The sequence below is a fragment of the Microcoleus sp. A2-C3 genome, assembly GCF_036706065.1.
Lineage (GTDB): Bacteria > Cyanobacteriota > Cyanobacteriia > Cyanobacteriales > Microcoleaceae > Microcoleus.
On the sequence record NZ_JAUBVX010000019.1, the window covers coordinates 26,565 to 84,235 of the forward strand.

The following is a 57,671-nucleotide window of genomic DNA, read 5'->3' on the forward strand; positions in this document are numbered from 1 at the left end:
TGTGCCGGTGTCAAAACTTGACCTGGTGTCACGGCTACTCCGCCGTTGGCTGGATCTCCTAAAAACAGGATTCCTTGGGCGGATGGCGGCAGGGTGTTGATGGTGTAAGAGGCGATCGACCCATCGGGGTCATTTCCTCCTAATCCCGCAACCGGCGCGCTGCTGTTTGGCCCTACCGTGAGGTTAGTAGGTGTCGCGGATGGCGGTTGGTTTGGTGTCAGAGTCGTGGTGACACTCGCACCGGGTGCAGTACCGTCATTGTTGCCGGGAGTCGGGTCAGGGGTAGAGGACTGACTCTTGGCGGTGTTGCTGACGCTGCCGGATGCAGGTGCGATGAAGCGGATGCTGCGCCTGACGCTCTGTGTGTTGGTTAAAGTGACAAGGGGGAAGGTGACGATACCTGTAATGCTATCGTAGGTACCGCTGTCGGAGATGCTGACTCCTGTTAAGCCGGGAATGATGCTGTCGGTAATTGTGACGTTATCTGCTGTGCTCGGCCCGTTGTTTTGGGTAACGATGTCATAACTCACTATCGAGCCTGGTGCACTGTTGAGAGTACCGCTTTTGGTGGTAATCACATCGGCACTGGGTGTCAGAATCGTGGTGACACTCGCACCTGTTGCAGTACCGTCATTGTTGCCGGGAGTCGGGTCAGGGGTAGAGGAGTTACTCTTGGCGGTGTTGCTGACGCTGCCGGATGCAGGTGCGATGAAGCGGATGCTGCGCCTGACGCTCTGTGTGTTGGTTAAAGTGACAAGGGGGAAGGTGACGATACCTGTAATGCTATCGTAGGTACCGCTGTCGGAGATGCTGACTCCTGTTAAGCCGGGAATGATGCTGTCGGTAATTGTGATGTTATCTGCTGTGCTCGGCCCGTTGTTTTGGGTAACGATGTCATAACTCACTGTTCCGCCCGCTGTACTGTTGAGAGTACCGCTTTTGGTGGTAATCACATCGGCACTCGGAGTCAGAGTCGTGATGACACTCGCACCGGGTGCAGTACCGTCATTGTTGCCGGGAGTCGGGTCAGGGGTAGAGGAGTTACTCTTGGCGGTGTTGCTGACGCTGCCGGATGCAGGTGCGATGAAGCGGATGCTGCGCCTGACGCTCTGTGTGTTGGTTAAAGTGACAAGGGGGAAGGTGACGATACCTGTAATGCTATCGTAGGTACCGCTGTCGGAGATGCTGACTCCTGTTAAGCCGGGAATGATGCTGTCGGTAATTGTGACGTTATCTGCTGTGCTCGGCCCGTTGTTTTGGGTAACGATGTCATAACTCACTATCGAGCCTGGTGCACTGTTGAGAGTACCGCTTTTGGTGGTAACGACATCGGCAAAAGGGGTAATAGTAGTTAGGGCTTGAGAAATGGGTTGGGAACTATTGTTGTTAGCTTTATTAGGGTCGAAAGTGCTGGAGGTGCTATAGGCAGTGTTAGTTAAAATAGTCCCTGGTGTTGCGGGAACTGTTGCGGTGATGGTGCGGACTTCGCTATCACCGTTAAGGATCGGAATCGCCGGCCAGATGACATTCCTGGTAACAGAGTCGTATGTGCCACCGTTGTCAGCGCTGACGAAAGTTAAGCCTGCAGGCAGTGGATCTTGAATCAGGACGCTTTCGGCGCTGTTTGGCCCGTTATTTGTGGAGGTGATTGTGTAGATAATGTTGCTGCTGGGTATGGCGTACAGCGGGCCTTTTTTAACAATGGAAACGTCGGCTTGGAGTGTAGGCTCATCTATACTTTCGACGAGGATATTGTTGACTTCGTGAATGTTTGTACTTCCTCCTGTGGCAGCAGCAAAGCCAAATTTAAAAGTAGATGGAACTATTCCGTTTATCGTCGATAAATCTGCGATCTCGATCAGTATTTCGCCCGGATCAAAAGTACCGTTCTGGTCCAAGTCTAAGGCAACTGTCAGACGGTTAGGTGCTATTGTCGAAGTCGGAGGTAATAGGGTAATTTGGACGCTTCTTTTAGTATTAGGATCGGTGCGATTGGTGGCATTTTCATTATCTATGCCAATGGGAACGGAAGCGTTAGTTATAAAACTATAGGTTCTGCTTTCGCTGCCTCTAATTCCTATTGAATCTTTTGTAATTCCGGGACCACCTACACGCCCGAAAGTAGCTCGTGCTGGTGGGAGGGGTTGCTCCTCGGAAAAATTGCCAAACTCGTCTAATCCTATACCTAAGTAACCTCCTGAAATACCCTCTGAGTTCAGAGCAGGAGTGAGACTATTATTGCTAGCATAGCCGAGAGATCCGCCAAAGCCTCCGGCTTTTGTTGGCGTTGCTGTTCCGTTAATCAGGAAAAAACTAAGGCCATCGGCACCCTCGGTGCTCGTACCTTTGTTATACGAAAATAAATCAAAGGTAACTCTCAGACCCCCTGTCGCAGAGATGGGGTTGTTGTAGAGAACATAAGCTGATTGGTTATTCGCGTTTGATGTTAATCTCAAAGCTCCACCGCCTGCTGGATCGTTATTTCCTAAACTGGGAATAACACCGGAATTGGCGGCACCTGCGGTTAAACCTGGTTGAGTGGAAGTACCAGCAATTCCATATATCCAAGGCCCGACTACTGTTGAGTTTTTAAAGTCTTCAGATACTAAGGTAGCTAGGACTGATGTGTAGTTTTCTAGGACTTCTTTTTCAAAGGCTAGTTCGGCATTGATTTGTCCTGTGGTAATTTCTAATTTCCAGTCGCCTCCTAGTGCTGCGCTTCCAGTTGGGTTTTGGGATGCTGCAATATTTGCTCCGGTGAATTCCTTAATTTTTTGTATGAATTTTAGGCCGGCTTCGCCTGCGGCTATGTTGCAGCCGTAAAGTAGAATGCTGGCGGATTTGCTGAGGGCTTTTCCCCACTGCTGCAATTGGTTGCTGTAGGTTTCTAGGTTGTCAATATTCAGTTCTGTAGAGCCGATCGCGATTGCTGCTTCTCGGCCGTGAGAAACTATGTGTAGGCTGTTGATGTTTTGACGATGACGCAAAATTTCGGTGATTTGGTCGATCGCCTCCCTGGTTTGACTGAGTACAAATACTTCCGTTCCTGCTTTGATCCCACCGATCAATTGCCGGTAGTTTTCTACTCTGGAGTCAACCACCACTAGAGATTTTTTGGCTTCAGGCTCTGCTTGAGAGCTGGTTCCTGCAAAAAAAAAGTTGTTTTTAGTGACCATATTTTTAGATTTGGGTATTTTGACGGCTGACATATGCGACATTTTGGGGATCATTTTCATGATCCGTTGATTTACTTATCCGTTCTAACCTACCCCTTTAAAAAAAATCGATCAACAACAAAATATAAATTCTTAATAAATTTTATTAAACCAAAAAATCAATACTTACGTGTGTTTTGTTGAGTTTAAATTTTTAGACCAAATTGGACGGGGAATGCTATGGCACCGAAGCTAGCGCCTAATGACTACTCAACACAAAGCTTTGATGTGGAAAGGTTTTCAGGATTTTACAGCTATAGTTAAGTCTTGTTTTTTTGAGCGTAGACAGTGCCATAAAATTGAAAGCGCGATCGCCCGCCATACAAAATCCGGCTTGAATACCCCTTTTATTTTTTAGTCTCTCTGGACTCGAACCCCGGTTTATGCAAGATCGGTTTCAAGCATTAAGTTTTATAAAAGGGGGTTCTTAACCCGGATTAAATATTACTTACGCATGGCTAAAAAAGGCAGTAATGTAGGTGACGCGAGCGTACTTAGTGCGGATAAAAGTATTACTTATTACCGAGGCTTTACCGTAAATCCACTGAAAAATATGTTTTTGAGAATTGGAAAGTTTTTAATTTTAGATTCGATTTACTCCTGTTTCCAGCTTGACATTGCCGCTAAACTAACTGAAAAAAGCATTCTCAAAAAAATGTCAGAATGACCGCTAAAACATACAAAAATTAATATTAAGAAAAATCATGATTTGTGGGGTTGACAATTTTTCTTGATTTATGTTATGTGATAGCTGGTTTCTGCTGCGAACAGCGGTGAAATATCGCAGGATTGGGGGCAAAAATTAGACGAATAATTGCATAAATCTTTGATGAATGCGTCAACCGCAGATTTAAGCCAGATCAACGCAGATGCAACGCAGATACATTCACCCCCAATCCCGCGCTAGTTAAACGTTAATATCGAGTTCGCGCACCAAAAAAGCCCATTCATCTGCCAATTCTTCAATAACTTTAGCGGTAGGTTTGCCACCCCCATGTCCCGCTTTAGTTTCGATCCGAATTAACACTGGCTTTTCTCCCACGTGAGTTGCTTGCAAAGCCGAAGCAAACTTAAAACTGTGCGCCGGAACCACTCTGTCGTCATGATCCGCAGTTGTAATCATTGTCGCCGGATAAGCCGTTCCCGCTTTCAGATTGTGCAGCGGAGAATAGCCGTGAATGGTAGGAAATTCTGCCGGATTGTCCGCCGAACCATATTCAGGAACCCAGGCATGACCAATGGTAAATTTGTGGAAGCGCAACATATCCAGGACACCGACAGCCGGCAACGCTGCACCGAACAATTCCGGCCGCTGAGTCATGCAAGCCCCCACCAATAAACCGCCATTGCTACCACCTGCGATCGCCAATTTAGCCGGTTTGGTATACTTATTTTCGATCAACCATTCAGCAGCGCTGATAAAGTCATCAAAAACATTTTGCTTGTTCAACTTAGTGCCAGCTTGGTGCCAGGATTCGCCGTACTCGCCGCCACCGCGCAAACAGGCTGTCACATAAACTCCGCCCATCTCCACCCACACCACCCTGCTAAGAGAAAAACTTGGAGTCAGCGAGATACTAAAACCACCATAACCGTACAGATAAGTGGGGTTGTTACCATCTAGCTGCAAGCCTTTTTTGTGCGTGATAAACATCGGTACTTGCGTACCGTCTTTGCTGGGATAAAATACTTGTTTTGTCTCGTAATCCTCTGGATTGAAATCAACCTTTGGCTGCCGATAAATCGTACTTTCATCCGTCAGCATATTGTAGCGATAGATTGTATTCGGAGTCGTGAAGCTGGTGTAAGCATAAAAGCTTTCCGTGTCCTGCCGCTTGCCGCCCAATCCTCCCGCCGAACCGATTCCCGGTAAAGCAATATCTCGCACAAAAGAGCCGTCTAGGTTGAATATTTTAATCTGAGTGTAGGCGTCTTTCAGGTAGGAAGCAATAAATTGATTATTTAGGATGCCAATGCCTGCGAGGGTTTCGGCTGCTTCCGGGATAATTTCTGTGAATTGACCTTGACTGTCAGCGCCAGCGAGAGATGATGGTGGTGGGTTGTTGGTGTCGATCGCAATTACGCGGCCCAGCGGTGCATTCAAGTCCGTTTGAAACCAGAACAATGAGCCTTCGTTATCAATGAAACTGTACTCAGCCTCGAATTTGTTAATGAGTTCGACAATGCTTGATTCCGGTGCGGTTAAATCCTTGTAAAAAATTAGGTTTTGCGGGTTAGTGCCGAGCCAAACTGATACAATCAAATACTTGCCGTCTTCCGTAACGCCGCCGCTAAATCCCCATTCTTTTTCGTCAGGGCGATCGCAAATTAATACATCTTCAGATTGCGGAGTGCCGAGCTTGTGGTAGAATAGCTTTTGATAATAGTTAACGTCTTCGTGTTTAGTTTTTTCGTTTGGTTCATCGTAGCGGCTGTAAAAAAAACCTTTACCGTCTTGAGTCCAGGATGCTCCTGAAAATTTAAGCCACTTTAAATGGTCTGATAAATCTTCCCCTGTTTCGACATTGCGAACTTTCCATTCTTGCCAATCGGAGCCAGAAGTTGACAAACCGTAGGCCATGAGTTTGCCGTCTTCAGTGATAGCTATGCCACCGAGAGCGACGGTTCCATCTTCCGAAAAAGTGTTGGGGTCAAGTAATACTTTTGGTTCGCCGTCGAGAGATGGTAAAGTATAGAGTACGGATTGATTTTGCAGACCGTCATTTTTGTAGTAGAAATAGCGATCGCCCTCTTTGAAAGGTATGCCGTATTTCTCGTAATCCCAGAGTTTAGTCAGTCGCTGTTTAATCTTTTCCCGCGCCGGAATTTGGCTGAGGTAGCCGAAGGTGACTTGGTTTTGAGCTTCCACCCAGGCTTGGGTTTCCTCTGAGTCGGGGTCTTCGAGCCACCTGTAGGGGTCGGATACTTGGACGCCGTGGTAATCGTCTGTTTGGTCGATTTTGCGGGTTGTGGGGTAGCTTAAAGGGCGATCGAATTTGGTCATATTTTTTCACTGTCAGTAACTTTGCTTAGTTTAACCTTTTTTGCAAACTTGCGATTGCGAACCTGAATAAAGCGATCGCACTTCCTTCTCTCCCATCTTCCTTCGTGTCCTTTGCGTCTTCGCGGTTCGTTTCTCTAACTTTTCAACTCAGCGATTGCCCGTTTTAAACTAATCCAATTCCCTCCTTCCTTCCAAAGCGCGAGCCAAAGTTACCTCATCCGCATATTCCAAATCTCCCCCCATCGGCAAACCAAAAGCTATCCGAGTAACCTTGGTAAAAGGTTTCAATAAATGACCGATATAAAGAGTAGTAGTTTCGCCTTCCACGCTAGGACTAATCGCAATAATTACTTCACTAATTTTTTGCTGGCTGACGCGCCGCACTAACGGTTGAATGTTCAATTGTTCCGGGCCAATTCCATCCATCGGCGAGATAACGCCGCCGACAACGTGATATTTACCGATGTATTCCCTGGTTTTTTCTAGGGCGATTACGTCGCGGGATTCTGACACTACACAAATGGTAGAACTGTCGCGGTTTGTGTTGCGGCAGATGTCGCAAACAGGTTCAGCGGATAAGTGAAAGCATACCTTACAAAAACCCACTTGTTTTTTGGCATCAATCATAGATTGAGCTAGGGCTTGCACGTCTTCTTCGGGTCGCTTTAAAATATGCAAAGCGAGTCGCTGTGCTGTTTTTGGCCCGACTCCTGGTAAGCGCTGCAATTGTTCGATTAAACGGGCTAAGGGTCGAGTGTACATGAAGTTCAGTTGACAGTTGACAGTTGACAGTTGATGGCGACCTCTACCAAGAAGGAAGAGGATTGGAGTAATGAATAGTCTGATTTTAATTTCTCGCCTTTAGGGGTTCCGGCTTTAAACTAATTTAACCTGATTACAAATTAAGACATGGTAATTGGTAATTGGTAATTAACAACTGACCATTGACTACTGACTGCTGACTACTGACTGCTGACTAATTAGCCTCCGCTAATCTTAGCTTTGTAGCCCATTTTTTTAAGGATTTCGGCAATCTTTTGTTTGTGTTCGCCTTGAATTTCAATTTCGTTGTCTTTAACTGTACCACCTGTGCCACATTGGGCTTTTAGCTGCTTGGCTAAATCTGCTAAAATTTCAGGTTTTCCCTGAAATCCACTGATGACTGTAACTGTTTTGCCGCCGCGTCCTTTTCGGGATGCTTCTACTTTCAGAGTTTGTTGATTTGGGGCAACTTCTGGGGTTCCTCGTTGCATGGCGGCTGAGTTGTCAGTGTTGCCAAACTCGGAGTAAACAATTCGTTTGCCGTCGGTTGTTTTGTTGTCTGAATCTTGGCGTTTGGATGCTGCCATATGTTATAATCCCTGAAATTTTTTTACGGGTATTTCTAGTTTGAGCGGATTGGGGTAAGGTTGCGATCGCTATGAATGCGCTCTCATCTTCTACTTATTGTATTAGCCCGTCAGTCGATTGGAGATTTGAGATCTACTCCATAGATGAATCTGGAAGCTTGAAATTTAGTTTCAAGTCTAAAATTTTTGGTTCTCCGCGACGATTTTCGGGGGCTGGTCTCTGTTTTTTGACGAGTCAAGGGTTGAAGGAATTATAATGAAATTTGTTCGATCGGCTCATCGTGCGCGATCGACTTTGGTACGATCGACTTTGGTGCGATCGACACGCCAGCCTCTAGCTTACCTGCGAATCTAAAAATCTAAAATCTAAAATCTAAAATCCTATGACTGTCACCCCCCTGCGCCTCACCACAGAAACCACCGCCCAACGCCCCGACTCCCTCGGCAGATTCGGCAAATTCGGCGGTAAATATGTGCCAGAAACCCTGATGCCGGCTTTATTCGAGCTAGAAGCAGCTTTTCACAAATACCGAAAAGATCCGGAATTTCAAGAGCAACTCCAAGGATTGCTCAAAGATTATGTCGGCCGCCCCAGCCCTTTGTATTTTGCCGAACGCCTCACAGATCACTACGCTAAAGCAGACGGAACTGGCCCGCAAATTTATCTCAAACGCGAAGATTTAAACCATACTGGAGCTCACAAAATTAACAACGCTTTAGCTCAAGCATTGTTAGCAAAACGCATGGGGAAACAGCGGGTAATTGCTGAAACTGGTGCTGGTCAACACGGTGTTGCTACTGCCACAGTTTGCGCTCGTTTCGGTTTGGACTGCGTTGTCTACATGGGCGTTCAGGACATGGAAAGACAGGCTTTAAATGTGTTTAGAATGCGCTTGATGGGGGCCGAAGTGCGGCCGGTGGCGGCGGGTACGGGAACGCTGAAAGATGCGACTTCCGAAGCGATTCGCGATTGGGTGACAAATGTTGAAACTACTCATTACATTCTCGGTTCCGTAGCGGGGCCGCATCCTTACCCGATGATGGTGCGCGATTTCCATGCGGTAATCGGTCAAGAAACGCGGGTTCAGTGTCAGGAAAAGTGGGGTGGTTTGCCGGATATTTTATTAGCTTGCGTCGGTGGCGGTTCTAATGCAATGGGTCTTTTCCACGAGTTTGTCGGGGAAGAAACTATTAGATTGATCGGTATTGAAGCGGCGGGCGAAGGTGTGGATACGGACAAACACGCTGCTACTTTGACTAAGGGAACTGTGGGTGTTCTGCACGGGGCGATGAGTTATTTGCTGCAAGATAATGAAGGTCAAGTGATTGAGCCACATTCGATTAGTGCTGGTTTGGATTATCCGGGCGTGGGGCCGGAACACAGTTATTTGAAGGATGCGGGACGGGCTGAATATTACAGTGTCACCGATCAGCAAGCTTTGGATGCTTTTCAGCGACTTTCGCAGTTGGAGGGGATTATTCCGGCTTTGGAAACTGCTCACGCGATCGCCTATTTGGAGACTCTGTGCCCGCAATTAACGGGGAGTCCGCGCATTGTGCTTAACTGTTCGGGACGCGGTGACAAAGACGTGAACACTGTGGCGAAGGTTCTGAATCTAGTTTAGCGGAATTTTGGGCGATCGCTCTGTAGGAATCGGTAACAATTAACTTTATTTGTCATTCAAGTTCATGTCCAAAGCTTTGGTTTTGATTTCTTTAGGATTGTTGACAATTCTGCCTAATTGTGGTCAGTCCTTTTCTGCGCGATCGCTCCCACAAGATTCTATGAATACTAATGTTGCTTTGACGAGTTCGCTAGCTGACTTAGAAAAAGCTGTTAACCAACAGATAAATCTATACCGAGCATCGAAAAAGTTGCCGCCGCTGACTGTCGATCCGCGAATTAGTCAGATTGCCAGAATTCACAGCGAAAATATGGCGAGTGGGAAAGTTAAATTTAGTCACGATGGATTTGAGGGGCGGGCGAAAGCAATTACTGTTCCCTATCAAAGTGTGGCTGAAAATGTCGCTTACAACATGGGCTACAACGATCCGGTACGCAATGCTGTTGAAGGTTGGATCAAAAGTGATGGCCACCGCAAGAATATCGAGAGTCAATTTAATTTGACTGGTATTGGGATTGCGAAAAATGCTAAAGGGGAGTATTATTTTACTCAGCTTTTTGTCCGCAGTAGATAGTTGACAGTTGACAGTTGACAGTTGACAGTTGACAGTTGACAGTTGGCAGCATACAGGTTGACCTGGCACAGCAAACAGTTGACAACTGTCAATGTTAATCTAAAATCTAGTCAATGTTAATCTAAAATCTAAATAATGGAATTTCCAGATTTTCAAGTGTGCGATGGCGATATTTCCGATGCTCTGTTATCTTATTATTTGACTGCGGAGGCGATCGCGGTTGATACAGAAACAATGGGTTTGCTACCGTGGCGCGATCGCTTGTGTTTGGTGCAGTTGTGCGATCCTGAAGGTAAAGTGGCGGTGGTGCGGATTGCGAAAGGCCAGACTGCGGCACCAAATTTGAAAAAGCTCATGGAAGTCCCGAATATTGAGAAAGTATTTCACTTTGCCCGCTTCGATATGGCAACAATGCGCTACAATTTAAGTATTGACATTGCACCTGTTTTTTGCACGAAAATAGCCAGCAAGCTAGCCAGAACTTACACTAACAGACACGGACTTAAAGAGTTAATCCAAGAGTTGGAAAAAGTAGAACTCAACAAGACTTCTCAAAGTTCGGATTGGGGAAATTCTCAGCATCTTTCAGATGACCAACTTAACTACGCCGCGAACGATGTCCGCTATTTGCTGAGCGCTAAACAAAAGTTGACGGCTATGTTGCAGCGAGAGGAACGCTGGGAAGTTGCACAGCAATGTTTTCAGTGTTTGCCTGTTTTTGTAACTTTGGATTTGTTGCAGTACGATAAGATTTTTGAACACGGGCAATCTTAGGTGCGATCGCACAACCGCACTCACATAGGTTCGTAGTGAGGACTTTAGTCCTTCTTCAGATTTGGCTCAGGAAGGACTAAAGTCCTCACTACGAACCTAATTATTATTTATTTGACGCGGCTAGATTTGAGTTAAAGAAAATTAAAAATTTAGCGCTATTTCTAATTAAGGTTCCTGGTGATTGTGTTCGTGCATCAAAGCTTCAAGTTGGCCGTCAACATTTCTGACAACTTGTTCCAAAGCGGGTAAACCTTCCAAAGGTAAAGGAGAAAGCCGAGTTCGATCGCGAATTTGATTCACTTTCCGCTGCAATTCTTGGGCCAGTTGCAGTGCATCCCGACTCAAATTAGACAACTGCTGCTGCTGGTAAAACCTCAAAGCTGCTCCCCGCAATACTTGCAGCGTGGCTTCTTCCTTGCCGCCCACGGCCATTACTCGCAAGCGCAACAGCAAATGAGTTTTTCCATAGATGCGTTCTACTTCGACTTGTTTGGGATGTTCCACCGGCGAAACAGGCATATCTGTCAGCCGCTTCAACTCGTCGATGACTTCTTGGAACAGGACAGGATCGATCCCTTCGAGGATCGATTTCAAAACGCCGTCTTGACTCCAAAGAATGCGGCCTTGCGAGGGCCGCTCAAAAAACAGCCTACCGATACCGTCTAGCAGCACTCTACCGAGCAATTCTTGCAGCAGTTGGGGCGCGGGCAAAGTTGCCAAAACTTCGACGGGGCTTGACAAGTACAATGCCTCGACATCCAAAACCGGCACCTCTGCTGGTGTCGGGTAAACTTCAGCGCTTGCTGGTTTGATTGCTGCGGAGGTCGCTTGAAACCGATCGCTAGCGGGAATGGAAGGTTCGGGGAAAGACACCGGGGTTTTTGCTTCGGATGCGGAATTTGCTGGTGCGGGATTTTTTGGTGTTGGGGCTGCTGCGGTTTTTATCGGGCTGGGTTCTTTGACTTGGTTCCCGTGGAGCAAGTAAGCTGAGAGCATCGAGCGTTGAGTTTCCGAGGAAATTTGCTCGGTTGTGACTGAGCAATTCATGTAAGCTAAAATCCGCTGCACGTAGTCCAAGGCGGAGTCATCTTGAGCATCCACTACGCCCAATTTAAATAGATTGCCTTCTAGAGATAAAGGCAAAACTTGATAATAAAGGCAAGCTTCAAAGGGGACAACTGTGTCGATTAGTTGAAATATTCGATCGGAGTCCATGTCCATTGTCGCCGCCAAGTCTGTTGAAGATGTATGTACCATTAGCTGCTCTTTAGTCGGAAGCACGATCGATCGCGCCACAACAACCTGATTGATATAATTAAACGCTGCAACTTCCCTGACGGAGACATTCGTCTAAAAACCGGAAGCTTCGATCAAATAAAAATCCTCAGTCTCAGAATTTTTTCCCTTCTGTGTTGCCGTTTCAATATCTACTGAAAGATTTACAGTTAGATGATGACTTGCGCGCTGATGGCGAACACTCGATCGATCGCGATCGATTGAGCGGCTGACAACGACAGAACGATCTCATTAATTCGCAAGTATTGCATCTGCACCACAATCGATGACTTGCGAGCAACGGCTAAATTGAGGATTTGTTAAAAAATCCTGACAAATCGATCGCGCTGCTCATATTTTACCCCACAGAGTTCGCGGCGAGGCTAACGATCGAGATATCCTTAGGCCGGGCTGCGATATCCCGATCGATCTTACCTAATTCGTCGATCGCGCCAATGGCGATCGGCGAATTTTCCAGGAAAAAAATCGCAGGACTCTGTAGCTATTCGGGAATTGATTAGTAGCACGCATTCTGCAAAATCCTACTGTCAATTAAGAATTAGCAATTGCCCGCAACCAATGGCCGATCTAGTCGTTACGGAGGGATTGAGCGGCTAAATAGAGTTTACTCCACTCGCCGATGACTTGATTGGTTTTTAACTTTAATTCAGATGCGATCGCCTCTACACTTTTCCCTGCCTTCAGCGATTCGACCAACTGCCGCTGCACCGGCGTGAGGTTTTGTAAATATTGCTGCCACTGGGCGGGAGTCAAGCCCAAATTGTGTTCTTTGAGCGAAGTTTCCAGCCAGCTAGCGACTAATTCCGGTGCTTGTTTGACCGCAAAAACGCGGATTGCGTGGTAGCTTACTTTTTCCCGCAAGCGGTAAATTTGCTTGATTGGAACATTCAAATCCTCAGCAATTGCCTCTTGGGAACGGCCTTGTAGGTAAAGCCGGAGCCAGCGGGAAGCCAGCGGATCGACTTCAGCCGTCAAGTAATTCTCAAATTCTTGTTGGACAATCTGCCGCTGAGCTTGCCGATCTTCCCAAGCTTGATTTTCTCGATACTCGGACATCGCCTGGGCGTCTAGCAGGCTGAGCGGTTCCTCTGTATCGTCGGGTAGAATCTGTTCCGACACCAGCCGCACCCAATCTCCCGCCGGGACTTGCGTTAACCCGCCCCGCTGGGAACGCCGCAGGTAGTTGACAAAGCGGTAAACCAGCAGCGGTTGGTTGCGAATTGGCCGCAAACAGTATTCTTCTGTACTCGCTAGTAGCAAAGCATTTCGCAGGCGTTTGTCTGTTGTGCATTCGGCAATCCAGGCGACTTGCTGCTGGAGGTAGCGATCGGAATTCAGCATTTCCTGAATCACTTCTTGCAGTACCTCCACCGCACTCCGCTGTCTGTCGCGACTCAGGGAAACCCACGCTTGGATTTTTTGCCGGAGCACCACCAAACCGCCCAGCCGCCCGATCAAGTTGCGGTAAGCTCTTTCTGGCGCGACTCCCAGATACCGCTGCTGTAAAATTCGATATAAAAAGTCGATCGCCCCGGAGGCGACGTTAAATTGAGTCGGAGCAAGAGTGTCAAATCTTTCTGGCTTGTCTCCCAACAGCCAGCGGACAACACTCTCGCGAGTGCTAGAACTCTCCTGCGGGCAATCTTGTTCGAGTCGAGACTTCCAATCTTGTGCTAGTCTTTCCGCCAAGGTCATGGGCTGTTGAGCTATTGTCTTTCACCCCGATTTTACGTGGTATGCTGATCATTTGAGTCTTTTTTGGATCTAATTAGATTTGCGTATCGGTAAAATAGTTCCATTGCGCGATCGGCGATCGCCATTCCAGGCTCTTTTTCACTGCCGATCCATAACTTTTGTAACGATCGAACGGGCAGATTAATTGCCCATTGACAAAAACACCTAACTCTGTTATATGCCTAACTTTTTATTAGAACTCGGTACCGAAGAATTGCCCGCATCTTTTGTCGCAGGCAGCGCCCAGCAGTGGCAGCACCTCATACCTGCAACTCTCGCAGAACAATCTTTGACAAATGACTCAATTAATGTATACGCTACTCCAAGGCGTTTGGCAGTTCTGATCAAAGGATTGCCAATCAAGCAATTAGACAGAACAGAAGACGTAAAAGGGCCGCCCGCAAGTTCGGCTTTTAAAGATGGGAAACCGACAAAAGCAGCCGAAGGTTTTGCCAAAAAACAAGGCGTAGAAATTGATGCTTTGGAAGTTCGCGCTACCGATAAAGGCGATTTTGTGTTTGTGCTCAAACAGATTCCGGGGCGGATGACAGCGGATATTTTGACTGAACTTGTACCGCAGTGGATTAATAAGTTAGAAGGTAAAAGATTTATGCGGTGGGCTGACGGAGATTTGAAGTTTCCGCGCCCAATTCGATCGATCGCAGCACTGTTAGATGATACTGTACTGCCGATCGCCCTGGTGAGCGGTTCGGATACAGTTAAGAGCGATCGCATTTCCCAAGGACATCGAGTGTTACATACCCCCCCTACACCCCCCCTTGGCAAGGGGGGGACGGGGGGGGTCTCGATTCGACAAGCCGAGGATTATGTCGAGTGTCTGCGGGCTGCTTGCGTGGAAGTCGATCGCACCCAACGCAAAATCCAAATAAAAGCACAAGTAGAAGCCGCAGCGACAAAACAAAGCGGTTATGCAGACATCACCGAAGATTTGTTAGAAGAAGTCACCGACTTAGTAGAATGGCCGAACGCAGTTATCGGCAACTTTGACGAAGAATTCTTGATGTTGCCGCCGGAAGTAATCACCACAATTATTGTTACCAACCAGCGCTATTTCCCAATCCTGAAAAGCCCAGATTATCCCGAACTTTTGCCATACTTCATTACAATTTCCAACGGCGATCCAGCAAAATCGGCGATTATTGCCGCCGGTAACGAGCGAGTTGTGCGGGCGAGATTAGCAGACGGTCAGTTTTTCTACAAAGCAGACTTGGCCAAGCCTCTAGAGGATTATTTGCCAAAGTTGGAGACAGTCACTTTCCAGGAAGATTTGGGTACAGTGCGGGAAAAGGTCGATCGGCTGTGCAAGATTGCCAACCTCATCACCAAGCAACTGCAAATAACAGATGAAGAACAAGCTTACATAGAAAGAGCAGCCTTACTTTGCAAAGCCGACCTCGTTACCCAAATGGTTTACGAACTTCCCGAAATGCAAGGAATCATGGGGCAGAAATACGCCTTAGCCTGCGGCGAACCGGAATCAGTAGCAACAGCAATTTTCGAGCATTATTTGCCCAAAGCCGCCGGAGGCAATTTACCGCAAACTCTCACAGGTCAAGTTGTCGCAATCGCCGACAAATTAGATACATTAGTCAGCATCTTCGGCTTGGGAATGCTGCCAACTGGTTCCTCCGATCCCTTTGCTTTGCGTCGCGCCGCCAATGCCATAACTAACATTATTTGGGCGGCTCAGTTGCCCATCAATTTGCACCAACTACTTGCAGAAGTTGTCGCCGAATTTACCGCAGCGCGCCCCCAAACATCGGCGGAGTTGCTATCGCAGTTATACGAGTTTTTCCTGCAAAGAATTCGGACTTTGTTGCAAGAAGAAAAAAATGTAGATTACGATTTAGTGAATGCAGTTTTGGGAGAAAACGACCCAGAATATACTGAACGAGCTTTGAGAGATTTGTTGGACGCGCTGGAAAGAGCGCTTTTCCTGCAACAAATCCGCAATGACAAGACTTTGGATCGAATTTACGAAACAGTTAATCGTTCAACTCGTTTGGCGGCTCAAGGCGATTTGGATAAAGTACAATTGGAACCGAAAACTGCGGTGAAACCAGAGTTATTTCAAAAGTCGTCAGAACAAGCTTTTTACGATGCAGTGGTGCAGTTGGTGCCGCAAACGCTGCTATCGAAGCAAACCCGCAATTATCAGCTATTGGTAGATAGTTTGACTGAAATTGCTCCGGCTGTGAGCAGCTTTTTTGACGGCCCTGAAAGTGTTTTAGTGATGGATTCCGACCCAGAAATTAAGCGCAATCGCTTGAATTTGCTGGGTTTGCTGCGGAATCACGCGCGGGTGTTGGCTGACTTTGGGGCGATCGTCAATCGATTTTAGATTTTAGATTTTAGATTACCGCCAAAGGTTTTGATGTAATATCAAATCCATTAGCATAGGAAACATTCATTTCTCTCTTCTCCTCCTCTGTGCCCTCTGCGCCCTCTGCGGTTAAATCATCCAGAAAAAACCGTAACCGATATAAAAGGAAAAAACCAGGAAAATTCGCTCCATCACACACACAACTTATGCCGATCGCTCACATCATTGGACTAGGAAAATCAGGAAATGCGGCCGCCAGACTGCTCCAACGCGAAGGATGGGAAGTAACGCTGAGCGATCGCTCATCAGCCCCAAACTTGCTCGAACAGCAACAGGAACTCACTAGCGAAGGAATTACCGTTGAATTAGGTAAATCATTTGAACCTGACAAATCTATAGAATTAGTAGTAGTAAGTCCGGGCGTTCCCTGGGACAGTCCAGCATTAGTCCGCGCCAGAGAATTGGGAATTGAAACAATCGGAGAAATGGCGCTGGCGTGGCGCTATCTCAAATCTCATTGGGTGGGAATTACAGGCACTAACGGCAAAACTACGACTACTGCTTTAATTGCTGCTATTTTTGCAGAAGCAGGGCTTTACGCTCCCGCTTGCGGCAATATTGGCTATGCTGCGTGCGAATTAGCTTTAGCCGAAAAACCCCCGGATTGGGTAATCGCCGAAATCAGCAGCTATCAAATAGAATCATCGCCGTTTGTAGCGCCGCGAATCGGAGTTTTGACGACTTTAACGCCGGATCACCTCAGCCGCCATAAAACTTTAGAAAATTATTACAACATTAAAGCGCATTTGCTGAAAAAGTCGGAATTGCAAATCATCAACGGCGACGATCCTGTTTTGCGGCAGCAAGGAGTTGACATTTGGCCTGATGCGTGTTGGACGAGTGTTAAAGGTGAAAAGGAATTGTTGGGAAAACGCAGTTTTGGAGCGTATATCGAAGACGGTTGGGTAATTGCTCAAGGCGAGAAAATTTTGCCTGCTTCGTCTTTGCGGATGGTGGGAGAGCACAATTTACAAAATTTATTGATGGCGGTGGCGGCGGCTAATTTGGCTGGAATTGAGCCAAGTGCGATCGCCCGCGCGATCGATAAATTCCCCGGAGTGTCGCACCGTCTCGAACACATCCGCACTTGGGAAGGCATAGATTTTATCAACGACAGCAAAGCGACTAATTACGACGCGGCGCAAGTCGGGTTAGCTGCTGTCAGCGCGCCGGCGATTTTGATTGCGGGCGGCGATCCCAAGGAAGGTGATGATAGTGGCTGGATTGATACAATTAAGGCGAAAGCTGTGGGGGTGCTGTTAATTGGGGATGCGGCAGGTATTTTTAGCGATCGGCTCGAACAAGCCGATTATAATGCTTGGGAAATAGTCGAAACAATGGAAAGAGCAATTCCGAGGGCGGCAGAATTAGGCAAACAAAATAATGCTAAAGTCGTGTTGCTTTCCCCAGCTTGTGCTAGCTTCGATCAATACCAAAGCTTCGAGCAGCGAGGCGATCATTTCCGTCAATTGTGTCTCGAATCGCTACCTGAAGAGTAGGGCTAAATATAGATTATCCCTGAGAAAAATCAGGCTTTTTAACTGGTTCCCAGGCTCCAGCCTGGGAACCTATATCTAGAGGCTCTGCCTCGCTTTAACTTGAATTGCATATTCGGGGCGATGCTAAAAGCCCACCCCACAAGAGTTAACTGATAACTTTATAGATTCGCAATTCCTCAAACACTCTTCCAAATATCCTTAATTCTCGCCTGTTGTTCCCATTCTAGCTCATGAAAAACTAGCATCATTTCCTCATGAGTGTAATCAATAATGATGGCGGCTAATTCATCGACATTTTCCGCTTCCAGCATTGCTACTTTCAATTTAGTCATTGATTCTTTATCCATTAACACTAAAACTTTAATCATTCCCTCACTATTATGTTAATTGTGCGTGCAAATCTCTTTCAGTTTTGCATTAAAACTAGAAACATCAGCAGCACTGATTGTATCAAAATACTGTAAGGAGATTTGAAAATTTTCGCGACAAAGCTGAGAGTGCAATGTTTCATCAATCTCCAATATATTGACTGTTGAAGCGACATTTTTTGGCAACAAAAAAATTGCTATTTCCCTTTCCAGTTGGCGATTTCCTTGCTCAAAGAAATCTTGAGAGTTAGAACGAAACAAACCGCTATTGATTTGCCCAATTGGGTTAGGTGTCAGCGATTGAGCCGAGACAGCAGCCGGAAATGCCAAAGATGCTGTTAGCCACAAGCTAGGAATTATCTTTTTGAGAATGCTGTTCATAACTGTCGGGAGGATTTTTCACCTCAATTGGTTTTTCGTCTTCTGATTCGCTTGCTAATTCATCTTCTAATTTAAGTTTTTCTTGCCACTCGGTAAGCTGCTGAAAAAGTTTCTGGTTAATTTGAAATACGGGTTTGTTGGTTTCTGACATATTGACTCCTGAAGATTTTTGAAAGAGTTAAATTTATGGGTAAGGTGCGCACTGCACACCCTACTAATATTAGTTATAGCTGTGAAACTTTTACCAGCGACATGATGATGCCAATCAAGGAACCGCCCAGTAAAGTTAAAGTAGCTAAGGTACTAATGCCAAATCCTGCGGTTCGTTTTTCCGCCGCTTGATAGTAACCCCAAGCAAACAAAATGCGTCCAACTATCCAAACTGCGCCGATACCGGCGGCCCAAATTGGGCTAACAAATTGCGAAAACAGCCACAGCGAGGGCAAAAATAGAATCATTTGCTCTAAGGTGTTTTGCTGAACTCGTACTACTCGCTCAAAGTCTGGGTTTCCTGTCATCTGCGGAGGGGAAACTTTGTATTTGAATCTGGCTCTGCCGACGTTGATGGTGACAACGAAGTAGAGAATTAATGCTGAAACAGTAATTAGACTGGGCCAGAGTGTGGCGTTTGCTTCTGCGAGCATGATTTGGGATTATTCGGATGGAGTATATATCTTAATTATAAATCAATTATTGTCGATCGCGTCATTCATCGCGATCGAGTAATTCAAGCAACGGGATTTGGTGTAACTGCTGGCTATACGCGCGAGTTGCAACTCTCGCGTATGCTGGCTTATTTATATTGTCGGCTACACCCCTGAATCGCTTTTGTATAGGAACAGTAAACAAAGGTTAATAAAGTGTGAATTGTTAATAGGTGAGTAGAGAGGTTATCCCATCCCTACTCGCTTGCGGGTCTACAATTCAATGACTGCGAGTTTCTTTTTACTCTTTTGGTCGCAAAGAACTACGGTATTGTAAGGGGAGGTATCAGTTCCTAATGGGACGGCGCTTTTAACGTTACCCATATTTCCTGTGAGTTCGCCTAGTTCTATGGATTTATTTAAATTTCCATCTATCGCTAGGTATGCACTCAATTTTACTTTGGAATTTGTGACTTCTAAATCCTTAAAAACTACGGCCTCTCCTGCTTCAGGATCGATCCCCAGAATGACCGTCCCGTGCGCGACAACCGAACTTTCTTCGTCATCTACGTTACCCATCTTGATGTCAGCGGGGTCTTGACCGTCCATAGCTAAATCTCCTCAAATGTTTGTTGATTTTAAATACTTTTTAGCTTATATTAATGACGGAGCAATAACAACGATCTTAAGACGGATATTCCCCATCTCGATCGCTATACCGTTAGTAAGAGAAATTTGTTAGTGTCATGAATTATTCATGACACTAACCTTTTTTAGCTAACGCATTCTTAGTCCTGATCTTGTTGAATACAGCGCTGTTGATAAATTTGAGCCGCTTTATCTGTGGGATTGCGGCGCAGGCACTCAGCAAACAATCGCTCCGCATCTCCAAGCTTTTGCAAATGGTAGAGTACCAAAGCTTCTTCAAACACTGTTCTCGTGGCTACCTTGCCCTCATAAGTCTCAGGGCGATCGGCATCGAAAACTTCAAAAATCGATACCGTTTCTGATTTGCCCTTAACTGTTACGCGATCGATCAGGCGGATAGCATACTGGTTAGAATCTGGCAAAGATCTAAAAGTTTCGTGACTAATTAACATCGAAACCCCATATTTTTTAGTCAAGCTTTCTATCCGCGAGGCCAAATTCACTGCATCGCTAATCACCGTGCTATTCATTCGGTTTTTTCCCCCAACCGTGCCGAGAATTAAAGAACCTGTATTGATGCCAATGCCAATCTTAATCGACACGTATCCAGAAGCAGTGCGATATTGATTATATTCGGTAAGACGATGTAGCATATCAATGCCTGCTTTGACGGCATTATCTGCCTCGCCGCTAAAGAGAGCCATAATTGCATCGCCAATATACTTGTCAATAAATCCTTGATTTGCAGTAATGGCAGGCTCCAGGCGCGACAAATAGGCATTAATAAAGTTGAAATTGTCTTGCGGAGTCATACTTTCCGACAAAGTTGTGAAGTCGCGAATATCGGAAAAGAGTACCGACATTTCCTGTTGAACTTGGTCGCCTAATTTAACATCAACAATGCTTTCTTTATCCAGGAATTGGAGGAATTGGCGGGGGACGAAACGCTCAAAAGCCTGGTTAAGTTCGCTGAGATTATTGTAGAGACGCGCATTTTCAATAGAAATAGCTGCCTGGGAGGAAAGTAGATTTAAAACTTCCAAGCGATCGGGAGTAAAAGCGTCTGTGGTTAGATTATTTTCTAAATAGATAATTCCTACCAGTTTAGCTTGATATTGGAGAGGGAAGCACAGAATTGATTTAGGCTTATGCGCTTTGATGTAGGGGGAATTAGCAAATTTAGGGTCATTTGCAGCATCGCTCAATACTACACTTTCCCGCGTGCGAGCCACATAGTTAACAATTGTGTGAGAAATTAAAAGTTTATCCCCAAGTTCCCACCCCGACTTGACGGGGATTGACTGCAACACAGTCACGCCATCTTGATCCACAGAGCCTTCAGCTTCAATCAGCAATTTCCCCTTAATTTCTAGAATCAAAAAGCCCTTTTGTGCTCCGGCATTCTCAATAATAATCCGCATCAATTTCGCCAGCAATTTATCTAGCACAATTTCCTCGGATAGGGTTTGTGAAGCTTTCATGACTGTGGTCAAATCCAGTTCAGAAGAAGTGCGATAGCCAGTTGTGGTAGGCGGCGTAGATGTTTTTGTGCTGAGAGTTCCCCTATCTGAGGTATTTCTTTGTAGTAACTGAGGATAGCGTCTATCTAGATCGTCAACTTTAGCTGTTGCACCCCAGCGGACATAGCAATAACGGGCATCTTGCATATAGACTTGCGCGATTTTATCTTGATCTAAAGCGAGATAAAACTTGGCAGCTAGTTCATGTGCCAGTGCTTCTTCATTGATGTATTCATGTTCTTTAGCAAGAGCAATAGCTTTTTTATAATAGTCCATTGCTACAAACTCTGAGCCTTGAAGTCGATGCCGTTCTGCTTCTACAAGATAAAACTTGTGTAAATGATTCATTGGGGCATGATGCGCCCATTTTTTAAACTTTTTCTGGTTAGATTGCACCTTTCGAGATAGGCGTTTTTGCTGGATTTTTGAGGAAGAAGAATACACGGCAATTCTTGTAAGCGAATCGTAAAAGTAAAATAACGTAGAAGTCAGCATCCCTGCTGCACTATCTATATATTTTTCCGCTAGTGCCGCATTGTCTACCGCTTCCTCGTACTCTCCAAATAGGTAACAGAGTGTCAGTTTTTCAAGATATGTATGAAAAAGTATAGTTTGGTCATTCGCCTCAACATCAAGGGGTAGTCTTTTCGACTCGTCATAAACATCACCAATTAAAAGGCAGGGATTTTTCGATTGCCCCATCAAATTCAGAACCCTCTGCCGATTTATATTAATGTAATGAAAGTTTCGCTCTTGCTTTAATTTTTGGATAGTATCACTGTATTTGGCTGCCTCCCGCTCAACAACAGCTAACTCCTGCCCCGTGGAATAGGAATTGTAGGAGTTCCACAATATGGAATATGTCCCATATTCTAAATCTCCTGTTTCTAGTCCGCTCGAATATGCAAGCAGTAAAGGCTGTAATGTCTGCCTTCCATGCTCTTTGTAATGCCTGATCAAGTAATTAAAAATAGAGATTACTTTAGTTTTCACGCTTCTAGCGTTGAGCCGCTCTGATAGACTTAAAGCTAGGTTGCCAAATTTATAGCCGGATTCAATATCTCCTAATACTCCGCAAAGAATAAACCCATAAGATGCATACACAATTGACGAGAAGGAAGCATTACCGTATTTGACCGATATATTGATACCTTTACAAATAACCAGCGGTAATAGGTTAGGAGCAGCTATATAGGAAGCAGAAATTATAATCGCTAGAATACGAATTGCTGCCAACTTATTAGGTGCAGTCATTTCCGGTAAGTCGATTAAGTCCTCAATTCGTTTGCCCAACAAGGCTAACTTTGTCCCTGTCAAACCGAGTAAGACATCTAAGTTACTGGGCTTTTTAGGCAAACTAACTCCCAACAGCTTCAGAACTGTTAGTCCAGTATCAACTGCTTCTAATGGCTTGTTCTGCGTTAGATAAGCAGAGATTTTAACTTCATAAACTTTCACCTTATCCAGCAATACTTTGCCCTGTTGCAGCACGACTGGAACTAATCTCTCCATTTCATCGAATTGACCGCACAAATAGGCAGCTTCTGCGGCTTCTACATACAGAGAAAGTGTAGTATCGTACTGCGTCTGCCAACTTGACCCCCCTTCACTTCCCCCTTTGCTAAGGGAGGACTGAGAGGGGCTCAACAATTCTAAGCCGCTTGTTAGGTAGGTAAGGGCGGGTTGAAAAGCGGCTGAAGCTTTTGCTTTCTTGCCAGCTATTAGGTTTAACTTTGCCAATTCATCTCGTTTCTGCTGGTTTTCGAGCAGGTTGGTGCCGAAATTCAATTGATTAACAATGTCAAAGATTTTTTCCTCTTGCTGCTGGAATGGGGTATTACTCAGGAGTAGCTGACCGATTTGCAGATGGTAGGCTTGCTTGCGGTGTTCGGGAATGAGAGAATAGGCGGCTTGTTGGATGCGATCGTGGGCAAACTTGTAAGCTACCTCGAATTCATCAGAATTTCGGTCTGTTTGCAGAAATTTGTAATCATCTCCTACTGGAACAATTAGACCTTCTCGCACGGCTGACCAGAGTTCATTTGCCGTTTCTTTTTGTGGCTTTTCACCTACAATCGAGAGAGTTTTTAAATCAAACTGGTTGCCAATACAAGCAGCGGTTTTTAATACTTCTTGCGTCAGTTCTGGTAGTTTTTGAATTTTTTGAGCCATCAACTCAACGACATTATCAGTAATGTCCTGTGCTTGAATTTGATCTAAATCCCACTGCCAACTGCCACTGAGAAAATCGAAATCTAATAGGTTTTCTGTATAAAGCGACTGGAGAAACTCTTTCAGGAAGAACGGATTACCCTGAGTTTTGGCAAGCAATAATTCGGCTAATGGCTTGGCTTTTTCTGCGTCGCACTTAAGCGTATCGGCAATTAATTGATTGATACAAGTTAAATCTAAGGTTGAGAGCAAGATGGAATTTACAGTTGCTCCAGCTTTTTGAATTTCTGATAAGGTAATTTTTAAGGGATGGGCTGCACTGACTTCATTATCCCGATAGGCTCCAATTAGCAGTAGATACGAACTATCTACATCAGTTATGATTAACTGCATTAATTTCAGAGTAGCGGAGTCTGCCCACTGTAAGTCATCTAGAAAGATAACTAAGGGATGCTCTTGTTGACAAAAGACATGAATGAAGTTTTGAAAGACTAAGTTAAACCGATTTTGGGATTCAGTCGCTGCTAGCTCTAGGATGGCTGGTTGCTTGCCAATAATCAGTTCGATTTCAGGGATGACATTAATAATAATTTGTCCGTTGGCTCCTAATGCTGATAGGAGTTGATCGCGCCATACGTGTAGTTGTTCGGACGTTTCAGTTAGCAGTTGTCGAACTAATTCTCGAAATGCACTGACGATAGCACTGTAAGGAATATTTCGCTGGAATTGGTCAAACTTACCAGAAATGTAATAACCGCGTCGTTCGGTAATGGGTTTATAGATTTCTTGAACTAATAATGATTTACCAATACCAGAATAACCAGCAACGAGCATGAGTTGGCTGCTGCCATTAGCTATCCGGTCAAAAGCTGCGAGTAACGTTTCAATTTGGCTTGACCTGCCATAGAGCGTTTGTGGGATTTGAAATCTATCAGAAATATCTTGTTCGCCTAAAACAAAATTTTCTATTTTTTTACCACTTTCTAGCTGCCTTAGACATAGCGCCAAATCGTTTCGGATCCCTAAAGCATTTTGGTATCGTTCCTCTGCTGTTTTTGCCATTAGTTTCATCACGATTTCTGAAACGACTACAGGAATTGCGGGATTAATTACATGGGGTGGGACGGGTTGTTGAGCAATATGACAATGAACCAACTCCATTGCATCGATCGCGTCAAAAGGCAATTGGTTTGTCAATATTTTATAGAAGGTAACTCCCAGCGAGTAAAAATCTGTACGGTAATCGATCGCTCGATTCATCCTGCCTGTTTGTTCGGGAGAAATATAAGCTAACGTCCCTTCTAAAACATTAGGGCTTTTTAAGGCAGTGCTTTCCCTTGATAAGGCTGTGGACAAGCCAAAATCAATAATTTTTAATTCTCCCGTTTGAGAGTTAAACACAATATTGGACGGGTTAATATCTTTATGAATAACGTTTGACTGATGAATTCTCCCCAGGGTTTCAGCGATTTGAATGGCGGTTTGGAGAAATTCTAATAAAGTAAACTGTCTTTTTTCGAGTAATATCCCTAAAGATTCCCCGCCGAAATCCTCTAATAACATTACCAGCGTGTTGTTATGTCTTCGTAGCTCGTAAGCCTTAACAACTCCTCCGAAGTCTAAGCGGCGGGTGATTTCATATTCCTGCTGGTAACGGACAAGTTCGGCAGGGGTAGGATAGTCTTCTTTGAGTAATTTCAGGATCAGCGGTTGGTTATCCTGTTCTCTAATTCCCCGATAGACTAGCGAGTTGGCGCTTTCGTAAATTTGGGCTAAAACTTTAATTCCAGGGAGTCTAATCATGTTTGGCTCTCCATTTTTGGTACTTGTGAATCTTGCGCGCAATAGTCAGCGACTACTGATAGCACTCGATCGCCTTGGCATAGTTGCTCAAGGAAGCGTAAATATTTCGCAGATTCCCCAATGCTGCCCCTTCACCTCGGCGGTCTTTAATCTCTCGGTAGATAGTCAATGTCTGTTGACTAAAGTGTAATCAACCCTGGAACCCTTCTGAGTTTAGCTCAAAGTTGGCTGACCGTTGTTAAATTGCAGGCGACTGGATTTTAACAACAAAAACTGTTACCTTCTTCGATCGCGAAAAGCGCTGATCAGGCACTTCCCATAAAACTCGCTGCCCGTGGCGTTACAATGAACGCCCTTGCTACATATAGCAATCCTGTTTGACACGAGCATTTCAATGCAGCAATTCTTCTATTTTTTGCTGGTTCCACAAATACTGATAAAGCCCTGTTTGCTTTACCAATTCTGCGTGAGTGCCACTTTGCACTATTTCTCCTTTTTCCATGACGAAAATGCGATCGGCACTAGCAGCCGCGGACATTTGGTGCGAGATGAAAATTACGGTTTTGCGATCGGTTCCGGTTGCTAAGTTATTCAAGATATCGGTAGCAGTTTGATTGTCCACGCTGGAAAGAGCGTCATCTAAAATGAGCACGGGAGCGTCAACTAATAAGGCTCTAGCTAGTGCTGTCCGCTGCCGCTGTCCGCCGGATAAGGTAATACCACGCTCGCCGACAACTGTTTTGTACTGCTGCGGAAAGTTGAGGATTTCGGGGTGGATTTGGGCTTGTTTGGCGGCTGCTTCAATTTCCGGCTCTTCTGCTAAAGGGTTGCCGTAGCGGATGTTATTCTTAATCGTAGTACCGAATAGAAAGCTTTCTTGGGGCACGTAGGCGATCGCCCCGCGCAACTCCCTCAACTTCACCTCAGTAATATCCTGCCCGTCTACAAACAACTCGCCCGGATCGATATCCAGCAAGCGCGGCAACGCATTAGCCAAGGTTGATTTGCCAGAGCCGATCGCCCCGACAATTGCGACAGTTTCGCCAGATTTGATGGTAAAACTAACATCCTTGAGTGCGGGTATCTTAGCACCGGGATAGGTATAATTCAAGTTGCGGGCGACTATTTCGCCTTTGACGGGAGTTGGCAGTTCAAGTGCATTCGCAGCATCCTTAATGCTCGGTTCCACCATCAAAATTGATTCGATGCGATCGACACTGACTTCTCCACGCTGGTAAGCAGTAATTGTGAAACCTAACAGCGCCGTCGGAAATACCAAACGCTCGACATAAATCAGCAGCGCCACAAAATCGCCGATGCTAATTTCGCCCTTAGCAATTGCCCCGCCACCCGCAGAAAGCAGCACCAACAAACTGATGCTTGCCAAACCGCCCAGCAGCGGAAAAATAAAGTTTCGAGTTTGTGCTAATGTCAAATTTGCTGATAGCAACTTGGCATTACAAGCGCGAAATGCTCGGCGTTCATTTTCTTCTTGAGCGTAGATTTTAATCACGGACATCCCGCTCATATCTTCTTGAATCAAATCGCTCATCGCCGATAGTTCTTCTTGCACGGCTAATTGCTGGATGCGAAGTTTGTCGCTAAATAATTGCACCAAAACTAGCATTAAAGGATAAACTGCGATCGCCAATAGCGTCAGCCGTACATCAATCCCCAACATCACCGGCAAACTCAAAGCATAGGCAAATGTCGTATTCGCCAAACTCAGCACTGCAAAACCCACCAAGCGGCGAATATTGTCCAAATCGGAAGTGGCGCGGTTAATTAAATCCCCTACCGTATTGACAGCAAAATAAGACGGTTCTAATGTTAATAAATGATTAAATATTTGCTGTTTTAGGTCAAATTCTACTTGACGCCCCACGCCAAACAGCAGAATCCGCGACACCATCCGAATTCCCCACATAATTGAGGCGAGGAGCAGAATCAGGAGGACGTAGTTGAAAACTTGGTCAAATTTAGTGGCAACTTGGAGAGTGTCAATGGCATTCCGAATCAGCAGGGGAATGTAAACGCCCACAGCATTGACGATTAATAGCGAGAAAACGCCCCCAAATGTGGGTTTCCAGTGCGGGCGCATATAGGAAATGAGTTTTTGCAGTCGAGAATAACGAGCCATTATGTTAAGTCAGAAGGAAGAAGGAAGAAGGAAGAAGGAAGAAGGAAGAAGGAAGAAGGAAGAAGGAAGAAGGAAGAAGGAAGAAGTCAGTAGTCATTAGTCATTAGTCATTAGTCATTAGTCATTAGTCATTAGTCATCAGTCATCAGGAAGAGGTCGGAGGGAAGAGGGAAAAAGTTAAGAATTTTTTGAATGAAAATTCTGCTTTGGGATGACGGGTTATCAAAATTGGGTTTGGATTTGGAGCAAAAGCCGATCGCCCGAAATGGCACAAATCACATTATATCTGCGGAGAAACCACAGTGCCGTCTCAAAAGCCACCCGCACTCCTCGCCCAAACCCCATCCGCCCCAATTATCCCCCGCACGGCTGAGGCGCGCTACAATCTAAAGTCGATCGGCTTAGCACTCAGACTCAGAGAGTGCTAAATTTGCTATGTAAGCCAAAGAAGACAAACATGACCAAAATAATTGCATTTAGCGACAAATCTCGGCGGGCACTAGAACGCGGCGTAAATCAACTCGCCGATGCAGTCCGCATCACCTTGGGCCCCAAAGGCCGGAACGTCCTACTCGAAAAGAAATTCGGTGCTCCCCAAATCGTTAACGATGGTATCACCGTTGCTAGGGAAATTGAACTCGAAGATCCTCTGGAAAATGCCGGCGCTCGCTTAATTCAAGAAGTCGCCTCCAAAACTAAAGATATCGCAGGCGACGGCACCACCACCGCCACCGTGATCGCTCAATCCCTGATTCGCGAAGGTTTGAAGAACGTCGCAGCAGGCGCAAATCCAGTCGCGCTGCGCCGCGGTATTGAAAAAACGATCGCCCACTTAGTCCTAGAAATCGCCAAATTGGCGAAACCAGTCGAAGGATCTGCCATTGCTCAGGTCGCCACGGTCTCCGCCGGTAACGACGAAGAAGTCGGCGCCATGATTGCCCAAGCAATGGAAAAAGTCACCAAAGACGGCGTAATTACTGTTGAAGAGTCGAAATCTCTGTTAACAGAATTGGAAGTTGTCGAAGGGATGCAGTACGATCGCGGATATCTTTCCCCGTATTTCGTCACCAACAACGATCGCATGGAAGTTGAGTATGAAAACGCTCGCATCCTGATTACCGACAAAAAAATCAATTCCATTCAAGAACTAATTCCGATTCTTGAAAAAGTCGCCCGCACCGGTTCACCGCTGATCATTATCGCCGAAGATATTGAAGGTGAAGCTTTGGCAACTTTGGTAATTAACAAAGCACGCGGCGTGTTGAACATCGCAGCTACCAAATCTCCTGGTTTTGGCGAGCGACGCAAAGCCATGCTACAAGATATCGCCGTTCTGACCGGCGGTCAACTGATTTCTGAAGAAGTCGGACTCAGCATTGATACCGCAACACTAGAAATGCTCGGTACCGCTCGCAAAATTACGATCGACAAAGAAAACACCATCATTGTCGCTGGCGACGAACACAAAGCAGACGTGCAAGCACGGATCGAGCAAATCCGCAAGCAGCTAGAAGCGACGGATTCCGACTACGACACCGAAAAATTGAGCGAACGCATTGCCAAACTCGCTGGCGGTATTGCTGTAATCAAAGTAGGCGCAGCTACCGAAACCGAGCTCAAAGACCGCAAATTGCGCATTGAAGATGCTCTCAACGCTACTAAAGCTGCTGTGGAAGAAGGCATTGTTGCTGGAGGCGGGACGACGCTGATTCACCTGATTACAAAAATAGATGCAATCAAAAAGACTTTAGACGCTGAAGAACAAATCGGCGCTGACTTGGTTGCGAAGGCTTTGGAAGCTCCTTTGCGTCAAATCGCTGATAATGCGGGCGTTGAAGGTTCGATCGCGATCGAGCGAGTGCGCGCGAGCGAGTTGAACATTGGTTACAATGCTCTCACCGACGTGTACGAAGATATGATTGCCGCTGGAATTATTGATCCGGCCAAGGTTGTGCGATCGGCTTTACAAAATGCCGGTTCCATTGCTGGTATGGTGTTAACCACCGAAGCTGTGATTGTCGAAAAACCAGAGAAGAAAAAAGCTGGTGGCGACATGGGCGACATGGGCGGCATGGGCGGCATGGGTGGCATGGGCGGCATGGGCGGCATGGGCGGCATGGGCGGCATGGGCGGCATGGGCATGATGTAGTCATTAGTCATTAGTCATCAGTCATTAGTTTGCAGCTAAAAACTGCCTGGTGACTGCTGGCGTTTGAGACAAAAAAGCCGTCTGTAACGTCTGTAGGGTGCGCCTCGCGTACCTTACGCTATTTGATGATCAACTAAGATTTTCCCCATCTCCCCCTCTCCCCATCTCCCAATCTCCCCATCTCCCCATCTCCCCCTCTCCCCCTCTCCCCATCTCCCCATCTCCCCATCTCCCCCTCTCCCCATCTCCCCATCTCTCTTTTGTATCCGATGCGTCTTGTTTAAAAAAAGAGCAGATGCTTTAATTTAAGTTATATTCATAAAAATACTATTTCCTGAAAATTCTTGTAATATAGAGAGTTGCGCCGAAAACTGCACCGGAAATCGCAAAAGTAAAGTATGCAAAAATATTTGAGTGAGTTAAACTAATTTCAGGAAAATAGTAAAGTTTAACTTGCAAGCGATCAAAAAATACCCATGCAGGAAGTTATCAACTCGTTACAGTCTTTTTTCTCTAACTCTGTTGATGCTTTCCTAGAGTGCGATCGACAGCAAAAATACCTATCTGTTAATCCTGTAGCTGCTGGCTGGATGGGATTGGAGTCTGCGGAAATAGTCAACAAAACTAATCAGGAATTATTAAAATTATATCCCAATAATACTGCTCTCAAAAATATAATCTCGCAGATTGATTCCTGCCTGCAACAAGTATTTATCACAGGCGAAACAAAGCTGGCAATTCACGAGGTGACAGCAGCAGACGGCGGGATTAAAATCTACGAAACGGCTTACACGCCAGCGATGGATGCCTCTAGCAACCAGATGCGGGTTTTGGGCGTTGGTAGAGATATCACCAGGCACTACCGCTGGCAGCAGCAGAAAGCTCAACAGTTGCGCCGATCGAATCATTTACTGTGGTTGAATGCAGCTAACAGTCCCCTGGCAATGGTAGGCTGGGATGAAGATTTTCGGATCATTCAGTGGTCAAAACGTGCTGAAGAAATTTTTGGCTGGACATCTGATGATATGCTGGGCAAGCATTTCGGCGATTTGGATTTGGTTTGCGAGGAAGATAAAGAGGCCGTAAGTGCGATCGAACTCGAACTAACCTCCGGCAGCGGCAATACTTCAATTAACCGCAACTATACCAAATGCGGACAGGTAATTTGGTGTCGCTGGTTCAACTCGATTATTCGCAGCGGCGACACTTTTACCGTACTTTCCTTAGTGGAAGACATCACAGATCGCAAACGGTTGGAAGCCGAAAAAGCCCAAGCTTCTCGCCTCACAGCAATGGTAGCAGATGTCGGTATTGCCCTGACTAAACACCCTCAAGATATCCTGCTTCCCTGTTGCGAGGCAATGGTGCGAAATCTCGATGTCGCCTCCGCTGAAATTTGGACTTTAAACTCTCAATCTAATATTTGGGAGTTGCAAGCAGCCTCGGAAATCTACAGCCACACAGACGATCGGGTGAGCTTTATTGCAAGTAAGGTTAACTCGATCGCCCAACAGCAAAAACCGCAATTTGACTGCGGATTTGAACTGAAGAATTTTGGACTTCCAGAGGAAGAATCCGAAGCAACAGGGTTATACAGTTCCGAATTAGCAATTATCAACAACCGCCAAAATCCGGCAAATTGCCAAATTCCCCAGCAAATTCTTACCTTCGCCGGCTACCCCTTAATAGTCGAAGAAAGGCTGGTGGGAGTCATGGTAATTATCAGCCTCAAGCCGCTGACAGCACCTTTTCAGGAAACTTTGGCATCGGTTGCCGATGTCATCGCTTTAGGCATCGAACGCAAGCGCGCAGAAGCCGAATTAAAATCAGCGAGAAGCTTCCTCAATTCTGTAGTAGAAAATCTGCCTGTGGGAGTTTTTGCTAAAGATGCTTCTTCGCTGAAATTTGTGCTGTGGAATAAGGCGGGAGAAACGATCGCAGGTGTGACATCTCAAGAGGCGATCGGCAAAAATGACTACGATATTTACCCCAAAGAACAAGCTGATGTTTTCACTGCTCAAGACAGGGAAATATTGACCGCTCCTCACAACCAATCTACTGTTAAAGACATCGCCGAAGAGCCGATCCAAACTCGCCACAAAGGTATGAGAATTCTGCACACCCGCAAAGTGCCAATTCTCGATGCTCAGGGCTATCCTCAGTACGTTTTGGGCATTACAGAAGATATTACCGAACGCAGGCAGGTAGACGAAAGCGTGCGCCTCTACGACCAAATTGTTGAGAATATGCAAATTGGTTTGTATGTCTACCATTTGGAAGATATAGACGATGATAGTACGTTAAGGATGATCGCCTCGAATCCGGCTGCTACGCGGTTTACCGGGCTAGAAATGGCCGACGTTTTGGGCATGACAATTGACGAGATTTTTCCCGATTGGCGATCGAAAAATATTCCCCAAGCCTTTGCTTCAGTAATTCGCAGCCAAAAAGCCCTAGAAGTTGAAGATATTGACTGTGACGAATCCGGCAAAATAACTCGCGCTTTTTCTATTAAAGCTTTTCCCTTACCTAACAACTCCGTCGGCGTTGCTTTTGAAAACATTACCAAGCGCAAATGCCTGGAAGTAGAATTGCAAGTAGCTTTGGCACAAACTGAAAGTTCCGAACAACTGCTTCGCACGGTAATTGACAAAACTAGCGACTGGATTTTTGCCAAAAATACAGATTTTCGCTTTATTTTGGCAAACAAGAGTTTTGCTCAAGCGATCGGCAAAACAGTCGAAGAAATCCTTGGCAAAACAGATGTAGAATTAGGATTTTCAGAAGATCTCATATTTGGTAATTCCGCCAAGAATATCCGAGGATTCCGCAACGACGACTCTGCTGTACTTGCCGGAGCAATTATCCACAATCCCTGCGATGCGGCAACAGTTGCTGACGGTTCAGTACATATTTTAGACACCCAAAAACTTCCCCTGCGCGATGCTGAAGGCAATATATTTGCAGTGCTAGCTTTCACTCACGATATTACAGAACGCCATGAATCGGAAGCAGCTTTACGCAGGAGTGAAGCCAGATTTCGGTCTTTGGTAGCTAATATTCCCGGAGTAGTTTATCGCTGTCGGTGCGATTTTTCGACAAGTTTTATTAGCGAGGCTATTTACTTACTAGCTGGCTACCCTGCTGCGGATTTTGTTTCGCGTTTGGACAGGGGAGGACGGACTTTTGCTAGCATTATTTACGCGGAAGATTTGGCAAAAGTAGAAGCAACAATTCGGCAAGGAATAGAAAAGAAACAGTCTTATCACTTGGAATACCGCTTGCTAGCAGCAGACGGCACGGTTAAATGGGTGTGGGATAAAGGTTCTCCCGTGTTAGACGCAGATGGGAGTGTTTCCTGTTTGGATGGGGCAATTTTTGATATTAGCGATCGCTACTACGCCCAAGAAGCATTGCGCCAAAAAACTTCTGAGTTGGAAGCTGTTTTTCTGGCATTGCCAGATTTGTATTTCCGCGTCGATGCTGACGGCATTATTTTGGATTACTTGTCAGGAAATTCAGCGGATTTGCACCTAAACTCCGACTATTTTCTTGGCAAACGAATGACAGATATATTGCCACCAACCGCCGCCAGTCAGCTCGATCAGGCTCTTCTTGAAGTTGCCGAAAACAGAACTCCAGTTAATCTAGAGTATTCGCTACCCCTGGAGTCAGGAGAAGAAACTTATGAAGCGAGATTGCTGCCTTTTAACTCGAATCAAGCGATCGCCATCGCCCGCAATATTACCAAGCGCAAACAAGCCGAATCTGAATTAAAACATAAAAATCACGAGTTAGAGCAAACATTGAAACAATTAGGCAGAACTCAAGCTCAACTAATTCAAGCGGAAAAAATGTCGAGTTTGGGACAGCTAGTGGCGGGAATTGCTCACGAAATTAATAATCCTGTCAGTTTTATATACGGCAATATAATTTACGCTAGCAACTACGCCAAAAACTTACTGCAACTGTGCAGTTTATATCAAGAATATTACCCGGAACCTGTTTCTGCGATCGCGGAGTTTGCTGAGGAAATAGAAGTAGAATTCATGAAAGAGGATTTCCCGCACCTGCTGAAATCAATTGAAACTGGAGCCGATCGCATTCGCGAAATTGTTCTGTCTTTGCGCAACTTTTCTCGCCTGGAAGAATCAGCTCTTAAGCGTGTTGATATTCACGAAGGAATTGACAGCGCCATATTAATTTTGCAACATAAAATTAAAGAAAATGGTAAAAATCGCCAGATCGAAATAGTTAAAAAATATGGAAAACTGCCGCCAGTACAGTGCTACGTCGGACAGTTAAATCAAGTGTTTATGAATATATTAAGTAATGCCATTGATGCTTTAACCGATGTCAGAAATAGAAGGTTAGAATTGACGATTGCAACGGATACGGAAGGGCAAAATTCTCCGAGTTTACCTTTGGCTTGCGACGTATTGCCTTCGATTCAGATTCGCACGGAGGTTTTGGAGAACAATCGGGTGGCGATCGCAATTTCGGATAACGGGCTGGGAATAGCAGAGTCTGTTAAATCTCGGATATTTGACCCGTTTTTCACTACTAAACCAGTCGGTAAAGGTACTGGTTTGGGACTGTCTATCTCTTATCAGATTGTGGTGGAAAGACACGGGGGCACGCTGCGGTGCATTTCCGCGCCTGGTGGGGGAACTGAATTTGCGATCGAGATTCCAATTCGGCAAAGGTAATAAGCTGTTAGTCATTTAAATTTCTTGCCTGAACCCCTTACAGTATGGGGTATAGACCACAAATAATGCAGTTTAAATGTGGAACAGCTTACCATTTTAAATTTTAATTTTTGGAATCAGTAATTAGTAATTGGTAATTAGTAATTGGCAATTAGTAATTGGCAATTGTACGAGAAAAATGATAATCTAATTAAATGTTCTAAACGTCAAGAATATCAACATGGCATACAAAGGCATAAATACTTCTAGTGCAGTTACAAAATCAATTAAAGATGATGATGATTCCTACGTTGACTATTTTTACGACCATCCGGGGGCGCTGCCGGGAACTCTCGATTTAGAACCAGATGCGCCGCCTCCAGACATTGTATTAATTGACTATTGCGAGAGCAAAGCTACTCGCCCTAAAAAATTGTTAAATCCTCAAGAAGCTGCTGCGTATTTAGATACAGAATCTGTTTCTTGGGTTGATATGTTGGGATTGGGAAATAAAGAAACTTGGCGACAAATGGGCGATGTCTTTAATTTGCACCTAATGGCTCAGGAAGATGTAGTTAATGTTCCCCAACGCCCGAAAGTTGTAGACTATGAAGAACACCTTTTAATTATTGCCTGGATGGTGATGATTAAGCCTAATTCAGATAATTTTCATAAAGAACAAGTTAGTTTGATTTTGGGTAAACATTACCTGTTAACTGTTCAAGAAGAGCCGGACTATGATTGTTTTGGCCCTGTGCGCGATCGCATTCGTAAAGGACAAGGAACTATTCGCAAGCACGGAGCCGATTATCTGGCTTATACTCTGTTAGATTCAATTATAGATGGATTCTTCCCAATATTAGAAATGTACGGAGAGCGCATTGAAGAATTAGAGGATGAAGTGGTGGTGAACCCCACTCGCAGAACCCTGGAAAAAATCTATAAAATTAGGCGAGAATTGCTGACGCTACGTCGCGCAATTTGGCCACAGCGGGATGCAATTAACACGCTAATTCGAGATGGCAGTGATTTGATTAGTCCAGAGGTACGAATTTACCTGCGCGACTGTTACGATCACACGGTACAGGTGATGGATATGGTGGAAACTTATCGAGAGTTATCGTCGGGTTTGATGGATGTTTATTTGTCTTCGGTTGGCAATAAGATGAATGAAATCATGAAATTGCTAACGGTGATTTCGAGTATTTTTATTCCGTTAACTTTTGTGGCGGGAGTATACGGAATGAATTTCAATGCAGAGAAATCGCCTTTGAATATGCCGGAACTGAACTGGTATTTTGGCTATCCGCTTTGTTGGGCGTTGATGGTGGCGATCGCTTCTAGCTTAGTTTACTTCTTCTGGCGGCGTGGCTGGTTTGAAAATTTTTCTACTATTAAAGATGACTGAGTTTAGGAATTATAAATGCGATCGCCCCACACGACATTTTTTGCGACAAGGCGTTAATAGGTTTGTGATGCCAGTTAAAAAATCCAAATGTAGGACTTACGCCCGCTAACCTCAGAAACCCGGTTTCTACGAGATTTTGTGTTTAGTAACCAGAAATATAGGAATAAACCGGGTTTATAGCCCTTGGTTGCAGCCTTGTCATAAATCCTGGTATTATCAGCCAAAAATCCTTAAGCTCCCAGATTGATCTGTGGAGTAAATCTAAAATTGAAAATCTAAAATCTAAAATCTAAAATCCCTCGATTCCTGTACAATAAATCTGGGGAAAAAGTAGGCGCAGGCGGTTGCGGATTAGCGAAAGCTTGTCTGAGGAAAGTCCGGGCTCCCGAAAAACCAAACTTGCTGGGTAACGCCCAGTGCGAGCGATCGTGAGGATAGTGCCACAGAAAAATACCGCCCCCCAATTTGAAATTGGAGATTGGAGATTTAAGATTACATCAAAAATCGAAGATCGAAAATCGCAAAGTGTTAGGGGGTAAGGGTGCAAAGGTGCGGTAAGAGCGCACCAGCAGCATCGAGAGGTGCTGGCTCGGTAAACCCCAGTTGGGAGCAAGGTCGGAGGGACTATGGTTGGTTTTTTACCAGTTCCGTTCTTTGGTACCGCTTGAGGCGTTTGGTAACAAGCGTCCCAGATAGATAACTGCCCTCGAAAATTGCTTGCAGTTGAGAGAACAGAACCCGGCTTATGTCCGACTTTTTCCCCTCCAATTTTTCGGGTAAAGTGCTGATGGCCAGGCGCACAAAGCAGGAATATTTAGCGCCGTGAGCACCGGAAAATTATTTAGTTGAGTTTGTAGGGTGCGCAATGCGCACCGGTTGACCAAGTTTCAGTGTTTTGATTCTGAACTGAAGCCCCCAAGCAATTTTCCTTGGTTTAAGCCTGAAAAATCGGAACTTAAAATAACGGTCTTCTGCTTTTGATCCGGTTCAAATTTACCACGCTTGGGCAAGGATAAGGTGCGCCATAAGCACCCTACGGAATATTTAGTTTTTTAAGGAAAAGCTTTTTTATTAGTATGAATCAGATTTATCCGGGTCGCCAAAAGCAACTTGAAACATTAATTGAAAAATTGGGAGTGTCAAAGGATGCTGCGATTAAATGGCATTTAGTCGATTTAGCTTTGACTCATGCAAGTGCGTCTGCTAAGGCAAATTATGAGCAATTAGAGTTTGTGGGCGATGCTGTGGTGCGGCTGGCTGCGTCGGAATTGTTGTTTGAGATTTATCCCGATTGTACGGTGGGGGAATTTGCTGCTATTCGATCGATCTTGGTGAGCGATCGCATTCTTGCTAAAATCGCTGACAGTTACGGGTTCGATCGCTATTTAATCGTTTCCAACAGCGCCGCAGCCGACAAAACAGGCGCCGTACCCCGGCTGGCAGATTCTTTGGAAGCCTTGCTGGCAGCGCTTTATTTGAGTGTCCAGACATTAGAATTGGTTCGCCCTTGGCTCGATCCTCACTTTCAACGCCTAGCGGCGGAAATTCGCAGCGATCCGGCCCGCCAAAACTACAAAGCTGCTCTCCAGGAGTTGACTCAAGGCAAATACAAAACTTTGCCCAAATATAGCGTGAAAGAAACGGGGACAGTGCAGGGCGGTGAGGATCGTTTTACGGCAGAAGTTCTGATTCAGGGAGAGTTGGTAGCTGAGGGAAAAGGTCGATCGATCAAAGCGGCCGAACAAGCAGCGGCTCAGGCAGCTTTTAGGCAGTTGACAGTTGACAGTTGATAGTTGGCAGTTGGCAGTTGACAGTTGACAGTTGACAGTTGACAGTTGACAGTTGATAGTTGGCAGTTGATAGTTGATAGTTGATAGTTGGCAGTTGACAGTAGTTATTAGTCATTGGTCATTGGAATTCGCAGTTTTTAGGATGAAAAAGCATACCCAAAAATTAGCAAATATGCTATGATTGCCGTGCGATTTTTGAAATTATTATCAATGAAAATCGGAATAGCTGTATTGGGTGCCGGCCGCTGGGGAGTTAACCTAATTCGCAACTTTCTCGAACATCCCAACAGCGAAGTTTTAGCGGTTGTAGACCAAAATCGAGGTTCATTGGTGGCTGTCCAAAAACAGTTTAATCTGCATCCCTCGGTGATTCTAGCTACCGATTGGTCACAAGTGCAAGGATTGCCCGGACTGGATGCTGTGGCGATCGCCACTCCAGCTTCCACACACTACACCCTCGCAACCGCCGCGCTGCAACAAGGCTACCACGTCTTAGTAGAAAAACCCCTCGCCCTCAACCTCTGTGAAGCAATAGAACTCTGCGAATTAGCCAAAAAACAGCAGCGGCAACTCTTCGTTGACCATACTTATCTGTTTCATCCAGCAGTCGATCGCGGCAAAACGATCATTCAGCAGCATCAACTCGGAACCTTGCGCTACGGTTACGCCCAGCGCACTCATTTTGAACCGGTGCGACACGACGTTGATGCCCTTTGGGACTTGGCCGTTCACGATATCGCTATTTTCAACACTTGGCTAGAACAAAGCCCAATTCAAGTCAGCGCTACGGGGACTGTATTTCCCAAGTCAGAAGTCACAAGTCAGAGTGAAGAAGGAATAAATCAAGAACCAGGATTAGCAGATTTAGTTTGGGTAACGCTGACTTATCCCGACGGATTTCAAGCATTCATTCACCTATGTTGGCTAAATCCCGACAAACAAAGGCGTTTAACAGTTGTTGGCAGTTTGGGAACTTTGATTTTTGATGAAATGTCGCCGGAAACTCCGCTGATTTTGCAGCGTGGTGGTTCAAATCGGGGAGGTGATGAGGATAATTTTGGCGAAAGTGCGATTCCCTACGGGATAGCTTCGCTGCACGGGCTACAGCCAACTACTAGCATTAAACGTCGCGAAATATTAAGTTTAGAACAAGTAGAGCCACTGCGGCGAGTGTGCGATCGTTTCCTCAACTGCGTGCAAACAAATACCCCTTGTCCTAGCTCTTCCGGTGCCACTTCCGTCGAATTAATCCGCATTCTCAGCACTTTGAGCAAATCTCTCGAACTTGGCGGAGAGCCCCTGATATAGCAGTTGAAAGTTGAAAGTTGACAGTTGACAGTTACATAGTACGAGAATCAAACCGTTTATGCTCAAGGGTTATAGGATCTATTCATGACATTATTTATGTCCTAACCTATGTGGCGGTTGCTATACCATTTGAGATTTTAGATTAAGAAAATCAGATCGTGTCCGTTGGAGCGATCGCCATAAAATTGGTTGGTAGTGAGTAATTTATTCCTCATAAAAATCTCCCAACTAAAATCATCACTGCGAACCTTTTATTAAGGATAATTGACCAGACATATAGCAGTTGTAATCGGGAAAAAATCAATCGGTAATCAGAAACAAGCTGGCGGTTCACAAGTTGCTCCCGTGGCAATTACCAATTACCAATTACCAATTACCCATCTATTTGAGAAAAGCCCTAATATAGCGGTTCTCAAGTGTGGTGAGGTATGCCATATGCCCCATGCCCCATGCCCTATGCCCCATGCCCTATGCCCCATGCCCTATGCCCTATGCCGTTCGCGTACCTGATCTTTCTGAGAAAGGCTATATCAGTCATAACTTTTAAAAGTTCCATTTTCCTTTACCAAGTCCGGGCTGTGAAAATAAAAACTTGACTGCTGATTGACAGGCAAAGAAATCATCACCGCAGTACCTTGATCCACCCCCGCGCTGTGCAGAGTAATGCTTCCGATCATAGATTCCATGATCCTGCGGGAGATAGCCAAGCCCAAACCGTTACCCCCAAACTTGCGAGTTGTAGAACCATCAGCCATCACAAAAGGTTGAAACAATTTCTGCTGTTGCTCAGGATCTATACCAATTCCGGTATCTTTAATTGTCACCACCACCCAATCGCTTTGAGTGTTGTTGCCGATCGCATTTTCCGACCCACTCCCGTTAAAACTACCAGAATTAGTCCTCGCTTCGACGCGCACAGATATACTAATGCTGCCCGACTCTGTAAACTTAACGGCATTGCTCAACACGTTTAAAAATACCTGTTTTAGCTTCTCCGGATCTGCCTGAACAATAATCGGAGCGTGAGGAGCTGGCAAGTTTAATTTCAAACGTTTTTCCTCAATTTTAGCGGCTTGCAAATCAATCGCGTCTTCAAGTACCTGAGTAATATCAACTACTTCTAACATCAGGGAAAAAGTGCCGGATTCAATTTTAGCAATGTCCAAAATATCATTAATAATATTCAGCAATTGCATTGACGAGTCGTGGGCGCGTTGCAAGAACTCCATCTCTTCATCTCGGTCATCGCAGTAGCCGTCACGCACAATTTGAATAAAACCAATAATTCCGTTGAGTGGCGTTCTCAATTCGTGAGAAATATTTCCCAAAAATTCATTTTTTAACTGATTGGCAACTTGCGCTTCCTTGGTGGCGATTTCCAATTCTTCTGCCCAGGATCTGAGGCGCTGCACCATGCTGTTGAGTGCTTCTGATAGTTGATTGAATTCTCGAATTTGGAAATTTTCCGGCACTGCTAGGGGCGCTTCTGCTGTATCCACTTTCTGTGCGTAGTCCCTCAGTTTTTCCAAAGGACGCGCTAAGTCGCGAGACAGATATAAAGTCGCGATGATACTAGCAGCAACCAAACCCACAATTAAATTAAATAAAACTTGCTGAATTTCTTCCAAACCTGATAGAGCATAATCTAAACGAGAGACAGCTAAAATAATCCACTTGCTGTTCTCCTTTCTAGTTGAAGGACTAGGGATAGCAGCGTATCCTGCTAGCAACTCTACGCCATTTCTTTCAAAGGAAAATAGGTGGAGAAAAGCCTGTCCGCCAGCCATCGCCCTTCTGAGAATACTTTTTAGTCGATCGGCATCTGCCTCTTGGGCGATATTGCGGCCCACGCGCTTGATATTCGGGTGCGCCAAAATCGTCCCATCTTGGTCGATCGCCACCGTATAGCCAGCTAGAGAACCCTTGGGAGCACTGGTTTGCACCGGCAGTGCCGACTGCAAACTCAAAGCATAACTCAACTGCCGGCTGTTGCCCCGACGAGTGTAAACTGGAGCGCTTAACACCAAACTCACTTGGCTGTCGCGGCCTTCTTTACTCGCATCTGGAAAATCCTCAGCACTCACAGCCACCTTCTTGCTGTTGGCTTTTCCCTGTCGCTGGAGAGGCCACGACAGACTGATGTAAACGCTCTTCTCATCCAGCAGAGTTTGCTGCTGCTGCACTGGCGGCCACAACTTGGCAGGTAGCGACTGAATCGGCTGCTGCCCGCAAGTGCTCGCTATCACTTGATTTGTCTGTATATTAGTCAATTGCAAGCAATCAACCTGGGCTGGCAACCGCTGCCCTAATTGCGCGATAAACTTTTGATAATCCTTCGGCTCTACAGACTGCAACATTGAGTTTTCCGAAGCGCCAATCAGATTGGACTTCAGCGATTTCGACCACTGTTCAATAGTTTCTGCTTTTCTGACAGCACTTTCTGTCAAATTTTGACGAGCAGTTTCCAGAAGCGTCGATCGTGCCTTGCGATAGGTAACATACTCCCCCACCAGTAGAACAGGCACGCTGAGCAACAAAATCCGCGACAGTAAAATACGGCGAAAGGAGGATTGACCTAACTTAACCATAGGACATATCAAAATTAAGGTGCAACACCAACAGCGACCATAGTGCAATCAACCAGACGGAAAGCGCGAATCGGTCTAGGGTGCTCCGCTGACGAGACAACACAGCTTCAGAACAACATTTAAACACAATTATAGAAGCCACTGTAGTAATCTCGATTCTAAGTGTCTTAACTTAAGGATGCTCAGCAATTTGTTTGGTCAAGGCCTGTGATTTCGGTCACACTTCCATCCTCAATGGGAGGCTCAAGTTGCACCCGTGAGCCCTGGGGCAAAATCTTTCAGGCTGCAAAACAGGCTGGGGTTGACAGACCGCTGTTGGTTAAAGGTAGAATCTTCTGGATGCACTAGCAGTCGAAAGTAAGAGGCAAAAATTTCTGTCTCCCCCTCGTGTACGGAGAGAATGCTGGCTCGATCGCACTTTTGTTTCCGAATACCTGCGAGCTCTGCCCCATCGGATGGGCGATTCGAGATGCTGCACCCCGCAAGTGGCGAACATTGGCCCAAACAGTGCACCCACGCTCCCTAATTTTGCGGTCTCGGCAATAGTTGACCTAGCTGAATCGATGAAAAAAAACTCCAGCAATTATACGTATTATTACACAAACAAGCGTCCCAGATATGATCACGCTTATTTGGTATCTCCCCTAGAAATGGTGGCGACACTTGACTGAGGCCAGCCAGACAAAACTCGGAGTTTTCGATCTCGGCTGTGGCAATGGCAGCCTCAGTCACCTCATCGCAGAGCACGGCTGCGAAGTTGTCGGCGTTGACACTTCCGCACCCGGAATTGCCATCTCCCGCCAAAGTTTTCCCGATTGTCAGTTTATCCAAGCAGATATTTACGAACTCCTCGATACCGATATGCTGAACAGATTTGATATTGTCTTAGCCCTTGAAGTGATCGAACACTTACTTTATCCGAAAGAACTGGCGAAAAATGCAAAAAACCGTCTCAAACCGGGAGGCAGGCTAATTATTTCCACACCATATCACGGTTATTTAAAAAACCTGGCATTAGCTGTTTTTGGAAAAATCGAAAACCATTTTGCCGTATTTTGGGATAACGGTCATATTAAACTTTTTTCTGTATAAACGCTGATAAAATTATTAGTATATGAAGGATACACCGACATTAAAATTTAATTTGTTGGTCGGTGTCCCTATCTGATAAAATCAATGTTATCCTCTAGTAAATTCACATAAAAATCTGAAAGTTTATGATTTTTTATTGTGAGTTGTCAGCAAAATTTGTTTTCTGACTTGACAATCAGCCCTCAGCAAAAGTAAAAAATAAGTTTCAGGGTAAAACATAAAATGACTGTTGGCGTTTGGATATTAGGCGATCAACTTTGGCACAACCAAGCTGCTCTCAACCGCACAGATGATGAATCTGCCCTACCCGTAATTTTAATTGAATCTTGGCAACAGGTTCAACAGCGCCCCTACCACCAACAAAAATTAGTCTTAATTTGGTCGGCAATGCGCCACTTTGCCGAAGAATTGCGCGGCGCAGGCTGCCAAGTCACTTACACAACATCAGCCGACTTTGAAACACCTCTGAAAGCTTGGATTCAAGCTCACGCCATTACGGAATTGCGGGTGATGGCGCCGAACGATCGCCCTTTTTTACGGCTCATCCAAAACTTGCAACTTCCCTGCAAAATAAGCTTAATTCCCAACAATCAATTCCTGTGGAAAGAAACAGAGTTCAGAGATTGGGCATCCAGCCGCAAACGTTTGTTAATGGAAGACTTTTATCGAGCCAGCCGCCAGCGCTTCCAAGTTTTAATGGATGGCAATAAACCAGTCGGAGGCCAGTGGAATTTTGATAAAGAAAATCGCCAGCCGCCAAAAGGTAAACTCAATACACCGAAAGCTCTTTGGTTTGAACCGGATGCTATAACTCAAGAGGTGATAGAGCAAGTTAAATCTCTATCTTTCCCAACTTACGGCAATATTGAACCTTTTCGCTGGGCGGTGACGCGAGAGCAAGCTTTGCAAGTATTAAATGATTTCATCGAACAGCGTCTCCCCACTTTTGGCCCTTATCAAGACGCGATGGTAACGGGGGAGGAAACTATGTGGCATTCCCTAATTTCTCCGTATCTCAATATTGGCTTGCTGCATCCTTTAGAGGTTATTCAAGCAGCCGAAGCAGCTTACGTCGAAAAAAAATTAAATTTAAACAGCGTCGAGGGTTTTATCCGCCAAATTATCGGGTGGCGAGAATACATTCGCGGTGTTTATTTTTACGTGGATGCTGATTATTTTCAGAATAATTGGTTCAACCACACTCAGCCGCTGCCGGAGTTTTTTTGGGACGCTAGCAAAACGGATATGAACTGTTTGCACCAAGTTTTAACTCAAGTCGAAGGCAGCGGTTACGCGCACCACATCCAGCGGTTGATGATTTTGAGCAATTTTGGTCTAATTGCGGGAATCTCGCCCCAGGAGCTAGAAAACTGGTTCCACAGCGCGTTTGTTGATGCTTACGACTGGGTGATGCAGACGAATGTGCTGGGCATGGGTTTGTTTGCTGATGGGGGTGTGTTGGCGTCGAAACCCTATGCTGCGTCTGCAAATTATATCAATAAGATGAGCGATTATTGTCGGGGTGTAAGTTCGATCGCCAAGTGCGATCGGGCGAAAATGCCTGTCCGTTCAATTTTTTCTATTGGGACTTCCTGGCGCGCCACCGCGAGAAGCTTCAGTCGATCGGGCGAATGAGCTTTATCCTAGCAAATCTCGACAAAATGTCGCCGGAAGAATTGGCAACCATCCGCCAAAAAGCCGCAGACTGGCACTTAAGAATTGATACTCCCCATGCCGTGCATGCGAGGGGATTCTTGAAGAGTCCAAATACGAACCTTCAAAGGCGAAATCAAAGCGCCCCTACTGACTCCTTCAAGGCAAAGCCCTAAAGTTGTCGCTACTTTTCGCAAAATGTTTGCAGCGCCGTTGCAGTCTGCATTAATTTTGCTTCCATCTTTTGAGTGATACAAGCCACGCTTGACACGTTTCCCAGACTCTTTCCACCCTTCGGGTTTTTCACCGAACTTAGGTAGTTCATCCGAATCTAAAAAACTCGCCTTACTCGTATAGCTTTCTTCAGTTTCAACAAATTGAATGCCATGTTGTTCGCAAAGCTGAGAAATCCTATCCTTTAATCGTGCGGTAGGAATTTGCACAAAACTTTGATTAGTTTTACTTCCAAGATTGATTTCTTGACGCATTCCTTTGTTCCAGCCAAATACGATAGTGCCTATTTGGTTCTTTAGGCAGTGATTCAATACCAATCTAGCTGCTTTATTGACGGCATCCCTAACTTGTCTATTTCGTTTTTCCGTAATTCTCCCTAATTGTTTAGACCAAAAGCCTTGAGGCTTGTCCTCTTTGACTCCTGCAACTCGTTTGTTGTACCACTGATTTAATGATTTTAGGTGCAGTCCATCTACAATTAAACTTGTCCCCACATTAGACACACAGGTCAGCCAATTATTTAGCCCTGGGTCAATACCTAGAGCTTTACTAGCGTCTAACTCAACTGCTATCGGCGGGACTTTATAGACAAATTCAGCATAAAATTGCCCATTTCTTGGCAAGATGCGAATTTCTCGGATTTTGTCGTAATCCAAGTTTGACGGCATTGGCAGATAGAATTCACTAATTCCAAACCATAGTTTAACTTTACCTCCTAGGGGAAACCTTAATTGCCCATTTTTTAACTTTACATCCGCCTTGGGAAACGTCGCCAGCTTAAGGCTGTTTTTGCGGTATCCCGGCAGTTTAGGGTGTTGTGTGACCGTACCTTTTTTGATGCCCTTAAGTAGTCCAATATAAGACTGAAATGACTCTGCCACAGTCGTTAAAGTCTGTTGAGCTACGTGAGAATACAATGCCTTGAAATGGGGATTGCCTTTCAACAGTCTGTGTAAAGTGGCTTTCCTTGGGAATTTCCCAGTTTTGAAATACAATTGCCGAGAATAGTAAATCCCGCAATTGGCTAATTTGTTTGATTCTTCACAAACAAATTCTAGGATACTTTTCAAAGCTTGATCTGGGCTAATTAAATTTTGTTGGCAACCATAGTTAAACATTTTTTTGATTTTCAATATACTGCTTAACTACTGAGATAGGCGCACCACCGACAGTTGAAATAAAGTAACTGTTAGTCCACAGCGTCGGCAATCGGCTCTTTAGCCAAGGAAATTCTTGGCGAAGATATCGAGATGAGCGCCCTTTCATGTAACGAATTAGTTTGGCAATCCCAAATTGAGGATCGCATTCGACTAAAAGGTGGACGTGATCTGGCATTACCTCCATCTCGATCAATTCACTCTTAAACTCAGTCGCCACATCTAATAATATCTCTTTCAGACGAGTCTCAACGCCTTCAATTAAAACCTTGCGACGATATTTGGGACACCACACGATGTGATATTTGCAAGAGTAGACAATGTTTTTGTTTGACTTGTATTTAATGCTCATACTATAGTTATACAGCATAAAGCTGTATATGGTGCTAATTCAGCATTAAGCTTTGTTAAATACTGAAGGCGGTTGAAACCGCTGCCGACTTATCCCCATGTCTAAAGCCAGGGGCTTGCATCTCGCTTTTCGGTCAGTAGTCATTAGTCAGTAGTCATTAGTCAGTAGTCATTAGTCATTAGTCATTAGTTATTTGCTACCGATGCCCCATGCCCCATGCCCCATGCCCCATGCCCTTTGCAATTCTTATTTTTTCCCTGACTTTTCCCTAAACATTCCACAGCGTTTCCACAGGCAAGTCTGAGGTTTTCCACAGATTTCAAAAAGTTTTCCACAGAAATTAACGGCACGGTCGGATCTTGCTGCGGAATTGGGGATTTAGTTAACCTCTTGCCAAATCCCTCAGACAAACCTCAAAGATATAAATTTATGTAACAAAAAATGCGCCAAAAGGCTGATTATTGCGTAAATATTTTTTTTACATAAAGGACTTTGTAATATTTTGCAACATTGACAAACCCACCTCCTGATACGCACAATGATGCGACCGACCTAAAAAAAAGCGCTCTGATTTCGGCTGTGCCTGCACCTGTATCCGGCCGAAAAGGGGGTTCTGTTTTCAATTTATTAGCGAGACTAAAAAAATGATGAACCCAACAGTCAGTATTTTTGCCGAAATTCCCGAAACGCTGCACGATTCTCTCAAAACTTACCTGGAAACTCATCCCGAATGGGATCTAGACCGAGTATTTTCCGCGTCCCTGTCGCTGTTTTTGTTGCAGAATGCTGATAGCGGTACGCCGGAAGCTTCGCGCAGCTACCGCCAAGCTGCGAGAGTTTATCTCGAAACTCTGTTTCAATCGCCTCAAGACTTGCACAGCAATAATGTAAGTCCTTCGTCGTGAAGAAGATGGGAAGATGGGGGGATGCCTGCTGGCGGGGGCGCTGCTTTCTGCTAGGGCGTGGGGAGGATAGGTTTACAAGTATCCTGGATTGTGAATCAAAGATCTTGGTGAACCCACCCCCTACAGCCTGGTGCTTAAAGATCCGGCTGCCGAATGCCGAATCCTACTAGGCTTTTGGCTCAAACTTGTAACCCACTCCCCGGACGGTTTGAATCATCGAAATTTGGTTGGTATCTGGTTCAATTTTGCGGCGAATTTGACCTATATGGACATCCACCACGCGATCGGCTCCCACATACTCGTAGTCCCAGACTTCATGCAGCAATTCCGATCGCCTCCACACGCGACCGGGTTTGCTAGCCAAACAGTACAGCAAGTCGAATTCTAAAGCAGTCAAAGCCACTATCTGATTGTTGAGAATCACCTCGCGGCGGACGGGATCTATTAGTAGCTGTCCAAAGGTAAGACTTTGTTGTTGAGTCGGAGTAACAATGCGTTTACGCTTCAAAATTGCTGCAACGCGAGCTCCAATTTCTACAAGACTAAAAGGTTTAGTAATGTAGTCGTCAGCACCTTCGGCAAACCCTTTCATTTTGTCAGCTTCATCGGTTCGGCAGGTCAGCATCAACACAAACACGCCCGTGCGTCTTTGCATTTCTTGACACAGTTTGTAGCCAGTAGTATCGGGTAAATTTACATCTAGAACTACTAAGTCAGGATTGAGTTGCTCAAATAATTCCAGACCGGTCTGACCGTCTTCGGCAGACTCTAGTTGATAACCTTGCTGGCTCAAAAAACGGTGAATTAAATTTCGGATTGCCGGGTCGTCATCAACCACAAGGATTTTTACAGGGGCCATGACCACAACTTTGCTTGAAGAATTAGGCAAGAATATTCAGCCATAATAATAGAAAACTGGGTACAAATCTCGAAAAAATTGAGCTTTTAACAGTTATAGCCATATTTATAGCCATATTTATAACCTACGCAAGATTTCAGGCAATAAATCTCCGGGAATTTTGGATAAGGCTAAATTTTGACCTGGCAGCCCACATTCACTATAGAAAGCTCTAATCGTTTTCACAATATAACTCAATGCTGTTTGCCGGGAATCGGCAGCTTGGGAGTTGGCTGGGGCTTGCAGGTTAAGTTTATCTCCATATATTAACCCTTTGTCGTTGAGATGTTGTCCCCAGGCAGTGCACACTTGCAACTGGTGGTGCAGTGCTGCTTCTAGATGGCTGGTTTGGGCGACTTTGTTGGTGGCGAAATCTGGATCTGTGGCTAGTTGATAGTGGGCTAGTCCGAGATTGTTGCGGGCGGCAAGAGTGTCAAAAGTGAGTTGGGTTCGATCGAGCTTGCCGGCGATATCCAGGGCAGCTTCGTAGGCGGTAATCGCCTGCTGTAAAGATTCCGTCCGCGCCTGTTGCTGCTGGAACTGGTTCGCCAAATGCCAATAAGCGGTACCGAGATTGTTGTAGGTAGCTGCTGCTGCTGCTGGTACTAATTCTCGGGTGCGATATTTCAAGGCTTCGCGGTAAGCATCAATCGCCCTGACTAGCAGGAGTTCTGAGGGTTCGTGCTGGGCGAGGTTCCAGCAAGCAGTACCGAGGTTGTTTTGCACTCCGGCATAGTTGAGCGGTTCTCGATCGGGACTGTAACAGCAGAGGGCTTGAGTGTAAGCGGAGATCGCGCTTTTGAGATAGACGATCGGCTGACCATCTTGAGCTAAATTCCAGTATGCTGTCGCCAAATTATTCTGAGCCGCCGCGTACTGCTGGGGTTCGGCTGCGGGGTCTAGATCTAGTAGCGCTTGTTGGTAAGCTGCAACTGCTTGCTGCAAGTTCTCTGTCTTGTCTTGATAGCGGGCTAAATCTGCCGCAGCGATTCCCAAATTTTTGTTTAATCTCACGCGGGTTTGAGGTTCACTGTCGGCATCTGTGCGGTTCAAACCTTCAAGGTAGAGGGCGATGCTGCGTTCGAGACAGGATACCGGATCGGCGGAGTTGAGGCCATTCGTGCGATCGCGCGACAGCATCCAGTAGAAAGTGCCGAGATCGTTGATTAGATCGGAAATTGGCGGTAGGCTGTTGGACTCGTACTGAGTTAAATTTTGTGTCAATTGGGCAATTAGCCGCGCGCATTCGTCGGTTAGTGGTTGATGTTGCTGCGAGTTGTCGTCGAGTTCCAGGTATGCAATCACTTGCTCGATCGCGCGAATAGCAATTGTCAGGTTTTGCGGGGAAGCATCTCCGCCCAAAATGCGATCGCGGTAGTAATTTCCCAAACTGTAATAAGCCAAAGCCAATGCTTCGGAACAGCACTGATGTTCTTGCAGCAATTCGATGTATTGCAGGGTTTGCAGCGGCAGTAAATTGTCTTCCGATGCGAGATTATCTGCTGCTTCCAACTCCTCGGAGGCCGATGCTAGCACCAAATCTGCCAGTTCTACGGATTTAGAATCTGTTGTGGCCGAGGGAGAATCGGGAATTGGGGATGGGGAATCGGGAATTGGGGATGGGGAATCGGGAATTGGGGATTCTTGAGACTTTGAATATTTTAAAACTTTGTCGCCATAGTCTCCGTTGTCCCGCAAGTTTCCGAAGTTTTCCGAGTGTCCGAAGTCTTCCGAGTGCCCGAAGTCTCCCTTCGCTGGAGTTGGTTCGCCTTCAAACTCAAATACTCCGGTGCGCCATTGCCAAAATTCCGGGGCCGATTGCTCGATCGAACTTAGCCAAGGGCGCGAAACCCACAGCAACAGAGTAGACTCGCACATTTGCAGGTTTGCTTCGATGTCTCTCAAATGGCTCAGGAACGACCACTGCACGGCTGGTGAGTGCCTGGTCAGGTGTTCGGCTCCGAGAATTTGAAATCCCGGCAAACGGCCTCCGCTGCCACCGTTTCGGGGCGGTGGGTGTTGGGTCAGCCACGCGGCGATCGAGTCCCAAGGATTTGGATCGCTCACGTCGAGTTCCAAACTGACAAATCGGGGATAGTCGATCGAGGAAGGACGAGAAATCGAGTCAGCACTGTCGGTGGCTAATTCTGCCTGCAAGCGGGCTGCCAGACAGTCGCGCAAACACAAGTCGTCACAGGCGGCGATAAAAATTTGACGGCGTAAGTTGAGGTCGATCGCCTGTTTCAAGCGTTGATAGATCTGCTTGTTCGAGCTAGAAACTTTTTGGGAAGGAGTAGACATCACAGTCTGGCGATTTTAGATTTTAGATTTTGGATTTTAGATTTTAGATTTTGGATTGTAGATTGTAGATTATAGAGTTGAGAGTTGAAATCGCCGATAGGCGATCGCAACACCGACCCATTCGGCAGTCAATCGCACCGTTAACCACCACAGGATTGTAGATTTTCAATTAGCAATTTTATATTTTTGACGCTGCCGTCTGATTAATTGCCGCCAAGTCCCTGAACCTCATCGCCCCAAGCAAACCACCAAATTTCTGCTGGTCTTATTTAGTTTTTCAGCTCGCTCGGCACTGTTCAGGATTATCGCAACTACCTGCTTTTCATTGAAACACAAAAACCATGTTTACCTTGGTAGGGAAACATGGTTTGTTGAATGATTATTTAAAATTCTGATTTGAAGCAGGTTTGAGTGTCAGCTCAGCTTTTAGACTGAAGCAGCCACATACACCAAACCGGCCACCAACAGGAATGCTGCAACACCTAGGATGATGTAGTTCCGCTGCTGGTTTTTGTCGGGAGGTTCGGCGCCGTAGACTTTCGGCTCTTTGGCAAAGTTGTTCAAGCGTCCGTCTTCTTCGGTAGTATAAGGCATTGGCAACAATCCTCAATATTTTTGATTGCCATCACTTTACCAAAAAACGCTATCAAAGCGCCGCCCTTAAGTTCAGGAATTTATTTTGAGTTGACAGTGCCTGTCTGAGGAGAAGAGGCGATCGCATAATCTTTGACAGGCATTCTTCCTGCTAAGTACGCTAAACGTCCCGCTTCTGCTGCCATTCCCATTGCTTTTGCCATCGCCGGGGAATTTTGGGCATTGGCGATCGCCGAATTAATCAACAGTGCATCAGCGCCCATTTCCATTGCTTGGGCCGCTTCGCTGGGAGTGCCGATTCCGGCATCGACTACCACAGGAATTTTCACCGTGTCAATAATGATTTGAATATTGGCAGCATTATTGATCCCTTGCCCGGAACCGATGGGCGAACCTAAAGGCATGACAGTTGCACAACCGACTTCTTCGAGGCGTTTTGCTAGCAGCGGATCGGCATTAATGTAAGGCAAAACGGCAAAACCTTCTTTGACTAATTGCTCTGCGGCTTCCAAAGTGCCGATCGGATCTGGGAGCAAATACTTAGCATCAGGAATCACTTCTAACTTGACAAAATTATTATCTTCCTGCCCCAAAAGCTTTGCCATTTCCCGGCCCAAACGAGCCACTCTAATCGCCTCATCCGCAGTTTGACAACCAGCAGTATTGGGCAGCATCCAAATTTTAGTCCAATCAAGAGCCTCTGCCAATCCTTCATGACCGGGAGCATTTGTCTGCACCCGCCGCACAGCTACAGTCACAATTTCGCACCTGCTAGCATTGACACTTTGCTGCATTTCGGCAATGCTGCGATATTTTCCCGTCCCCGTCATCAAGCGAGAATGAAAAGTTTTGCCAGCAATCACCAGAGGTTTATCTAAAGATGGCGTTGCTGTATCTACTGGATAGCCAAAAATGCTGTATTCTACTGCCTCTTCCCACTGCTTTCGACCTCCGAGCATTGCTTCAAGCTGCCAAGCTTCTTCAATAGTTAGATCGTCGTGGGTAACAGCAGATAAAATTTGCCCTAAAGTAATTAATTTAGCATCTCGCGGCATATTGTTCTGCAATCCCCGCGTTACAATCTCTTTAAATTCGCTGAAATGATCTTCCATTTTTCCACTCTTCCCTTGTGATGATTTGAATTTGTTCGCTGTTGACAACAAAAAATATTTTTTGAATTTGCTTTTCGGTATCCCAGAACAGAGCTTGTTTGATGCCAGCGTTGATTTTCCAGACATCGTAATTTTCTCGGTTGATGTGAAAAATAACGGTTGCTGCACCTTGCTTTTTTGCTCTACTGATGCCTTCTTGCACTCTGTCTCTAATATTTTGAGTCTGTTCTGTCAACTCCTTAAATTCGCAAATCTGACCGTCAATCTCAGCATCTGGCGTTCTCACACCCTCTGCTGCTTGTTCGATCAAAATTTTAACTCTCTTGCCTATTTTAGCCAAAACTTCAGCAACAAAGATTTCCGAATCATTAAGATTGTGTTGTTGGTGGATGAGGACAAATCCGCCAGCTACCTCATCAAAATAATATCGCTGATATTCGGGTTCGGCATTTTCGTAGATGGCTTTGCTTGTCTGGATATATTCTGAATTCACCGTTATTATACTCTCAATGGACTCCGATCGCCTAAAGTTAAATGTATGAAAGCAACTGTCGAGCAACTGGCCGAAATTGGGATATTTGCCAGCTTAAACCGAACTGAATTGGAGCAATTGCAAGAACATACAGCAATTCGGACTTACCGACAGGGAGAAGTTGTGATGTATGAGGGCGATCGCATCCCCGAAAAATTATACACGCTTTTGAGCGGTTCTCTGCGGGTGGCAAAAACAGCGGTGGCGGGTAAAGAAACAATTCTCCGCACCCTATTTCAGGGAGATATGTTTGCTGCGCCTGCTTTGTTGGGTGACGGGATTGCGCCGGCAACGGTGACTGCTGAAACTGATGTGGAGGTTATTACCACAGAACGGGATTTTTTGCTAGCAGCAATTCGAGAAAATCCTGAGATTGCTTTGCGAATATTGGCGGTTTTTAACCAGCGGTTGCAGCAACTACATGAGACTGTACACGGTTTGGTGTCGGAAAGGGCGATCGTGCGGCTGGCCCGATTCATTCATTACTTTGGCATCGAGCAAGGCACGAAGATTGTAAATAATAGTGTATGTTTAGAAAAACGTTTGCCATACTATCAAATTGCTCGCAGTATTGGCATTACCTATGAAGAATGCGTGCGCTTATTTAAGAAACTTAAGCCGTTTGTATCCTACAGTCGAGGCGGTAAAATTACTGTGTTGGATTGGCATAAATTGGAGGATATTGCCTCTGGAGATGAAATAGATTAAAGCCTTCCCGAAAATAAGACGGTGGTTTAAATCGCGCCTACAACGAAGATAAGACGGCGGTTGAAACCGCGTCTACAAAAACAAAGTCTGCCTCCGCAGACTCAAGATCAGATAATTTTAACCACTCATTCTTCAACCCGCGGAGGCGGGTTTTGTTTGTGTCGCCGCGAATTCCATTCGCCGGGTCTTATTCTCACGAATTCCATTCGCCGGGTCTTATTCTCACGAATTCCATTCGCCGGGTCTTATTTTCACTCCGAAAATGTCAAAACAAACGCCAAATTTTCTTCGGCTTTCAAAGCGTGGGGAGCGCGAGCGGGCATGAATACAAATACTCCCGGTTCCAAAACTATATCCTTACCTTCGAGCGTCAAAACTCCTTTTCCTGCGACTACATTAATTGTCGCATTCCGCGCTGAATGGTGTTCGGCAATGTCCGAACCTGCTGCCAAACAAAGTAAAGTATGCTGACAATTATTGTCTTTGACTAAGATTTTGCTCTGCACTCCGGTGGCGGGATATTCAATTGTGTCTCTGAGTTGGATTGATGAAGATTGTAGCGGTAAAATGGTAGCAGTCATAATTTTTTACTCCGTTAAGATTGTTTTTGAGCACAGATGATGATATAGCCTAAATCCTCTTGGTACTTCTGGAAAACTCGACGCATTGCTAAGATACGATCGCGAATTTGCGATCGGCTTAAAACATTCCACAAAATTCGCGCAGTACCCACAAACCCTTCGTCATCAAGCATTCGCCGCAAATTGAGGAGTCCCATCGCCCCGGTTTGACACTTTTCTACTTGCAAACCCGCGTTTTGACAAAGAGCAATCCAGCCCGACTCAGACAAAGGTGTTGAATTAACTCGAATCACTTCCGATAAAGCTTTGTGAATTTCTGCTTCTCGGTTTTTGGCTAAAAGTTCGTGAGAGAGAAACTTGCCACCCGGTTTTAGCCGATCGCCAATTCCTGATAAAATCTTCGCTTTCCCCGACGGCGACTGCATCGTCAGAATAGCTTCAGCCAACACCCAATCAAACTCTTGGGTAATCCGATCCAAGTGCAAAATATCTCCTTCGATAATTTCCACTCGATCGCTCAAACCCGCTGCTGCAACGTTAGCACGGGCGCGCGACACACTGTCGGGATTTTTCTCAACTCCCACTACTTTTACACCAAAACGTTCTGCAAGGGCGATCGAACTATATCCAAAACTCGCCGCCAACTCCAAAACAGTATCCCCAGACTTAAAATCCGCCAATTCTAATAACATTTCTGTAGCAGCTTTTCCCCCCGGCCTCAGCATTGTCTTGCCAGCGGCTGCTAGGACTTCATGGCCCGGCGCAGTCTTAAAATTGAGAGTAGTATTGGTCATAGATTTGACCTCCTATTTAACCTTACTCTCAGTTTGCCAAATTCTTCCAAATCTGTCTATGAGCTAACTCATATTCAAATAAGATAGGACTTACGGTTGAAACCGCGTCTATATAAACGAATATGGCGGTTGAAACCGCGTCTATATAAACGAATACGGCGGTTGAAACCGCGTCTACACAAACGAAGTCGGCGGTTGAAACCGCATCTACACAAACGAAGTCGGCGGTTGAAACCGCGTCTACACAAACGAAGTCCGCCTCCGCGGACTGAAGAGAATAACGTAATTTTAATTGCAATATCTTCAACCCGCGCAGGCGGGTTTTGCCTGTCTAGACGCGGTTTCAACCGCCAGTCTTCTTAATTTTAATTGCAATGTCTTCAACCCGCGGAGGCGGGTTTTGCCTGTCTAGACGCGGTTTCAACCGCCAGACTTCTCTCTATCGAATTTGCTCGGATTGCGCGGAACATTCCAAAGCGACAAAGCCCCGCACCAAATGCTAACCGCATTAGTAAAAGAGTCGGTACTTCTCGCAGAGACTTGATGAAACCCGATACACCAAAACGCACTAATCCGGCCGGTCTAACTATACCTTGCCAGATAGAATCTATCCATGAAGGAAGGGTTTCTTTCGTCCAATCTGCGGTAGTCACAACGCCCTCCACCAACCCCGTTGCTTCTAAAAGTTCTGAAAAGCCTTCGATGCTTGAAAAAGCCGGATGTGACCATTGATCCAGCAGTTGCTGCATTACAGGTTTCTCCCAGAAATTGAGCGGGATTTTGCGATCGTCTCTTTGATTCCAATCCGCCACAACCAGCACGCCACCGGGCTTTACGACTCTCATTAACTCTTTCGCAAACACGGCTTTATCTGGCATATGGGGCCCGGCTTCGATCGACCAAACCACATCAAAACTCGCATCTGGAAACGACAGCGCCATAGCATCATCCACCCGAAACTGCAAATCAAGTTCTGGCGGAGTTAATTCTTGAGCACGTTGAACTTGCTGCGGGCTGATAGTAATCCCGGTGACAGCAAACTTATAATCCTGCGCCAGAATCCGGCTGCTACCACCAATTCCACAGCCCACATCTAAGACGGTAGTACCAGCAGGTAATTGATCCAAGCCGCCCCAGCGCACCATTTCATGCACAAAATCCGATTTAGCTGCGAGGAAATCTTTCCGTTGTGGCGGCGCACCGTAATGCCCCAAGTGGATATGTTCGCCCCAATAAAATTCCAAAATGCCGTCTTCCGTCCATTCATCGTAGGAATTGGCCACAGAATCGGATGATTGATAAGGGCGAGCCGTGATTAAATAGATCGTAAGGGCGATCGCCAGTAGTGCAAACACCACTCCAACTACAACAAATAAATTCATTTTTCACCTTCTCTCAAGAGCAGAATGTATAGAAGTGGACAGTTGACAGTGGACAGTTGACAGTTCCATAGTAGGGGAATCAAACCATTTATGCTTGACGGGTATCGGCTCTATTTTACTCGTTACCAGGATCCTGCCTGGTAACGAATATCTGGAGGCTCTGCCTCCTTAATTGGCTACACTGCTGAATTTAATTTCTGCTTGTTCTTGAAATGATGCAATCGATTGCAGACTATCTGAATCAGCATCCCAAAGAATGAACTTGAAACAATCAGGAATATCGCGAAGTGTCAGTATTTTTGAATTAGTCAACAGGTGAATATTAGCATTGTGACACGCCCGAAGATTGTAGTTAGGTATTCGCTCAGAAAGATGATGAATATTGTGGTAAGCAATATCAGCCGAAAACCAATTAAGAATAGTTGGTAATTTGAGATAACTACTGCCTTCAATTGCGCCAAGAAGATAGTCCCAACCCTCTGTTTTATGAGCGTAGGAACCCTCAAAATTATGCTGAACAAAGAAGATACAGATAAATATCGCCGCTGAACAAGTCATCACAATTGAGTAAACACTCCAGAAAAACCCCACCCCAAGTAAGTTGCTCAGATAAATCCAGCTACCAACAACACAAATATTGTTGAAGAGTAAATCCCAAAACTCAGCCGTCGTATACCAATGTTTGGATTTATAAGAGGCAATGATTCCAGATAAACCCATGCCAGAATCTTGATTTAGACAAGTAAAAATATGTTGAATAAAACCAACAGTCCCCAAAATCAGCGCGAGTCTGGGCTTAATGATCAGGTAGAAAAAACCACCAGGAAACAGCATAAATGGGTGTCTCAGCAACTGATATATCTTTTGATTAAATGGACTTAGCGCCGCAAACTTTTCTGTAGAAATCAACGCCGAAGGGCCTCGGTACATATCCCAATTACCATTATGTTTGTGGTGATAGGCGTGTCCCCTCGACCAGGGGTACTGAGGAATCGCATTGATGATACCTAGCAGGAAACCCACGGTGCGATTGACTTTTTTGGAACTAAACAGAGAATAGTGTCCGCAGTCGTGCATCAACGAGAAACAACGACCAGAAAAAAGTGTCATTAACACGATTATCGGTGGCAGAAGCCATACAGAAATGGCAGCAGCTTTAAATGCTAAAAACCATAAAAATGTATAGGGAATCACTGTATTGAGGATTTGGCAAGTAGCTGTGAAATTGTTGCTCTTCATGTAAGGAGATAGCACAAAATCCGACTTTTTGATCGCGCTTTTCATTGAGTATGTTTGTAGTGTGGATAAGTGCTGAACTGAGAATTAGAATGTGGGCGTTTTGCCATTATAAAAATAAATTAATGGCAGTTTGCTTTTAACCCATATTTAATAAACCTGCTGATAATATTGAGTTCATTGTCTTCTCATTTGGCTTGTATCGTAGAGTTGAAATTCACCCCAACGCTGACGTACTTGGTCATAACAATCAACCGGAGGAATCGCCAACCGTTGCAGTAAATCGATTTCAATTTGACCGTCACCTGTTAGCAGAATAATAATTTCTTGGGTGGGATTGTATGTTGCAATAATTTGAAGCAAATTTGAAATGGCGCATGGCTCTAATTCGAGTCGTCGTAAATAATCTGTTACTGATAATTCAGTGATGAATTGCAAGTAATGCGGAATTGTATCAGTCTGCCAATTTACAGGTGCATTGACAGGTAGATCGACATCACAAACCGTCATACCTCGACCAAGGGTTAAAAATCCATTCCAAGCTGTGTATCCAATTGTCAGCATATTTTGGTGGATGAACTTATTCTGCCAATAGCTAAAGCTACCTTGCCGCTTGTTATTTTCAACTTGCATTGGCTTGATCCCCCAGCACTTTAGCATATTTCACCATATTTTTCAGCGATGGAACAGTCTGAAATAAAGCATCTGTCTCTGATTTCCCACTCGCAAATGCTTCCAGGGCTTTCTTAACTTCTAGGTTTTTACCAATCCGAGGATATCTCAATGTCTCAGCTAGAATCGTCATAACTCAACTTATTTCAATGATTAAATTTGTGAAAATTGACAGCAAAAATATACTGAGGCTGAGTTCAAACAGTTACAAAGTATGATGATTTTACTGTAGAGTAGCGACAGACTACACGGAAATAGTTAGCGATTGGTAGACATCGCCTTTTATTCACATTTACGCAGAAACTATTACCGACTAAAATCTATCAGGAATCAGTGAAGTCCAATCAATATCGTTCTAAGTCAATAGATCGATCGCCAAAACACATA

Annotated in this window: 44 protein-coding genes and 1 other RNA gene; 17 read left to right on the plus strand and 28 right to left on the minus strand. The window is 45.3% G+C overall.

Annotated features, from left to right (window positions below; all coding sequences use genetic code 11):
* A partial coding sequence (locus tag QUB66_RS12645) for a DUF4347 domain-containing protein (RefSeq protein ID WP_332971238.1) occupies positions 1–3,176 on the minus strand: 3,176 nt, incomplete at its 3' end.
* Positions 3,177–3,669: 493 nt separating this feature from the next.
* Here QUB66_RS12645 and QUB66_RS12650 point away from each other — a divergent pair.
* Positions 3,670–3,882 (plus strand): hypothetical protein, encoded by a 213-nt coding sequence (locus QUB66_RS12650; RefSeq protein WP_332971239.1) that lies wholly within the window; start codon positions 3,670–3,672, stop codon positions 3,880–3,882.
* A gap of 240 nt (positions 3,883–4,122) precedes the next feature.
* On the opposite strand, the gene QUB66_RS12655 is transcribed toward QUB66_RS12650, so the two are convergent.
* From QUB66_RS12655 to QUB66_RS12665, 3 genes are all read right to left on the minus strand, one after another.
* Positions 4,123–6,219, minus strand: a complete 2,097-nt coding sequence (locus QUB66_RS12655; protein WP_332968161.1) for a prolyl oligopeptidase family serine peptidase — start codon at positions 6,217–6,219, stop codon at positions 4,123–4,125.
* Positions 6,220–6,387: 168 nt separating this feature from the next.
* Positions 6,388–6,981: a recombination mediator RecR gene (gene recR, locus QUB66_RS12660; RefSeq protein WP_332968159.1), complete on the minus strand. Its 594-nt coding sequence runs from the start codon at positions 6,979–6,981 to the stop codon at positions 6,388–6,390.
* Positions 6,982–7,199: 218 nt separating this feature from the next.
* Positions 7,200–7,568 carry a translation initiation factor gene (locus QUB66_RS12665; protein ID WP_332968157.1) on the minus strand — a complete coding sequence of 123 codons (369 nt, stop codon included), beginning with the start codon at positions 7,566–7,568 and terminating at the stop codon, positions 7,200–7,202.
* 383 nt (positions 7,569–7,951) lie between these two features.
* On the opposite strand from QUB66_RS12665, the gene trpB reads away from it, so the two are divergent.
* The 3 genes from trpB (at position 7,952) to QUB66_RS12680 (ending at position 10,541) form a co-directional block, all read left to right on the plus strand.
* Entirely contained in the window at positions 7,952–9,193 is a 1,242-nt protein-coding gene (trpB, locus tag QUB66_RS12670; RefSeq protein WP_332968156.1) for a tryptophan synthase subunit beta, read from the plus strand.
* A 160-nt stretch (positions 9,194–9,353) separates the two neighbouring features.
* Positions 9,354–9,767 (plus strand): CAP domain-containing protein, encoded by a 414-nt coding sequence (locus QUB66_RS12675; protein ID WP_332968155.1) that lies wholly within the window; start codon positions 9,354–9,356, stop codon positions 9,765–9,767.
* A 135-nt stretch (positions 9,768–9,902) separates the two neighbouring features.
* The gene (locus QUB66_RS12680) at positions 9,903–10,541 is read left to right on the plus strand and encodes a ribonuclease D (protein ID WP_332968153.1); all 639 of its coding nucleotides are present in this window, start codon (positions 9,903–9,905) and stop codon (positions 10,539–10,541) included.
* A 165-nt stretch (positions 10,542–10,706) separates the two neighbouring features.
* Here the strand turns inward: QUB66_RS12680 and QUB66_RS12685 are convergent, their stop codons facing one another.
* A complete protein-coding gene (locus tag QUB66_RS12685) occupies positions 10,707–11,798 on the minus strand; it encodes a hypothetical protein (protein ID WP_332968152.1) in 1,092 nt (363 codons plus the stop codon).
* 606 nt (positions 11,799–12,404) lie between these two features.
* Complete coding sequence (locus tag QUB66_RS12690) at positions 12,405–13,532, minus strand: HetZ-related protein 2 (RefSeq protein ID WP_265238940.1); 1,128 nt, start codon at positions 13,530–13,532, stop codon at positions 12,405–12,407.
* A 217-nt stretch (positions 13,533–13,749) separates the two neighbouring features.
* On the opposite strand from QUB66_RS12690, the gene glyS reads away from it, so the two are divergent.
* Together glyS and murD are read left to right on the plus strand one after the other, a co-directional pair.
* A complete protein-coding gene (gene glyS, locus QUB66_RS12695; protein WP_332968151.1) occupies positions 13,750–15,933 on the plus strand; it encodes a glycine--tRNA ligase subunit beta in 2,184 nt (727 codons plus the stop codon).
* Between the two features lie 188 nt (positions 15,934–16,121).
* Positions 16,122–17,474, plus strand: coding sequence for a UDP-N-acetylmuramoyl-L-alanine--D-glutamate ligase (gene murD, locus QUB66_RS12700; protein ID WP_332968149.1), 1,353 nt, complete (start codon positions 16,122–16,124; stop codon positions 17,472–17,474).
* A 176-nt stretch (positions 17,475–17,650) separates the two neighbouring features.
* Here murD and QUB66_RS12705 read toward each other — a convergent pair whose 3' ends face one another.
* From QUB66_RS12705 to QUB66_RS12735, 7 genes are all read right to left on the minus strand, one after another.
* On the minus strand, positions 17,651–17,806 hold the full coding sequence (locus QUB66_RS12705; protein ID WP_332968148.1) for a hypothetical protein: 156 nt from the start codon (positions 17,804–17,806) through the stop codon (positions 17,651–17,653).
* Between the two features lie 51 nt (positions 17,807–17,857).
* Positions 17,858–18,223, minus strand: coding sequence for a hypothetical protein (locus QUB66_RS12710; RefSeq protein WP_332968147.1), 366 nt, complete (start codon positions 18,221–18,223; stop codon positions 17,858–17,860).
* A complete protein-coding gene (locus tag QUB66_RS12715; RefSeq protein WP_265238946.1) occupies positions 18,192–18,374 on the minus strand; it encodes a hypothetical protein in 183 nt (60 codons plus the stop codon). The genes QUB66_RS12710 and QUB66_RS12715 overlap by 32 nt, the downstream gene beginning before the upstream one ends.
* Positions 18,375–18,447: 73 nt before the next feature.
* Entirely contained in the window at positions 18,448–18,867 is a 420-nt protein-coding gene (locus QUB66_RS12720) for an MAPEG family protein (RefSeq protein WP_265238947.1), read from the minus strand.
* Positions 18,868–19,140: 273 nt separating this feature from the next.
* A complete protein-coding gene (locus tag QUB66_RS12725; RefSeq protein WP_265238948.1) occupies positions 19,141–19,476 on the minus strand; it encodes a hypothetical protein in 336 nt (111 codons plus the stop codon).
* A gap of 179 nt (positions 19,477–19,655) precedes the next feature.
* The gene (locus tag QUB66_RS12730; RefSeq protein ID WP_332968144.1) at positions 19,656–25,010 is read right to left on the minus strand and encodes an AAA family ATPase; all 5,355 of its coding nucleotides are present in this window, start codon (positions 25,008–25,010) and stop codon (positions 19,656–19,658) included.
* Between the two features lie 391 nt (positions 25,011–25,401).
* Positions 25,402–27,150, minus strand: coding sequence for an ABC transporter ATP-binding protein (locus tag QUB66_RS12735; RefSeq protein ID WP_265238949.1), 1,749 nt, complete (start codon positions 27,148–27,150; stop codon positions 25,402–25,404).
* Positions 27,151–27,342: 192 nt separating this feature from the next.
* Here QUB66_RS12735 and QUB66_RS12740 point away from each other — a divergent pair, with 192 nt between their 5' ends.
* From QUB66_RS12740 to QUB66_RS12770, 7 genes are all read left to right on the plus strand, one after another.
* Positions 27,343–27,540, plus strand: coding sequence for a hypothetical protein (locus QUB66_RS12740; RefSeq protein WP_265238950.1), 198 nt, complete (start codon positions 27,343–27,345; stop codon positions 27,538–27,540).
* A gap of 67 nt (positions 27,541–27,607) precedes the next feature.
* Entirely contained in the window at positions 27,608–29,299 is a 1,692-nt protein-coding gene (gene groL / locus QUB66_RS12745) for a chaperonin GroEL (protein ID WP_265238951.1), read from the plus strand.
* Between the two features lie 476 nt (positions 29,300–29,775).
* Positions 29,776–34,008 (plus strand): PAS domain S-box protein, encoded by a 4,233-nt coding sequence (locus tag QUB66_RS12750; protein ID WP_332968142.1) that lies wholly within the window; start codon positions 29,776–29,778, stop codon positions 34,006–34,008.
* 220 nt (positions 34,009–34,228) lie between these two features.
* Positions 34,229–35,395, plus strand: a complete 1,167-nt coding sequence (gene corA / locus QUB66_RS12755) for a magnesium/cobalt transporter CorA (protein ID WP_332968141.1) — start codon at positions 34,229–34,231, stop codon at positions 35,393–35,395.
* A 327-nt stretch (positions 35,396–35,722) separates the two neighbouring features.
* Positions 35,723–36,156: RNase P RNA component class A (gene rnpB, locus QUB66_RS12760), an RNA gene on the plus strand.
* A gap of 315 nt (positions 36,157–36,471) precedes the next feature.
* Positions 36,472–37,185: a ribonuclease III gene (rnc, locus tag QUB66_RS12765; RefSeq protein ID WP_332968139.1), complete on the plus strand. Its 714-nt coding sequence runs from the start codon at positions 36,472–36,474 to the stop codon at positions 37,183–37,185.
* Between the two features lie 210 nt (positions 37,186–37,395).
* On the plus strand, positions 37,396–38,493 hold the full coding sequence (locus QUB66_RS12770) for a Gfo/Idh/MocA family protein (RefSeq protein ID WP_265238247.1): 1,098 nt from the start codon (positions 37,396–37,398) through the stop codon (positions 38,491–38,493).
* Between the two features lie 530 nt (positions 38,494–39,023).
* Here the strand turns inward: QUB66_RS12770 and QUB66_RS12775 are convergent.
* Both QUB66_RS12775 and QUB66_RS12780 read right to left on the minus strand, forming a co-directional pair.
* Entirely contained in the window at positions 39,024–41,081 is a 2,058-nt protein-coding gene (locus tag QUB66_RS12775) for a sensor histidine kinase (protein WP_265238245.1), read from the minus strand.
* 243 nt (positions 41,082–41,324) lie between these two features.
* Positions 41,325–41,594, minus strand: coding sequence for a hypothetical protein (locus QUB66_RS12780; protein ID WP_265238243.1), 270 nt, complete (start codon positions 41,592–41,594; stop codon positions 41,325–41,327).
* Between the two features lie 150 nt (positions 41,595–41,744).
* On the opposite strand from QUB66_RS12780, the gene QUB66_RS12785 reads away from it, so the two are divergent.
* Positions 41,745–42,173, plus strand: coding sequence for a class I SAM-dependent methyltransferase (locus tag QUB66_RS12785; protein WP_332968136.1), 429 nt, complete (start codon positions 41,745–41,747; stop codon positions 42,171–42,173).
* A gap of 222 nt (positions 42,174–42,395) precedes the next feature.
* On the plus strand, positions 42,396–43,808 hold the full coding sequence (locus QUB66_RS12790) for a cryptochrome/photolyase family protein (RefSeq protein ID WP_332968134.1): 1,413 nt from the start codon (positions 42,396–42,398) through the stop codon (positions 43,806–43,808).
* A 77-nt stretch (positions 43,809–43,885) separates the two neighbouring features.
* Here QUB66_RS12790 and QUB66_RS12795 read toward each other — a convergent pair whose 3' ends face one another.
* Both QUB66_RS12795 and tnpA read right to left on the minus strand, forming a co-directional pair.
* Positions 43,886–45,178 carry an RNA-guided endonuclease InsQ/TnpB family protein gene (locus tag QUB66_RS12795; RefSeq protein ID WP_332968133.1) on the minus strand — a complete coding sequence of 431 codons (1,293 nt, stop codon included), beginning with the start codon at positions 45,176–45,178 and terminating at the stop codon, positions 43,886–43,888.
* Entirely contained in the window at positions 45,171–45,569 is a 399-nt protein-coding gene (gene tnpA, locus QUB66_RS12800; protein WP_332968132.1) for an IS200/IS605 family transposase, read from the minus strand. Before tnpA ends, QUB66_RS12795 begins: the two co-directional genes overlap by 8 nt.
* A 647-nt stretch (positions 45,570–46,216) precedes the next feature.
* On the opposite strand from tnpA, the gene QUB66_RS12805 reads away from it, so the two are divergent.
* Positions 46,217–46,474 (plus strand): DUF2811 domain-containing protein, encoded by a 258-nt coding sequence (locus QUB66_RS12805; protein ID WP_265238257.1) that lies wholly within the window; start codon positions 46,217–46,219, stop codon positions 46,472–46,474.
* A 166-nt stretch (positions 46,475–46,640) separates the two neighbouring features.
* Here the strand turns inward: QUB66_RS12805 and QUB66_RS12810 are convergent, their stop codons facing one another.
* From QUB66_RS12810 to QUB66_RS12830, 5 genes are all read right to left on the minus strand, one after another.
* The gene (locus tag QUB66_RS12810; protein ID WP_332968131.1) at positions 46,641–47,333 is read right to left on the minus strand and encodes a response regulator transcription factor; all 693 of its coding nucleotides are present in this window, start codon (positions 47,331–47,333) and stop codon (positions 46,641–46,643) included.
* A gap of 117 nt (positions 47,334–47,450) precedes the next feature.
* The gene (locus QUB66_RS12815; protein WP_332968130.1) at positions 47,451–49,673 is read right to left on the minus strand and encodes a hypothetical protein; all 2,223 of its coding nucleotides are present in this window, start codon (positions 49,671–49,673) and stop codon (positions 47,451–47,453) included.
* Positions 49,674–50,099: 426 nt separating this feature from the next.
* Complete coding sequence (gene psb34 / locus QUB66_RS12820; protein ID WP_265238234.1) at positions 50,100–50,267, minus strand: photosystem II assembly protein Psb34; 168 nt, start codon at positions 50,265–50,267, stop codon at positions 50,100–50,102.
* A gap of 80 nt (positions 50,268–50,347) precedes the next feature.
* The gene (locus QUB66_RS12825) at positions 50,348–51,379 is read right to left on the minus strand and encodes a thiazole synthase (protein WP_332968129.1); all 1,032 of its coding nucleotides are present in this window, start codon (positions 51,377–51,379) and stop codon (positions 50,348–50,350) included.
* Complete coding sequence (locus QUB66_RS12830) at positions 51,354–51,872, minus strand: hypothetical protein (RefSeq protein ID WP_332968128.1); 519 nt, start codon at positions 51,870–51,872, stop codon at positions 51,354–51,356. The genes QUB66_RS12825 and QUB66_RS12830 overlap by 26 nt, the downstream gene beginning before the upstream one ends.
* Before the next feature lie 45 nt (positions 51,873–51,917).
* Between QUB66_RS12830 and QUB66_RS12835 the strand changes: the two genes are divergently transcribed.
* Complete coding sequence (locus tag QUB66_RS12835; protein WP_332968126.1) at positions 51,918–52,619, plus strand: Crp/Fnr family transcriptional regulator; 702 nt, start codon at positions 51,918–51,920, stop codon at positions 52,617–52,619.
* A gap of 251 nt (positions 52,620–52,870) precedes the next feature.
* Here QUB66_RS12835 and QUB66_RS12840 read toward each other — a convergent pair whose 3' ends face one another.
* From QUB66_RS12840 to QUB66_RS12865, 6 genes are all read right to left on the minus strand, one after another.
* Positions 52,871–53,200 carry a cupin domain-containing protein gene (locus tag QUB66_RS12840; RefSeq protein ID WP_332968125.1) on the minus strand — a complete coding sequence of 110 codons (330 nt, stop codon included), beginning with the start codon at positions 53,198–53,200 and terminating at the stop codon, positions 52,871–52,873.
* Between the two features lie 14 nt (positions 53,201–53,214).
* A complete protein-coding gene (locus QUB66_RS12845) occupies positions 53,215–53,994 on the minus strand; it encodes an SAM-dependent methyltransferase (RefSeq protein ID WP_332968123.1) in 780 nt (259 codons plus the stop codon).
* A gap of 380 nt (positions 53,995–54,374) precedes the next feature.
* The gene (locus tag QUB66_RS12850) at positions 54,375–55,376 is read right to left on the minus strand and encodes a methyltransferase domain-containing protein (protein WP_332968121.1); all 1,002 of its coding nucleotides are present in this window, start codon (positions 55,374–55,376) and stop codon (positions 54,375–54,377) included.
* 168 nt (positions 55,377–55,544) lie between these two features.
* Positions 55,545–56,660 (minus strand): fatty acid desaturase, encoded by a 1,116-nt coding sequence (locus tag QUB66_RS12855; RefSeq protein WP_332968120.1) that lies wholly within the window; start codon positions 56,658–56,660, stop codon positions 55,545–55,547.
* A 129-nt stretch (positions 56,661–56,789) separates the two neighbouring features.
* On the minus strand, positions 56,790–57,245 hold the full coding sequence (locus tag QUB66_RS12860) for a hypothetical protein (RefSeq protein WP_265238219.1): 456 nt from the start codon (positions 57,243–57,245) through the stop codon (positions 56,790–56,792).
* Positions 57,235–57,417, minus strand: a complete 183-nt coding sequence (locus QUB66_RS12865; RefSeq protein ID WP_265238217.1) for a hypothetical protein — start codon at positions 57,415–57,417, stop codon at positions 57,235–57,237. Before QUB66_RS12865 ends, QUB66_RS12860 begins: the two co-directional genes overlap by 11 nt.
* Positions 57,418–57,671 lie beyond the last annotated feature (254 nt).

Excerpts from the sequence above, each read along its gene's own strand:
- trpB (WP_332968156.1), top strand. The coding sequence starts at position 7,952 with ATGACTGTCACCCCCCTGCGCCTCACCACAGAAACCACCGCCCAACGC.
- murD (WP_332968149.1), top strand. The coding sequence starts at position 16,122 with ATGCCGATCGCTCACATCATTGGACTAGGAAAATCAGGAAATGCGGCC.
- QUB66_RS12810 (WP_332968131.1), bottom strand. The coding sequence starts at position 47,333 with ATGGCCCCTGTAAAAATCCTTGTGGTTGATGACGACCCGGCAATCCGA.
- QUB66_RS12680 (WP_332968153.1), top strand. The coding sequence starts at position 9,903 with ATGGAATTTCCAGATTTTCAAGTGTGCGATGGCGATATTTCCGATGCT.
- QUB66_RS12845 (WP_332968123.1), bottom strand. The coding sequence starts at position 53,994 with ATGACCAATACTACTCTCAATTTTAAGACTGCGCCGGGCCATGAAGTC.
- QUB66_RS12815 (WP_332968130.1), bottom strand. The coding sequence starts at position 49,673 with ATGTCTACTCCTTCCCAAAAAGTTTCTAGCTCGAACAAGCAGATCTAT.
- QUB66_RS12710 (WP_332968147.1), bottom strand. The coding sequence starts at position 18,223 with ATGAACAGCATTCTCAAAAAGATAATTCCTAGCTTGTGGCTAACAGCA.
- QUB66_RS12795 (WP_332968133.1), bottom strand. The coding sequence starts at position 45,178 with ATGTTTAACTATGGTTGCCAACAAAATTTAATTAGCCCAGATCAAGCT.
- glyS (WP_332968151.1), top strand. The coding sequence starts at position 13,750 with ATGCCTAACTTTTTATTAGAACTCGGTACCGAAGAATTGCCCGCATCT.
- QUB66_RS12840 (WP_332968125.1), bottom strand. The coding sequence starts at position 53,200 with ATGACTGCTACCATTTTACCGCTACAATCTTCATCAATCCAACTCAGA.
- QUB66_RS12725 (WP_265238948.1), bottom strand. The coding sequence starts at position 19,476 with ATGGACGGTCAAGACCCCGCTGACATCAAGATGGGTAACGTAGATGAC.
- QUB66_RS12730 (WP_332968144.1), bottom strand. The coding sequence starts at position 25,010 with ATGATTAGACTCCCTGGAATTAAAGTTTTAGCCCAAATTTACGAAAGC.
- QUB66_RS12850 (WP_332968121.1), bottom strand. The coding sequence starts at position 55,376 with ATGAATTTATTTGTTGTAGTTGGAGTGGTGTTTGCACTACTGGCGATC.
- tnpA (WP_332968132.1), bottom strand. The coding sequence starts at position 45,569 with ATGAGCATTAAATACAAGTCAAACAAAAACATTGTCTACTCTTGCAAA.
- QUB66_RS12735 (WP_265238949.1), bottom strand. The coding sequence starts at position 27,150 with ATGGCTCGTTATTCTCGACTGCAAAAACTCATTTCCTATATGCGCCCG.
- QUB66_RS12775 (WP_265238245.1), bottom strand. The coding sequence starts at position 41,081 with ATGGTTAAGTTAGGTCAATCCTCCTTTCGCCGTATTTTACTGTCGCGG.
- QUB66_RS12705 (WP_332968148.1), bottom strand. The coding sequence starts at position 17,806 with ATGACTAAATTGAAAGTAGCAATGCTGGAAGCGGAAAATGTCGATGAA.
- QUB66_RS12715 (WP_265238946.1), bottom strand. The coding sequence starts at position 18,374 with ATGTCAGAAACCAACAAACCCGTATTTCAAATTAACCAGAAACTTTTT.
- QUB66_RS12665 (WP_332968157.1), bottom strand. The coding sequence starts at position 7,568 with ATGGCAGCATCCAAACGCCAAGATTCAGACAACAAAACAACCGACGGC.
- QUB66_RS12750 (WP_332968142.1), top strand. The coding sequence starts at position 29,776 with ATGCAGGAAGTTATCAACTCGTTACAGTCTTTTTTCTCTAACTCTGTT.
- QUB66_RS12835 (WP_332968126.1), top strand. The coding sequence starts at position 51,918 with ATGAAAGCAACTGTCGAGCAACTGGCCGAAATTGGGATATTTGCCAGC.
- QUB66_RS12790 (WP_332968134.1), top strand. The coding sequence starts at position 42,396 with ATGACTGTTGGCGTTTGGATATTAGGCGATCAACTTTGGCACAACCAA.
- QUB66_RS12650 (WP_332971239.1), top strand. The coding sequence starts at position 3,670 with ATGGCTAAAAAAGGCAGTAATGTAGGTGACGCGAGCGTACTTAGTGCG.
- QUB66_RS12655 (WP_332968161.1), bottom strand. The coding sequence starts at position 6,219 with ATGACCAAATTCGATCGCCCTTTAAGCTACCCCACAACCCGCAAAATC.
- QUB66_RS12865 (WP_265238217.1), bottom strand. The coding sequence starts at position 57,417 with ATGACGATTCTAGCTGAGACATTGAGATATCCTCGGATTGGTAAAAAC.
- corA (WP_332968141.1), top strand. The coding sequence starts at position 34,229 with ATGGCATACAAAGGCATAAATACTTCTAGTGCAGTTACAAAATCAATT.
- QUB66_RS12860 (WP_265238219.1), bottom strand. The coding sequence starts at position 57,245 with ATGCAAGTTGAAAATAACAAGCGGCAAGGTAGCTTTAGCTATTGGCAG.
- QUB66_RS12685 (WP_332968152.1), bottom strand. The coding sequence starts at position 11,798 with ATGGTACATACATCTTCAACAGACTTGGCGGCGACAATGGACATGGAC.
- QUB66_RS12675 (WP_332968155.1), top strand. The coding sequence starts at position 9,354 with ATGAATACTAATGTTGCTTTGACGAGTTCGCTAGCTGACTTAGAAAAA.
- QUB66_RS12770 (WP_265238247.1), top strand. The coding sequence starts at position 37,396 with ATGAAAATCGGAATAGCTGTATTGGGTGCCGGCCGCTGGGGAGTTAAC.
- QUB66_RS12740 (WP_265238950.1), top strand. The coding sequence starts at position 27,343 with ATGAAAATTCTGCTTTGGGATGACGGGTTATCAAAATTGGGTTTGGAT.
- QUB66_RS12825 (WP_332968129.1), bottom strand. The coding sequence starts at position 51,379 with ATGGAAGATCATTTCAGCGAATTTAAAGAGATTGTAACGCGGGGATTG.
- recR (WP_332968159.1), bottom strand. The coding sequence starts at position 6,981 with ATGTACACTCGACCCTTAGCCCGTTTAATCGAACAATTGCAGCGCTTA.
- QUB66_RS12855 (WP_332968120.1), bottom strand. The coding sequence starts at position 56,660 with ATGAAAAGCGCGATCAAAAAGTCGGATTTTGTGCTATCTCCTTACATG.
- rnc (WP_332968139.1), top strand. The coding sequence starts at position 36,472 with ATGAATCAGATTTATCCGGGTCGCCAAAAGCAACTTGAAACATTAATT.
- QUB66_RS12805 (WP_265238257.1), top strand. The coding sequence starts at position 46,217 with ATGAACCCAACAGTCAGTATTTTTGCCGAAATTCCCGAAACGCTGCAC.
- QUB66_RS12720 (WP_265238947.1), bottom strand. The coding sequence starts at position 18,867 with ATGCTCGCAGAAGCAAACGCCACACTCTGGCCCAGTCTAATTACTGTT.
- groL (WP_265238951.1), top strand. The coding sequence starts at position 27,608 with ATGACCAAAATAATTGCATTTAGCGACAAATCTCGGCGGGCACTAGAA.
- QUB66_RS12690 (WP_265238940.1), bottom strand. The coding sequence starts at position 13,532 with ATGACCTTGGCGGAAAGACTAGCACAAGATTGGAAGTCTCGACTCGAA.
- psb34 (WP_265238234.1), bottom strand. The coding sequence starts at position 50,267 with ATGCCTTATACTACCGAAGAAGACGGACGCTTGAACAACTTTGCCAAA.